General features: G+C 63.9%; 52 protein-coding genes and 1 tRNA gene (2 of these 53 only partly in view). 20 read left to right on the forward strand and 33 right to left on the reverse strand.

Translation table 11 applies throughout. The features are described from left to right. The 9 genes from RIdsm_RS25370 to eutB all read right to left on the reverse strand — a co-directional run. A protein-coding gene (locus RIdsm_RS25370; protein WP_057812279.1) for an extracellular solute-binding protein crosses the window boundary here: on the reverse strand, positions 1–150 show its 5' end (the start). The gene continues 966 nt to the left of window position 1, outside the view; 150 of the gene's 1116 nt are visible here — the first part of the coding sequence; its start codon is at positions 148–150; its stop codon lies beyond the left edge, outside the window. Positions 151–263: 113 nt separating this feature from the next. Beyond that, positions 264–1367 (reverse strand): ABC transporter ATP-binding protein, encoded by a 1104-nt coding sequence (locus RIdsm_RS25375; protein ID WP_057812277.1) that lies wholly within the window; start codon positions 1365–1367, stop codon positions 264–266. A gap of 231 nt (positions 1368–1598) precedes the next feature. After that, positions 1599–2969 (reverse strand): aspartate aminotransferase family protein, encoded by a 1371-nt coding sequence (locus tag RIdsm_RS25380; protein WP_057812275.1) that lies wholly within the window; start codon positions 2967–2969, stop codon positions 1599–1601. Between the two features lie 78 nt (positions 2970–3047). After that, a complete protein-coding gene (locus RIdsm_RS25385) occupies positions 3048–4523 on the reverse strand; it encodes an NAD-dependent succinate-semialdehyde dehydrogenase (protein WP_057812273.1) in 1476 nt (491 codons plus the stop codon). A gap of 131 nt (positions 4524–4654) precedes the next feature. Next, the gene (locus RIdsm_RS25390; RefSeq protein WP_057813263.1) at positions 4655–5134 is read right to left on the reverse strand and encodes an Lrp/AsnC family transcriptional regulator; all 480 of its coding nucleotides are present in this window, start codon (positions 5132–5134) and stop codon (positions 4655–4657) included. Positions 5135–5140: 6 nt separating this feature from the next. Further along, positions 5141–5899: a nitrilase-related carbon-nitrogen hydrolase gene (locus RIdsm_RS25395; protein WP_057812271.1), complete on the reverse strand. Its 759-nt coding sequence runs from the start codon at positions 5897–5899 to the stop codon at positions 5141–5143. After that, positions 5896–6888 (reverse strand): cyclodeaminase, encoded by a 993-nt coding sequence (locus tag RIdsm_RS25400; protein ID WP_057812269.1) that lies wholly within the window; start codon positions 6886–6888, stop codon positions 5896–5898. The genes RIdsm_RS25395 and RIdsm_RS25400 overlap by 4 nt, the downstream gene beginning before the upstream one ends. Next, positions 6878–7456 carry a flavodoxin family protein gene (locus RIdsm_RS25405; RefSeq protein WP_057812268.1) on the reverse strand — a complete coding sequence of 193 codons (579 nt, stop codon included), beginning with the start codon at positions 7454–7456 and terminating at the stop codon, positions 6878–6880. Before RIdsm_RS25405 ends, RIdsm_RS25400 begins: the two co-directional genes overlap by 11 nt. Further along, positions 7453–8460, reverse strand: coding sequence for a hydroxyectoine utilization dehydratase EutB (gene eutB / locus RIdsm_RS25410; RefSeq protein WP_057812266.1), 1008 nt, complete (start codon positions 8458–8460; stop codon positions 7453–7455). Before eutB ends, RIdsm_RS25405 begins: the two co-directional genes overlap by 4 nt. 166 nt (positions 8461–8626) lie before the next feature. On the opposite strand from eutB, the gene RIdsm_RS25415 reads away from it, so the two are divergent. Then, a complete protein-coding gene (locus RIdsm_RS25415) occupies positions 8627–9811 on the forward strand; it encodes a M24 family metallopeptidase (protein WP_057812264.1) in 1185 nt (394 codons plus the stop codon). Between the two features lie 105 nt (positions 9812–9916). On the opposite strand, the gene RIdsm_RS25420 is transcribed toward RIdsm_RS25415, so the two are convergent. Then, positions 9917–11314: an aspartate aminotransferase family protein gene (locus tag RIdsm_RS25420; RefSeq protein ID WP_057812262.1), complete on the reverse strand. Its 1398-nt coding sequence runs from the start codon at positions 11312–11314 to the stop codon at positions 9917–9919. Positions 11315–11404: 90 nt separating this feature from the next. Continuing rightward, positions 11405–12112 (reverse strand): GntR family transcriptional regulator, encoded by a 708-nt coding sequence (locus tag RIdsm_RS25425; RefSeq protein WP_236553162.1) that lies wholly within the window; start codon positions 12110–12112, stop codon positions 11405–11407. A gap of 136 nt (positions 12113–12248) precedes the next feature. Between RIdsm_RS25425 and RIdsm_RS25430 the strand changes: the two genes are divergently transcribed. From RIdsm_RS25430 to RIdsm_RS25450, 5 genes are all read left to right on the forward strand, one after another. After that, positions 12249–13334 (forward strand): polyamine ABC transporter substrate-binding protein, encoded by a 1086-nt coding sequence (locus tag RIdsm_RS25430; protein WP_057813259.1) that lies wholly within the window; start codon positions 12249–12251, stop codon positions 13332–13334. A 72-nt stretch (positions 13335–13406) separates the two neighbouring features. Then, positions 13407–14531 carry an ABC transporter ATP-binding protein gene (locus RIdsm_RS25435; protein ID WP_057812260.1) on the forward strand — a complete coding sequence of 375 codons (1125 nt, stop codon included), beginning with the start codon at positions 13407–13409 and terminating at the stop codon, positions 14529–14531. 3 nt (positions 14532–14534) lie between these two features. Continuing rightward, a complete protein-coding gene (locus RIdsm_RS25440; protein ID WP_057812258.1) occupies positions 14535–15425 on the forward strand; it encodes an ABC transporter permease subunit in 891 nt (296 codons plus the stop codon). A gap of 82 nt (positions 15426–15507) precedes the next feature. Next, a complete protein-coding gene (locus RIdsm_RS25445; protein ID WP_057812256.1) occupies positions 15508–16323 on the forward strand; it encodes an ABC transporter permease in 816 nt (271 codons plus the stop codon). Then, positions 16320–17657 carry an NAD(P)/FAD-dependent oxidoreductase gene (locus RIdsm_RS25450; protein ID WP_338049627.1) on the forward strand — a complete coding sequence of 446 codons (1338 nt, stop codon included), beginning with the start codon at positions 16320–16322 and terminating at the stop codon, positions 17655–17657. Before RIdsm_RS25445 ends, RIdsm_RS25450 begins: the two co-directional genes overlap by 4 nt. A 9-nt stretch (positions 17658–17666) precedes the next feature. On the opposite strand, the gene RIdsm_RS25455 is transcribed toward RIdsm_RS25450, so the two are convergent. The 7 genes from RIdsm_RS25455 to RIdsm_RS25485 all read right to left on the reverse strand — a co-directional run bounded on the left by RIdsm_RS25455 (position 17667) and on the right by RIdsm_RS25485 (position 27195). After that, positions 17667–18617, reverse strand: a complete 951-nt coding sequence (locus RIdsm_RS25455) for a DMT family transporter (RefSeq protein WP_057812254.1) — start codon at positions 18615–18617, stop codon at positions 17667–17669. A gap of 248 nt (positions 18618–18865) precedes the next feature. Continuing rightward, complete coding sequence (locus tag RIdsm_RS25460) at positions 18866–19852, reverse strand: GlxA family transcriptional regulator (protein WP_057812252.1); 987 nt, start codon at positions 19850–19852, stop codon at positions 18866–18868. A 16-nt stretch (positions 19853–19868) separates the two neighbouring features. Next, positions 19869–22340, reverse strand: a complete 2472-nt coding sequence (locus tag RIdsm_RS25465) for a GcvT family protein (RefSeq protein WP_082647227.1) — start codon at positions 22338–22340, stop codon at positions 19869–19871. A 62-nt stretch (positions 22341–22402) separates the two neighbouring features. Beyond that, entirely contained in the window at positions 22403–23425 is a 1023-nt protein-coding gene (tdh, locus tag RIdsm_RS25470; RefSeq protein ID WP_201455551.1) for an L-threonine 3-dehydrogenase, read from the reverse strand. Positions 23426–23441: 16 nt separating this feature from the next. Then, positions 23442–24365, reverse strand: a complete 924-nt coding sequence (locus RIdsm_RS25475) for a PLP-dependent cysteine synthase family protein (RefSeq protein WP_236553161.1) — start codon at positions 24363–24365, stop codon at positions 23442–23444. Then, a complete protein-coding gene (locus tag RIdsm_RS25480; protein WP_057812249.1) occupies positions 24362–25558 on the reverse strand; it encodes a glycine C-acetyltransferase in 1197 nt (398 codons plus the stop codon). The genes RIdsm_RS25475 and RIdsm_RS25480 overlap by 4 nt, the downstream gene beginning before the upstream one ends. 116 nt (positions 25559–25674) lie before the next feature. Next, positions 25675–27195: a trimethylamine methyltransferase family protein gene (locus RIdsm_RS25485; RefSeq protein WP_057812247.1), complete on the reverse strand. Its 1521-nt coding sequence runs from the start codon at positions 27193–27195 to the stop codon at positions 25675–25677. Between the two features lie 90 nt (positions 27196–27285). Here RIdsm_RS25485 and RIdsm_RS25490 point away from each other — a divergent pair, with 90 nt between their 5' ends. After that, the gene (locus tag RIdsm_RS25490) at positions 27286–28194 is read left to right on the forward strand and encodes a LysR substrate-binding domain-containing protein (protein ID WP_057812245.1); all 909 of its coding nucleotides are present in this window, start codon (positions 27286–27288) and stop codon (positions 28192–28194) included. 70 nt (positions 28195–28264) lie between these two features. Further along, positions 28265–29044 (forward strand): alpha/beta fold hydrolase, encoded by a 780-nt coding sequence (locus RIdsm_RS25495; protein ID WP_057812243.1) that lies wholly within the window; start codon positions 28265–28267, stop codon positions 29042–29044. On the opposite strand, the gene RIdsm_RS25500 is transcribed toward RIdsm_RS25495, so the two are convergent. From RIdsm_RS25500 to RIdsm_RS25540, 9 genes are all read right to left on the reverse strand, one after another. Further along, a complete protein-coding gene (locus RIdsm_RS25500) occupies positions 29041–31041 on the reverse strand; it encodes a hydantoinase/oxoprolinase N-terminal domain-containing protein (RefSeq protein WP_057812241.1) in 2001 nt (666 codons plus the stop codon). The two genes, RIdsm_RS25495 and RIdsm_RS25500, sit on opposite strands and share 4 nt — an antisense overlap. A gap of 44 nt (positions 31042–31085) precedes the next feature. Beyond that, positions 31086–32144 carry a tRNA epoxyqueuosine(34) reductase QueG gene (gene queG / locus RIdsm_RS25505; RefSeq protein ID WP_057812239.1) on the reverse strand — a complete coding sequence of 353 codons (1059 nt, stop codon included), beginning with the start codon at positions 32142–32144 and terminating at the stop codon, positions 31086–31088. Between the two features lie 81 nt (positions 32145–32225). After that, positions 32226–32891, reverse strand: coding sequence for an FtsZ-binding protein FzlA (gene fzlA, locus RIdsm_RS25510; protein WP_057812237.1), 666 nt, complete (start codon positions 32889–32891; stop codon positions 32226–32228). A gap of 58 nt (positions 32892–32949) precedes the next feature. Then, positions 32950–33681: a monofunctional biosynthetic peptidoglycan transglycosylase gene (mtgA, locus tag RIdsm_RS25515; RefSeq protein ID WP_057812235.1), complete on the reverse strand. Its 732-nt coding sequence runs from the start codon at positions 33679–33681 to the stop codon at positions 32950–32952. A 56-nt stretch (positions 33682–33737) separates the two neighbouring features. Beyond that, complete coding sequence (locus RIdsm_RS25520) at positions 33738–34109, reverse strand: DUF4189 domain-containing protein (RefSeq protein WP_057812233.1); 372 nt, start codon at positions 34107–34109, stop codon at positions 33738–33740. A gap of 139 nt (positions 34110–34248) precedes the next feature. Continuing rightward, positions 34249–34746 carry a DUF1269 domain-containing protein gene (locus RIdsm_RS25525; RefSeq protein WP_057812231.1) on the reverse strand — a complete coding sequence of 166 codons (498 nt, stop codon included), beginning with the start codon at positions 34744–34746 and terminating at the stop codon, positions 34249–34251. A 140-nt stretch (positions 34747–34886) separates the two neighbouring features. After that, the gene (gltB, locus tag RIdsm_RS25530; protein WP_057812229.1) at positions 34887–39419 is read right to left on the reverse strand and encodes a glutamate synthase large subunit; all 4533 of its coding nucleotides are present in this window, start codon (positions 39417–39419) and stop codon (positions 34887–34889) included. Beyond that, a complete protein-coding gene (locus RIdsm_RS25535; protein WP_074939928.1) occupies positions 39416–39859 on the reverse strand; it encodes a GFA family protein in 444 nt (147 codons plus the stop codon). Before RIdsm_RS25535 ends, gltB begins: the two co-directional genes overlap by 4 nt. 112 nt (positions 39860–39971) lie before the next feature. After that, entirely contained in the window at positions 39972–41408 is a 1437-nt protein-coding gene (locus RIdsm_RS25540) for an NAD(P)-dependent oxidoreductase (protein ID WP_177228384.1), read from the reverse strand. 226 nt (positions 41409–41634) lie between these two features. Here RIdsm_RS25540 and RIdsm_RS25545 point away from each other — a divergent pair, with 226 nt between their 5' ends. Beyond that, positions 41635–42438, forward strand: a complete 804-nt coding sequence (locus RIdsm_RS25545) for an undecaprenyl-diphosphate phosphatase (RefSeq protein WP_057813250.1) — start codon at positions 41635–41637, stop codon at positions 42436–42438. Here the strand turns inward: RIdsm_RS25545 and RIdsm_RS25550 are convergent. Continuing rightward, complete coding sequence (locus tag RIdsm_RS25550) at positions 42435–43424, reverse strand: complex I NDUFA9 subunit family protein (RefSeq protein ID WP_057812222.1); 990 nt, start codon at positions 43422–43424, stop codon at positions 42435–42437. The genes RIdsm_RS25545 and RIdsm_RS25550 overlap by 4 nt on opposite strands. Positions 43425–43572: 148 nt before the next feature. Here RIdsm_RS25550 and RIdsm_RS25555 point away from each other — a divergent pair. Then, positions 43573–43659 (forward strand) — tRNA-Leu (locus tag RIdsm_RS25555). Positions 43660–43774: 115 nt separating this feature from the next. Beyond that, complete coding sequence (locus tag RIdsm_RS25560; protein WP_057812220.1) at positions 43775–44773, forward strand: glycosyltransferase; 999 nt, start codon at positions 43775–43777, stop codon at positions 44771–44773. A gap of 6 nt (positions 44774–44779) precedes the next feature. Here RIdsm_RS25560 and RIdsm_RS25565 read toward each other — a convergent pair whose 3' ends face one another. Next, entirely contained in the window at positions 44780–45601 is an 822-nt protein-coding gene (locus RIdsm_RS25565) for an ABC transporter permease (protein ID WP_057812219.1), read from the reverse strand. A 487-nt stretch (positions 45602–46088) separates the two neighbouring features. Here RIdsm_RS25565 and RIdsm_RS25570 point away from each other — a divergent pair, with 487 nt between their 5' ends. The 9 genes from RIdsm_RS25570 (at position 46089) to RIdsm_RS25610 (ending at position 53031) form a co-directional block, all read left to right on the forward strand. Beyond that, positions 46089–47219: a KpsE/RkpR family capsule polysaccharide export protein gene (locus RIdsm_RS25570; RefSeq protein ID WP_057812217.1), complete on the forward strand. Its 1131-nt coding sequence runs from the start codon at positions 46089–46091 to the stop codon at positions 47217–47219. An 8-nt stretch (positions 47220–47227) separates the two neighbouring features. After that, the gene (locus RIdsm_RS25575) at positions 47228–47881 is read left to right on the forward strand and encodes an ABC transporter ATP-binding protein (RefSeq protein WP_057812215.1); all 654 of its coding nucleotides are present in this window, start codon (positions 47228–47230) and stop codon (positions 47879–47881) included. 84 nt (positions 47882–47965) lie between these two features. Next, entirely contained in the window at positions 47966–49123 is a 1158-nt protein-coding gene (gene glf / locus RIdsm_RS25580; RefSeq protein WP_177228383.1) for a UDP-galactopyranose mutase, read from the forward strand. 95 nt (positions 49124–49218) lie between these two features. Continuing rightward, positions 49219–49830, forward strand: a complete 612-nt coding sequence (locus RIdsm_RS25585) for a ribonuclease D (protein WP_057812211.1) — start codon at positions 49219–49221, stop codon at positions 49828–49830. Between the two features lie 44 nt (positions 49831–49874). After that, positions 49875–50447: an LPS export ABC transporter periplasmic protein LptC gene (gene lptC, locus RIdsm_RS25590; protein WP_236553172.1), complete on the forward strand. Its 573-nt coding sequence runs from the start codon at positions 49875–49877 to the stop codon at positions 50445–50447. A 97-nt stretch (positions 50448–50544) separates the two neighbouring features. Beyond that, positions 50545–50946, forward strand: coding sequence for a lipopolysaccharide transport periplasmic protein LptA (gene lptA / locus RIdsm_RS25595; RefSeq protein ID WP_082647251.1), 402 nt, complete (start codon positions 50545–50547; stop codon positions 50944–50946). After that, on the forward strand, positions 50943–51707 hold the full coding sequence (lptB, locus tag RIdsm_RS25600) for an LPS export ABC transporter ATP-binding protein (RefSeq protein ID WP_057812206.1): 765 nt from the start codon (positions 50943–50945) through the stop codon (positions 51705–51707). The genes lptA and lptB overlap by 4 nt, the downstream gene beginning before the upstream one ends. A 247-nt stretch (positions 51708–51954) precedes the next feature. Further along, positions 51955–52518, forward strand: a complete 564-nt coding sequence (gene hpf, locus RIdsm_RS25605; RefSeq protein ID WP_057812204.1) for a ribosome hibernation-promoting factor, HPF/YfiA family — start codon at positions 51955–51957, stop codon at positions 52516–52518. Between the two features lie 48 nt (positions 52519–52566). Beyond that, positions 52567–53031 carry a PTS sugar transporter subunit IIA gene (locus tag RIdsm_RS25610; RefSeq protein WP_057812202.1) on the forward strand — a complete coding sequence of 155 codons (465 nt, stop codon included), beginning with the start codon at positions 52567–52569 and terminating at the stop codon, positions 53029–53031. Positions 53032–53050: 19 nt separating this feature from the next. On the opposite strand, the gene RIdsm_RS25615 is transcribed toward RIdsm_RS25610, so the two are convergent. The 4 genes from RIdsm_RS25615 to RIdsm_RS25630 all read right to left on the reverse strand — a co-directional run. Next, on the reverse strand, positions 53051–54478 hold the full coding sequence (locus RIdsm_RS25615; RefSeq protein WP_057812200.1) for a sulfotransferase family 2 domain-containing protein: 1428 nt from the start codon (positions 54476–54478) through the stop codon (positions 53051–53053). A 6-nt stretch (positions 54479–54484) separates the two neighbouring features. Beyond that, on the reverse strand, positions 54485–56185 hold the full coding sequence (locus RIdsm_RS25620; protein WP_057812198.1) for a DUF5927 domain-containing protein: 1701 nt from the start codon (positions 56183–56185) through the stop codon (positions 54485–54487). 19 nt (positions 56186–56204) lie between these two features. Continuing rightward, positions 56205–57191: a glycosyltransferase family 2 protein gene (locus RIdsm_RS25625; RefSeq protein ID WP_057812197.1), complete on the reverse strand. Its 987-nt coding sequence runs from the start codon at positions 57189–57191 to the stop codon at positions 56205–56207. A 196-nt stretch (positions 57192–57387) separates the two neighbouring features. Then, positions 57388–57671: the 3' end of a glycosyltransferase family 2 protein gene (locus RIdsm_RS25630; RefSeq protein ID WP_057812195.1), read on the reverse strand. The gene runs 739 nt beyond the window's last position; only the last 284 of its 1023 coding nucleotides appear in the window; its start codon lies off the right edge, out of view — the gene reads right to left on this strand; the stop codon is at positions 57388–57390.

A 57671-nucleotide genomic window follows, 5' to 3' on the forward strand; every position in this document is an offset into this window, starting at 1 on the left:
AGGCTCGGCATAGGCGCGTTCCTGGCTGGTCTGGTATGCACCACCCCAGGAAACCAGCGTCATCGAGCCGGCCATATCCTGGGCCGACACCGCACCTGCGGCAGACACGGCAACAGCCGTGGAAGCCAGGAGAGTCGTCGTCAGTTTCATTTCATTCTCCCATTTCTCATCCCGTTTCTTGCTCTACGGGCTTCGCTCTACGGGTGAAGATCACGAAGCCTCACGTCATTCGCGCCCGTCCGGGCCGCGAAACTCTCTAAAGTCTAGACCGCATCCAGGGCGCGGCAATCTTCGGGCAGCCAGCCGATCTCGACCTGCTCGCCCGGTTTCAGGCGCTGCTGATCGGCGGAATTCCGGGTCTTGATGATGAAATCATCCTTGCCCGCCACCTTGAGCCGGGTGCGGAACACGTCGCCCATGTAGATGAACTCCGCCACCTCCGCCTTCAGCGTGTGGGCCTTGTCGCCCAGCTTCTTCACGTCGACCTCGACCCGCTCGGGCCGGATCGAAATCGTCGTCCGCTCGCCGGGCTTGCTCACGTTCACCGGCTTGGCATCGATCAGCTCGCCATCGTCCAGCTCGACCACGGCCAGATCGCCCTTGATCTCCTTGATCGTGCCTTCCAGCGTGTTGTTCTCGCCAATGAACTGCGCCACGAAACTGTTCTCGGGGCTTTCATACAGCACGTCCGGCGCAGCGATCTGCTGAATCCGCCCATCGTCGAACACCGCCACGCGGTCCGACATGGTCAGCGCCTCGGTCTGGTCGTGCGTCACGTAAACCGTGGTGATCCCAAGCTCATGCGCCAGGTTGGTGATCTCGAACTGCATGTGTTCCCGCAGCTGCTTGTCGAGCGCGCCCAGCGGCTCGTCCATCAGAACCAGCTCCGGCTCGAAGACAAGCGCCCGCGCCAGCGCGACCCGCTGCTGCTGGCCACCCGAAAGCTGGGCCGGGCGGCGGTTGCCGAAATCGCCCATCTGCACCATGTCGAGCGCGCGGCGCACCTTTTCCTCGCGCTCCGACTTGCCCTGCTTCCGCACTTCCAGCGGAAAGCTCAGGTTCTCGGCCACGGTCATGTGCGGGAAAAGCGCGTAATTCTGGAACACCATGCCGATCCCGCGCTTGTGCGGCGGGATGTTGTTGATCGACACGCCGTCCAGCAGGATCTTCCCGTGCGTCGCCGTCTCGAACCCGGCCAGCATCATCAGGCAGGTCGTCTTGCCCGACCCCGACGGGCCCAGCATGGTCAGGAATTCGCCTTTCGGCATCGACAGGTTCAAGTCTTTGACGACAAGCGTTTCCCCGTCATAACTCTTTTGAACGCGTTCAAACGCAACGAACGCATCGCTGTTCTGCGATTCAGTCAAAAGTGGCTCCCCATCAGTGTTACGCCGCGTGTTCACCCGCGGTCGATCAAACTAAAACCACAAACTCGCTACTGTGCAAGGAGGCTAGCGAACTTTTTTATCGCTTCAACCGGCGGCAGGAAAAACGATCAGTATTTGATCAAAATAAAGTCGTTTTTCCTGCCTTTTCCCCGGTTAAAGCATCATTTTCACATCATCTTATTGCGGTTGCATCGCGTCGCACCCGCGGAATCAGCCCAGAACTTTCTGCGCTGCGGCAACGGTTTTCGTCACCACCTCGTCGGCTTCCTCCTTCGTCAGGCAGAACGGCGGCGCAAAGCCAAGGATATCGCCCTGCGGCATCGCCCGCCCGATCACACCGCTCTCGGACAGCGCACTGGCCACCTGCGGCCCGATCTTGTCGGCGGCGTCAAAGAACGTGCGGCTGTCCTTGTCCTTCACGAACTCGACCGCGCACAGCATGCCCTCGCCGCGCACCTCGCCCACGTTCGGGTGATCGCCCAGCGCCTCGGTCATGGTCTTCTTCAGATACCCGCCAACCTCGCGATTGTTCGAAATCAGGTTCAGATCGTCCAGCAGCTTGAGGTTCGCCACCCCGGCCGCCGCCCCGATCGGGTGCGCCGAGTAGGTCCAGCCGTGGCCGATCGCGCCGAACTCGTCGGTGCCCTGCTCCAGAACCTTCCACATCTTGTCGCTGACAATGGAACCCGACAGCGGCGCATAGGCGCTGGTCAAGCCCTTGGCGATGGTGATCAGGTCCGGCTTAAGCCCGTAATGCTCCGAGCCCATCATGCTGCCAAGCCGGCCAAAGCCCGTCACAACCTCGTCGGCCACGAACAGGATGTCGTGCTTGTCCAGAACCTTCTGGATCGCCTCCCAATACCCGGCCGGCGGCGGCACGATGCCCCCGGTGCCCAGCACCGGCTCGCCGATAAAAGCGGCAATCGTGTCGGCGCCCTCGCGCTCGATCATCTCTTCCAGCTTGTCCACGCAATGCTGCACGAACTGCTCTTCGCTCTGGTCGAGGTTGTCCCGGCGATAGTAATAGGGCGCTTCCGTGTGCTTGATCTGCGCCATCGGCAAGTCGAACTTCTTGTGGAACAGCTCCAGCCCGGTCAGCGACCCGGTGATCAGCCCCGACCCGTGATACCCGCGCCAGCGACTGATGATCTTCTTCTTCTCCGGCCGGCCGAGGATGTTGTTGTAGTACCAGATCAGCTTGACGTTGGTCTCGTTCGCGTCCGAGCCGCCCAGCCCGAAATAGACCTTGCTCATGTGGTCCGGCGCCCGGTCGAGGATCATCTTGGAAAGCGTGATGCTCGCCTCGGTCCCGTGCCCCACATAGGCATGGTAATAGGCCAGCTCGCGCGCCTGCTCGGCAATCGCGTCGGAAATCTCCGTCCGGCCATAGCCCACGTTCACACAGTAGAGCCCGGCAAACGCATCCAGAAGCTTGTTGCCGTCACGATCCTCGATATGGCTGCCGCTGCCGCCCTTCACGATCCGGTTCGGCGCCTCGCCCCGCGCGAACTGCGCCAGGTGCGTCGAAGGGTGAAAGAAATTCTCGCGGTCCCATTGGTCCAGTTGATCGTTCCTCAGCATGTTCTTTCCTTTCCTTGGGGGCGTTTCACCCCTGCTTTCATTGTTCCAAAAATACTCAAGATCCCACGGCCGCCAATGTCACGCCCAGTCGCGGCAGACGTACTTGATCTCCATGAACTCTTCCATCCCCCGGCGCGCGCCCTCGCGGCCAAGGCCAGATTGCTTGACTCCCCCGAACGGAATGGGCGCACCGGTCACCTTGGTGCGGTTCACCGCCACCATCCCGAATTGCAGCGCCCGGGTCATCCGGTAGATCCGCCGCGGATCATGGCTGTGCACATAAGCCACCAGCCCGTATTCCGTGGCATTCGCCTTGGCGACGACCTCTTCCTCGGTGTCGAACGGCGCAATCGGCGCCACCGGGCCAAACGTCTCGTCCCGCATGATCAGAGCCTCATCCGGCACATCGGCCAGCACCGTCGGCTCATAAAAGAGCGGCCCCAACTCATGCCGCTTGCCGCCACACAGAAGCTTGGCGCCTTTCGACAGCGCGTCGGCCACGTGCTCTTCCTGCTTTGCCACCGCGCCTTCGTTCATCAGCGGGCCGATATCGGGGTCCTCCATGCCCTTGCCAATCGACAGGGCCTGCGTCGCCTCCGCGAACCGCTTGCAGAACTCCTCGTACACCGGCCGCTCCACGAAAATCCGGTTCGCACCAAGGCAATCCTGCCCCGAGGTCGCGAATTTCGCCTTGATCGCCTCGGTCACAGCCCGATCCAGATCGGCATTCTTGAACACGATCACCGGCGCATGCCCGCCAAGTTCCATCACCAGCTTCTTCACTGTCTGCGCCGAGTCCCGGTATAGGAGCTGCCCCACGGCGGTCGACCCGGTGAAGGACAGCGCCCTCACCCGCGAATCCGACGTCCACGGCGGCACCACGGTCGAGGCCCGGCCCGTCACCACGTTGAACACCCCCGCCGGCACGCCCGCGCGCTCGGCCAGTTCCGCCAGCGCCAGCGCCGAGAACGGCGTCTCGTGGCTCGGATGCGCCACCACGGAACACCCGGCCGCAATCGCCGCCGCCGCCTTCCGCGTCAGCATCGCCGACGGGAAGTTCCACGGCGTGATCAGCGCCACAACGCCCACCGGCTCCAGCCACAGCTCGACCTCCGCGTCGGGCAAGTGGCTCGTGACCCCCTCGATATTCGGCCGCTTGGCCTCCTCGGCGTAATACTCCACGAAACTTGCGGCATAATCGATCTCGCCCCGCGCTTCCGACAGCGGCTTGCCCTGTTCCAGCACCATGATCCGCGCAAGGTCTTCCTTGTGCTTGATCATCAGGTCGAACCACCGGCGCAGGATGGCCGACCGCTCCTGCGGCAACGTCATCGACCAACTGTCGAACGCGGTCTGCGCCACGCCCACCGCCTCGGCGCTTTCCTCCGCCGACAGCATCGCCACGTCACCCAGGAAATCACCCGTCGCCGGGTCATGCACCGCCAGCGTCTCGCCCGACTCTGCCGCGCGCCATTTGCCACCGATATAGGAAAAACTGCGAACAAGGGCCTTGTCGCCGATATCCGCCGTCGCCGTGATTGCCGTATCCAGCATAGCCATACTCCATCTCCTTGTTGAGGCGGAGTATGAGACGACCTTCCAAGCAAGTGAGACTGAACTGTGCCGGGCTCGCAGAAGATTCTTCTGCGGCCCCAAACCCCGTAGGCCGGGCTTCAGCCCGGCACTTACCCATCCCCCAACAATATATCCAGGGGCGGCGCCATGCCCCCCTTCACCCGCTTCGTCACCACGTAGGTAAAATACTTCGCCAGCCCGACCCGCGCATCCAGCATCGCATCGATCAGGCGCTGGTAACTGTCGATATCCCGCGTCACGATCTCCAGCAGGTAATCGAACCCGCCGCCCAGCGCCCAGCAGCCCACGATCTCCTCGTAGCCCTGCACCGCATCCTCGAACACCCGGAACGCCGCAGCCGTATGATCGGCCAGCTCCGCCGCCACGAACACCCGCACATATGGTCCGAGCTTCTTCAGGCTGATCTCGGCCCGATACCCCTCGATCACCCCCGCCTTCTCAAGCTTGCGCAGCCGCTCCCAGCACGGGCTCGCCGACAAACCCACCTCCTCGGCCAGCTCCGCCTTGGTGATCCTTCCCCGCACCGACAGAACCTTCAGGATGTCGAGATCGCGGTCGTCCAGACGCACCATGCCCTAAAGTTTCCGGCTATCGACAAGGTAAGGCAGCCGCGCCTGCGCCGCCGCGACCCGGTCAAGATCGATGTCGAGCGTCACGAAACCTTCCTCACCCACCGGCACGCCTGTCACCGCACCATCCGGCGCCACGATCCGCCCGCCACCATAGAAGCCCAGCCCATGCAATTCGCCCGCATGATCTGCATACCCGATGTAAATCCCGTTCTCGAACGCACGCGTCGGCACCACCTTCTCGGCCACGAACCCCCAATCGGCACCCAGCGCCGTCGGCACCAGCACCAACTGCGCCCCGCCCAGCGCCGCCTGTCGCAGGCTCTCGGGGAATTCCACCTCGTAACAGATGATCATCGCGACCTTCACACCGCCCACCTCGGCAAAACTCACAGCCTCGCCCAGCCCGAACGCCTCAACCTCGAAACTCTGCGGCGAGGCCAGCCTCTTCCGGTGATTGGCCAGCAATTGACCCTCCGGCCCGATCAGCGCGGCGGAGTTGTAGACACCATCCTCCCCCCGTTCGGCATAGCCCCACGCCAATGCCGTGCCGTACAAGATCGCCAACCCCGCCATCCTCTTGGCAAACGGCCCGTCCGGCGCCTCGGCCAGCTTCCCGTAATCCGCCTTGGCGTCATACCCCGTCGCGAACAGCTCCGGGCACAGGACCAGATTGCAATGCTGCCCCGCCATGTACTTCTCCAGCCCGGCCAGCTTCTCGTCCTGCGTCGCCCCCGCGCGGCACTGATACACCCCAAGCTTCATGACTTTATCACCGTCCCGGCATCACCACCCGCCAGCTTCGCAGCCACATGGCTGGCAATCGCCGTATCCTGCGCACCCGTCCCGGTCAGGTCGGCAATGGTAACATCCTCGGCAGCCTTACGCCCCGCACTCTTCTTCGTGATCACATCGCCCAGTTCCACCGGCGCGCCTCCTGTCCATAGCCCCGCCGCGATCGCACTGCGAAGCTCGCCCAGTTTCTCGGTCTGGCTCCCCCGGTCGGCGACATACAGATCCGCCGCCACAAGCGCCTTCGCCTCGACCTCGTTCTTGCCCTCCTGGTCCGACCCCATCGCCGTCACATGCAACCCGGGGTGCAGCCACTCGGCCTTCAGCACCGGCTCCTTCGCCGGCGTCGTCGTCACAACCAACTGGCTTTCCGCCACGAGTTGCGCCGGATCAGAGACGATTTCCGCCTCCACGCCCAGCGAATTCTTCAGGTCCTTCGCACACTCCGCCGCCTTCTGCTCATCCCGCCCCCAGACGATCACCCGCTCGAACGGCCGCACCAGGTGCGCCGCCTGCATCTGCAACCTGGCCTGCACCCCGGTGCCGATCACCCCGGCGGTCGTCACCACCTCCGGCGCCAGGTGCCTTGCCGCCACGGCGCCCGCGGCAGCGGTCCGAATATCCGTCAGGTAGCCATTGTCCAGGAAAAGAGCCTTCACCAGCCCCGTCTGAGCCGAAAACAGGATCATCAGCCCGTTCAGCGACGGCAGCCCCAGCTTCGGATTGTCGAAAAACCCCGGGCTCACCTTGATCGCGAACCCCTCGAAACCGGGGATATAGGCGGTCTTCACATCCACCTCGCCGTTCGCCGCCGGCAAATCCATCGACAGGATCGGCGGCATCACCACCTCGCCCCCGGCCAGCGCGGCAAACGCCGACTCGATCACGTCGACAGTCTCGAGGTCCAGCGCCACCACCTCGCGCAGCTCCGCCTCGGTCATGATCCGGATATCATTCGCCATCACTCTCTCCCTTCACCAGCTCACCGGCCAGCTTTTCAGCACGCTCCAGCGCCTCGGTGTCACTCATCACGTCGCCCGCCGCCCGCACGTTGCACGACCTTATCAACTCCCGCCGCGCGAACCCCATCCGGTTGAGCGCCGGCCCGTACTGCTCCAGCAGATCGCCGTACAATTCCGACCCCTCGCCCTGCACCTGCACAAGCACCAACGCGAGGCCGGGCTTGAACTCCGTAGGCTCCGGATTGGTCAGGTAATCGGGTCTGAACAGGCCGAAAAACCGGTCAAGCGCCAGCTTCATCTGCCCCGTCATGTTGCAGAAGTAGATCGGCGTCGCGAGCACCAGTACATCGGCGCCCTTCACATCCTCCAGCACCGGCGTCAGGTCATCCTCCGGTCCGTCGAGCCCGGCGGCGCCATCCCCCACATACCCCGAATACTCCAACCCGCGCAGCGCATGGGTCAGGATCTCCGCCCTCTGCGCCTCCGCCGCTTCGCAGAATCGCGACGCCAGCTGGTCACTGTTCCCGCCCGGCCTCGGGCTCCCCAACAGGCAGACAACCTTACTCATGCCGCCCTCCGATAAGGTTTGCCCTCAACCGTCACATCGCCCAACTGCACGTCCTGCCCCGTCACGATTCGCGTGAACATATCCATATCAAGGTTCCGCCCCGTCACGATCGTCGCCGTCGGCCCGCTCAGCTTGACCTTCCCGGTCAAAACCGCCGCCAAACCGACCACGCAAGCCCCCTCCGCCACGATCCGATCCTCGTAATAGAGCACCTGCATCGCGTGATAGATCTCGTCCTCGCTCACCAGCACCACATCGTCCAGAAGGTCACGGCACATCGGAAAGGACAGCTTGTTCGCCATCCCGATCCCGCCGCCCAGGCTGTCGGCCAGCGAGGCCACTTCCTCGACCTCCACCGGATGCCCGGCCCTGATGCTCTCATACATCGCCGCCCCCCGGTCCATGGTGATCCCCACCACCCGAATATGCGGCTTGATTGCCTTCGCCGCCAACGCCACCCCGGCGGCCAGCCCGCCACCGGACAACGGCACCAGAATCGTCTCTAAATCAGGCCGTTTCGCCATAATCTCCAGCCCGATCGTCCCCTGACCGCAAATCACAGCCGGGTCGTCGAAGGGCGAAATTTCCACCAACCCCTCCTCCTCGACCAGCCGCAGCGACTCCGCCAGCGCGTCATCCTGGCTCCGCCCCGCGATCCGCACCTCGGCGCCCAGCGCCCGTATGCCATCCACCTTCGCCTGCGGCACCAGCTCCGACATGCAGATCACCGCCCGCATCCCTTTCTCGCGCGCCGCAAACGCCACCCCGCGCCCGTGATTGCCCGTCGAACAGCACGTCACCCCCGGCGCATCGCTCACGCTGGCAACGGCATTGAACGCTCCCCTCAGCTTGAAGGCGCCGATCGGCTGCATGTTCTCCAGTTTCAGCAGGAACTCCTGCCCCCCGGCCTCCGTCATGAACGGCGACGGCACAAGGGGCGTCCCATCCGCCACCCCCCGCAAGACTTGCGCGGCGGCATAGATATCGGCCAGTGTCGGCGTCATGGTTCACTCCCTCGTCTTCCGGGCACTCTTGCCCCCGGTCCTGCCTACGTCAACTCCGCCACCGCCCGGAGGTTCAAAAACGACACCGGGGGGCGGGTTTCTTGGGGCAGGCCGGGCATTTGCCCCCCACGGTGCCACGGAAACGACCCCTAATTCAGGATAACGCATGCTCCAGAAAGACCTTCCCTTCTCCCAGACCGAATTCGACCGGCGGCTCGAACTGACCCGCATGGCGATGGAGGACGCGGGCATCGACCTGCTTTTCGTCACCGACCCCTCGAACCAGAACTGGCTGACGGCCTATGATGGCTGGTCCTTCTACGTGCATCAGGGCGTGATGGTCCCGATGGAGGGCGATCCCATCTGGTGGGGCCGGCGCATGGATTCCTTCGGCGCCCGCCGCACCTGCTGGATGGCAGAGGAACAGATCCTCGGCTATGGCGACCATTTCGTCCAATCCACCGAACGCCACCCGATGCAGGATCTGGCCGGCCGCATCTACGCGCTGGGCCTCGGCTCCGTCCGCATCGGTGTCGAGATGGAGAACTACTATTACTCCGCCAAGGCGCACGAGGTGCTGACCGAGATGCTGCCCGACGCCACCTTCGTCGATGCCACCGCGCTGGTGAACTGGCAGCGCCTGATCAAGTCGGAGGAGGAGATCGCCTTCATCCGCAAGGCCGCGAAGATCTCCGAAAAGGTCGTGCAAACCGCCATCGACAAGGCCGAACCCGGCCTCAAGAAGAACGAGCTCGTGGCCGAAATCATGAAGGCCGGCATCGCCGGCGTCGATGACATCTGGGGCGACTACCCGGCTATCGTGCCGCTCACCCCCTCCGGCCTCGACGCCACCGCCGCCCACCTCACGTGGAACGGCGATGAGATGCGAAAAAACGAGGCCACCTTCTTCGAACTCTCCGGCTGCTACCGGCGTTACCACGCTCCGCTCTGCCGCACGGTCTACCTGGGCAAGCCGCCCAAGGAAGTGCTCAACGCTGAAAAGGCCCAGCTGGAGGGCATCGAAGCCGGCCTCGCCGCCGCCCGCGCCGGCAACCGCGCCTGCGACATCGCCAATGCCTTCATCGGCGTGCTGCAAAAACACGGCATCCACCGAGAAGGGCGCTGCGGCTATCCCATCGGCCTCTCCTACCCGCCCGACTGGGGCGAACGCACCGCATCGATCCGCTCCGAGGATGAAACCGTGCTCGAACCCGGCATGGTCTTCCACTTCATGCCGGCCCTCTGGCTGGAAACCTGGGGGCTCGAGACCACCGAGACCATCCTCATCAAGGAAACCGGCGAGGCCGAGACCCTCTGCGACATGCCCCGCAAGCTCTTCGTCAAGGACTGAGCCACGTAGGCCGGGCTTCAGCCCGGCCCCCGCAAACCAAAAAAGGCAGCCCTCCCAGGCTGCCTTTTCCATGTCGGTTCAGACCCTGTTCCGGCCAAACAAGCCTCAGCTCGCCGCCTTCATGAGGCCCTCGTCCTCAAGCTGCTTATGCGCCAGGTCAAGCGCCTTCCACGCCCGGTCGGCCAGCATGTCGACCTCGTCCTTGGTGATCACCAGCGGCGGCGAAATCACCATCCGGTCGCCCACGTGGCGCATCACCAGACCGTTGGCAAAGCAATGTTCGCGGCAGATCAGCCCGGCCGTCCCCTTGTCGGCCGCGAACGCCGCGCGGCTCTCCTTGTGCGGCGTCAGCGCGATCGAGCCCATCAGCCCCTGGATCTTCGCCTCGCCCACCAGCGGGTGGTCGGCCAGCGCTTCCCACTTGCCTTTCAGGTAGGGCGCCGTCTCCTTGCCGGCCCGCTCGACGATGCCTTCCTCGTCGAGAATCCGCAGGTTCTCCAGCGCCACGGCACAGGACACCGGATGCCCCGAATAGGTGTAGCCATGCGAGAACTCGCAGCCGTTCAGCACATCCGCCACCTCGTCACACACGACCGACCCGCCAATCGGCGCATAGCCAGAGCTCAGGCCCTTGGCGATGGTCATGATATGCGGCTTGATGCCAAAGCTCTCCGAGGCGAACCAGTCACCGGTGCGCCCGAACCCGCAAATCACCTCGTCGGCGATCAGCAGGATGCCGTACTTGTCACAGATCCGCTGGATCTCGGGCCAATAGCTCTTCGGCGGAATGATCACGCCCCCGGCACCCTGGATCGGTTCGCCGATGAACGCGGCCACCTTCTCGGGGCCCAGCTCCTCGATCTTCTCTTCCAGCTCCCGCGCGCGCATCAGCCCGAACTCTTCGGGGTCCATGTCGCCGCCCTCGGCATACCAATGGGGCTGGCCGATATGGTGAATGTTCTCGATCGGCATGTCGCCCTGCTCGTGCATCGGCACCATGCCGCCAAGGCTGGCGCTGCCCATGCTCGACCCGTGATAGGCGTTCATGCGCGAGATGATGATCTTCCGCTCCGGCTGGCCCTTCTCGGCCCAATAGGTGCGCACGAGACGGATATTGGTATCGTTCGCCTCCGACCCCGAGCTCGCAAAGAACGTGTGATTCAGGTCATAGGGCGTCAGCGACGCGATCTTTTCCGAAAGCGCGATCGCCGGCACGTGGGTTGTCTGGAAGAACGTGTTGTAATAGGGCAGTTCCTTCATCTGGCGCGCCGCCGCCTCGGCCAGCTCGTCGCGCCCGTAGCCCAGGTTCACGCACCACAGCCCCGCCATCGCGTCCAGCATCTCGTTGCCGTCGCTGTCGGTCAGGGTCACGCCGTTGGCCCGGGTGATGACGCGCACACCCTTCTTGTTCAGGTCGTGCCCGTGGGTGAACGGATGCAGATGGTGCGCCGCGTCGAGCGCCTGCAGTTCAGCCGTGGGCATGTGATTGGTGATCATCGTCATGGCAAAACCTCTTCTGGCAGGAATCACGTGAAAGCGGCCTCTGCCGCGGTCAGCCCCAGAATATGATCAAATTATACGATGTCAATCGAATCAGGTCGCAGGCCCCGGTTTGCCGAAGGAAAGCCGCACCTGCTCCATTCCCTGAACCACGTCGTCGCAAATCGCCTTCGCCGCGCGCTCGCCATCGCCGGCCCGCATCGCGTCGAGCACCTCCTTGTGCTTGTCCGGCAGGTTCTGCGTGCCCATCCGCCCACACACCACCCGAAGCGACGGCCCGAAGCGCAGCCACAGCCCGTCTGCCAGGTTCGCAAGGATCGGCTGATTGGCCAGATCATAGATCGCCTTGTGAAACGAATAGTTCCGCTCCAGGTAAATCCGCAGATCGCCGGTCTCGATCGCCCGGTCCAACTCGGCATCCAACTCGGTCAGCCGGGCAAGGTCTTCCCCAGTCGCCCGCTCGGTCGCGCACTTGGTCAGGTAAGGGTCAAGCCATTGACGCGCAACGATCAATTCGCTCACATGATCCGCCGTCAACTGCGGCACAGACACCCGCCTGTTGCCCTGGAACTCCAGCGCACCCTCCGCGATCAACCGCCGGATCGCCTCGCGCACCGGCGTCATCCCGGCGCCCATCCGATCGGTCAGCCCCTGGATGGTCACCGCCTGCCCCGGCGCAAGGTCGCCGAACAGCACCAGCGCCCGCAACTGCCGGTAAATCAGCTCATGCGCCGGTAGCCGCCCGGGGTCTTCCTCCGGCCTGCCCATTTTTTGTGCCGCGATGTTCATCCGTTGGTTCATCTCTCTCCGTCACCTCCCGAGTGTCCTTGCGAGTTTAACGACAAGGTGGAAACATTACTATATTGCCATGCGCGGAAATTTTTGATCAAATCCGCAACCAAGGCATGAGAAGATGCCGATCCAACGGGAGAACGACATGAAAACGCTGTTACTGACGACCGCAGCCGCGCTTGCGATGGGCACGGTCGCCGCCTCGGCTCAAGAGGTGCGCGTCTACAACTGGTCCGACTATATCGACGAGGACCTGCTCACCAAATTCGAAGAGGAAACCGGCCTCGACCTCGTCTACGACGTGTTCGACTCGAACGAAGTGCTGGAAACCAAGATGCTCGCCGGCGGCTCGGGCTACGACGTGGTCGTCCCCTCCGGCACCTTCCTGCAACGTCAGATCATGGCTGGCGCCTTCCAGAAACTCGACAAGGAACAACTCCCCAACCTCGAGAACATGTGGGACACGATCCAGGAACGCACCGACGCCTATGATCCGGGCGGTGAATACTCGATCAACTACATGTGGGGCACCACCGGCCTCGGCGTGAATGTCGACAAGGTCAAGGAAGCGCTGGGCGAAGACGCCCCCATGGGCTCGCTCGATCTTATCTTCGACCCCGCCAACATGGAAAAACTGGCCTCCTGCGGCGTCCACTTCCTCGACGCCCCGACCGAGCTCATCCCCGCGGCGCTCGCCTATATCGGCGAAGACCCCGACAGCCACGACCCCGACGTGATCGCCAAGGTCGAACCGGTGCTGGAAGCGGTCCGCCCGCATATCCTCAAGTTCCACAGTTCCGAATACATCAACGCGCTCGCCAACGGTGACATCTGCGTCGCCTTCGGCTGGTCCGGCGACATCCTCCAGGCCCGCGACCGCGCCGACGAGGCCGACAACGGCGTCACCATCGCCTACAACGCACCCAAGGAAGGCGCGCTGATGTGGTTCGACCAGATGGCCATCCCGGTCGACGCCCCCAACCCCGAGGGCGCCCACACCTTCCTCAACTTCATCATGGATCCCGAGAACATCGCCGCGGCGTCGAACTACGTCTATTACGCCAACGGCAACAAGGCCTCGCAGGAACACCTCGTCGAGGACGTGATCGAAGATCCGGCGATCTACCCGGATGAGGAAACGCTGGAGAATCTCTACACCACCACGCCCTACCCGGCGAAGGTGCAGCGGGTCGTCACCCGCCTCTGGACCAAGATCAAGTCGGGCACCTGAGGCCCCGCCTATCGCGGCCCGCGCGAAAATCCTCGCGCGGGCCCCTTTCCACATGCAATTCGGGGAACAGGCATGGGGCAGACCGTTTTCGAGCCGTGGAACGACCCGGACGCCAAGCCGCTGATCCAGTTCAGGAACGTCAGCAAGCGCTTCGGCGAATTCACCGCCATCGACAACCAGTCCTTCGATATCTACGAGCGTGAATTCTTCGCCCTTCTCGGCCCCTCGGGCTGTGGCAAGACCACGATGATGCGCATGCTCGCCGGCTTCGAGACGCCAACCGAGGGCACCATCCTGCTCGGCGGGCAGGATATCGCGCCGATCCCCCCCAACAAGCGCGCCGTGAACATGATGTTCCAGTCCTACGCGCTCTTCCCCCACCTTTCGGTCTGGGAAAACATCGCCTTCGGCCTCAAACGCGACCGCCGGCCCAAGGACGAGATCGACATCCGCGTCGCCGAAATGCTCAAGCTCACGCGCCTCGAACAATTCGCCCGCCGCAAACCTCACCAAATCTCCGGCGGCCAGCGCCAGCGCGTCGCCCTCGCCCGCTCGCTGGCCAAGGCCCCCAAACTCCTCCTCCTCGACGAACCCCTCGGCGCCCTCGACGCCAAGCTGCGCCAGGACACCCAGTTCGAGCTGATGGACATTCAGGAGAAAACCGGCACCACCTTCGTCATCGTCACCCACGACCAGGAAGAAGCGATGACCGTCGCATCCCGTGTCGCGGTGATGGATCACGGACGCATCGTTCAGGCCGACATCCCCGCCAAGATCTATGAACAACCCAACTCCGTCTACGTGGCCGACTTCATCGGCGAGGTCACCATCATCGACGGCACCGCCACCAAGGCCGACGAGGGCTACGAGATCGACTTCGCCGAGGGTCAGCCGAAACTCTACTGCAAGACCGACAAGCAACTCGCGAACGGCCAGAGCGCTCACATCGCGATCCGGCCCGAAAAAGTCTCTATTTCAGCCGAAAAGCCCACGGATCGCCGCAACATCCTGCACGGCAAGATCGACGACATCGCCTATCTGGGCAACATCTCGACCTATCACGTGAAGCTTCCCAACGGCAAAATCGTCAAGGCGCAAACCGCCAACACCCGCCGCCTCGCCCACCGCCCCTTCACATGGGAAGACGAGGTCTACCTCAGCTGGTCCGACACCGCCGGCGTCTTGCTGGAGCGCTGAGAGATGCGCCGCGCCGTCCTCATCCTCGTCCCCTATCTCTGGCTTCTGGCGCTGTTCCTCGTGCCCTTCCTGATCGTGCTGAAGATCAGCCTGTCGGACATCGCCCTCGCCATCCCGCCCTACACGCCCACGCTCGACCTCTCGACCGGATGGCAGGGCGTTAAAGACTTCTTCGCCGCCCTCGACCTCGAAAACTTCGAATTCCTCACCACCGACGACCTTTACTGGAAGGCCTACCTTTCCTCGGTCAAGATCGCGGCCATCGCCACCTTCCTCACCCTCTGCGTCGGCTATCCCATCGCCTACGGCATGGCCAACGCGCCTGATCACTGGCGCCCCACGCTGATGATGCTGGTGATCCTGCCCTTCTGGACCAGCTTCCTGATCCGCGTCTATTCCTGGATGGGCATCCTTTCGACCGAGGGCTATCTCAACCAGTTCCTCCTCGGCATCGGCCTCATCTCCGAGCCGCTGACCATCCTCAACACCAACACCGCCGTCTATATCGGCATCGTCTACACCTACCTGCCCTTCATGATCCTGCCGATCTACGCGGCCCTCGAACGGCTCGACGGCTCGCTTCTCGAAGCGGCCGAAGACCTTGGCTGTTCCCGCATGTCGGCCTTCTGGCTGGTCACCGTGCCGCTCTCGAAAAACGGCATCATCGCCGGCTGCTTCCTCGTCTTCATCCCCACTATCGGCGAATTCGTCATCCCCTCGCTGCTCGGCGGCTCACGCACGCTGATGATCGGCAAGGTCCTGTGGGAGGAGTTCTTCAACAACCGCGACTGGCCCGTCGCCTCCGCCGTCGCCGTCATCCTGCTGCTGATCCTGATCATCCCGATCATCCTCTTCCAGCGGAACGAGCAGAAACAGCGGGAGGCCGACCAATGACCCACGCCACCCAGTCGAAATCTTCAAAAGATTTCGAACAGATTTCTTTTCAAGAAATCGCCCCCCACCCGGAGGCCACCGCATGAGACGCCTCACCTGGTTCAACGCCACCTCCCTGACCCTCGGCTTTGCCTTCCTCTACCTGCCGATGGTCATCCTCGTGGTCTACAGCTTCAACGCCTCCAAGCTCGTCACCGTCTGGGCGGGCTTCTCGACCCGCTGGTACGGCGAGCTCCTGCAGAACGAGGCCTTCCTCGACGCCGCCTGGGTCACGCTACAGGTCGCCGTGGTCAGCTCCACCATCGCCACCGTCCTCGGCACCATGGCGGCCCTCGTCCTCGTCCGCGCCGGCCGCTTCGCCGGCCGCACGCTCTTCTCCGGCATGATCTACGCCCCGCTCGTCATGCCCGAGGTCATTACCGGCCTCTCCCTCCTCCTCCTCTTCATCGGCATCGGGCTCGACCGCGGGGTGTTCACCATCATCCTCGCCCATACCACCTTCTCGATGTGCTACGTCTCGGTCGTCGTCTCTTCCCGCCTCGTCAGCTTCGACCGCTCGCTCGAGGAAGCCGCGCTCGACCTCGGCTGCACCGCGGCCGAGGCGTTCCGCCTCGTCACCCTGCCGATCATCGCCCCCGCCGTCATCTCCGGCTGGCTTCTGGCCTTCACCCTGTCGCTCGACGACCTCGTGATCGCCTCCTTCACCGCCGGCCCCTCCTCCACTACCCTGCCGATCAAGATCTGGTCGTCGATCCGGCTTGGGGTCAGCCCGGAAATCAACGCGCTGTCCACCATCCTGATCGCGATCGTCGCGGTCGGCGTCATCACCGCCTCGCTGATTTCCAAACGCGCCTCGCTGCGCCAGCAGGCCGACGAACAGGCAGCCGCAAGAACATGACCAATCTGAAACACATCTGGGAACCCGCCGCATACGGGCCCGAACCGATCCGCGATTGCTGGTGGGCCGACACCGTCACTCCCGGCGACTGGCCCGCGCTGGAGGGCGACACCACCACCGACGTCGCCATCGTCGGCGCCGGCTTCACCGGCCTCTCCGCCGCCCTCCACTTGGCCGAGGCCGGCATAAACGTCACCGTTCTCGACGCCCAGCACCCCTTCTGGGGCGCCTCGGGCCGCAATGGCGGCTTCAACTGCCTCGGCGGCGCCAAGGCCAGCCATGACGAGATCGCGAAGAAATTCGGCAAGTCCGAAATGTACGAGTACGCCAAGGCCGAACGCGCGGCAGTCGAAACCGTGGGCCACCTCGTCGACCGGCTCGACCTCGATGTCGATCGCCATTCCGACGGCGAAACCATGCTCGCCCACCGGCCGAAAGACTTCGAACACATGCGCAAACGCGCCGGCCACATCAAGGAGCTCTACGGCGTCGAACCCACCGTCATTCCGCCCGAGGAACTGACCCAGGCAGGCCTCAACGGTGGCTTCCACGGCGCGGTGACAAACCCGCTCGGCTTCGCCCTCAACCCCCGCAAATACGCACGCGGCCTCGCCCACGCCGCCCGCGACGCCGGCGCCGCCATCCACGGCCATTCGGCCGTCACCTCCATCGAGCCGGACCAAGGCGGCTACCGCCTCCACACCGCCTCCGGCTCCGTCCGCGCGAAGAAATTCATCATCGCCACCAACGGCTATAGTTCCGACAACCTGCCGCCATGGATGGCCGCGCGCTACCTGCCCACGCAATCCAGCGTCATCGTCACCCGCCCCATGACCCAGGAGGAGCTCACGGCACAGGGCTGGACCAGCTACCAGATGTGCTTCGACTCCCGCCACCTCCTGCATTATTTCCGCCTGATGCCCGACAACCGCATGCTCTTCGGCATGCGCGGCGGGCTCAGCCATACGGAAAACACCGAAGCCGCGATCAAGAAGAAAATCCGCGCCGACTTCGACGCCATGTTCCCCGCCTGGCGCCATGTCGAAACGCCCCATTACTGGTCCGGCTTCGTCTGCATCTCGCGCGATCTCCTGCCGTATGCCGGCCCGATCCCGGGCATGGAGGGCGGCTTTGCAGCCTTCGCCTACCACGGCAACGGCGTCTCCATGGGCAGCTACTCCGGCACCATCCTTGCCGACCTCGTGCAGGGCAAAACGCCCGCCACCCCCTACCCGGCACCGATGCGCCACACGCCCCGCCGTTTCCCGCTCGGTCGCTTCCGCCGCCTGCTGATGCGGCCGGCCTACCTGCAATACGCCCTGCACGACCTCTGAGGCGGCGGCTCAGCCCTGCGGCGTCTTCGCCTCCCGCGCCTTCCCGCGCTGCAGGCCCAGATGCCGCTCCCGCAGTATGATGGTGATCCCGGCAAGGATCACCAGCGCCGCGCCCAGAAGCATCGGCCCGGTCGGCACCTCGTCAAAGATCACGTAGCCGATCACGATGGCGAACAGCATCGAGGCATAATCGAACGGCGCAATCACGCTCGCATCGGCAAACCGATAGGCCGAGGTGATGAAGATCTGCGCCAGCCCCCCGAACAACCCCGCCAGTATCAGAAGCACCGCCTCCCGCCCCTCGGGCATGACCCAGGCAAAGGGCGTGCCCGGCAGGGCAAACCCGATCAGCATGGTCATGAGCGACAGGATGGTCGAGGTCATCGAGAAATAAAACACGATCGCACTGGTCTGCTCGGTCTGCACCAGTTTGCGGATGTATATCTGCGCCAGCGCCGCACAGGTCGCCCCCAACAGCACAAGCACCGCGCCAACGGCCTCCGCCGTCTGCACCGTCGGGCCCGACAGCGTCGTCAGCCGCGGCGCCAGCACGATCAGCACGCCGACAAGCCCCAGCGCCACGGCGCCGATCCGGAACACCCCGACCTTCTCGTCCAGAAACATCGCGGCGAACACCACCACGAGCAGCGGCGCCGTGTAGCTCAGCGCCGTCACCTCCGGCAGCGGCAAAAGCCCCAGCCCGGCGAACATCAGCGCCATCGCCGTGGTTCCCACCACCCCACGCCAGAAATGCCCCATCGGCGACTTCACCCTGAGCCCCGTCGACAGGTCCCGCCGGATCACCAGCCAGGCCAGGATCACCGGGATGGCAAAGAACGATCGGAAAAACACCGCCTCACCGGGCGGCACATGCTCAGACGTCGCCTTGATCAGCGACGACATGATGATGAACAGCAATACGGCACAAAGCTTCAGGGCAATGCCCTTGAACGGCGACATCGGCACGCCTCCCTGCCCCCTGATTGGCCCGGCCCCGCCCAAAGGTCAACAAGGGCCGCGCGCAAATCCGCCATGCGCCGCTCGCCTCGCCGTCGGATGCCTCCGGCGGGGATATTTGGACCAAGAAGAAGCAAGGCCGCCCCAAACCTTCTTCTGGCCCAAAACATCCCGGGGGTTTGGGGGCAGCGCCCCCAAGGCCTGCGTGGCCCGAACGCAAAACCAACCTGTTGCGCCGAAAGGCGCGCCGCTTATCCGCCCTTCGCCGCCCACAAAAGTTTCCGCCCGCCCGCTTCCTTGCTGGGCGTCACGCCGAACGCCGCCTTGTAGCTCCGCGAGAAATGCGAGGGGCTCACGAACCCGCACAACACGCTCACCTCCGCCACGGAAAGCTCGGTCTGCCGCAACACCTGCCGGGCCCGCTCCAGCCGAAGCGAAAGGTAGTACTTCGCCGGCGACGTCCCCAGGTGCTTGGCAAACAGCCGTTCCAGCTGCCGCGTCGACAGCCCCACCGCCTCTGCCACCTCGTCGGGGCTCAGCGGCTCCTCGGCATTGTTGCGCATCGTCTCGACTGCCAACGCCAGCTTGCGGTCGCGCACGCCCGTCCGATCCTGCACCGGGATCCGCTGCGAATGGCTGTGATCGCGCGGCGCGGTGTAAACCATCTGTTCCGCCACCCAGTCGGAAATCTCCGACCCGTAATCCTCGTGGATCAGATGCAGCATCAGGTCCATCGACGACGCGCCCCCCGCACAGGAAAACACCCGCCCGTCGACCGAATAGATCTTGTCCTCGATACTCACCCTTGGCAGCGCCTCGACCAGCGCGGTCTTGTACTCCCAATGGGTCGAAATCCGCTTCCCGGCGATCAGCCCCGCCAGCGCCAGCGTATAGGCCCCGCTCGACAGCGAGCCGAAACTCAAGCCCTTTCGCGTCTCCCGCCGCAGCCACGCCAGAACCTGCTTCGTGCTCCCCGCCGCCACATCCTCGCCGGCACAGACCACCAGCGTGTCGTCCCGCTTCAGCTCGCACAGCCCGTCGTCGACCTGCACCGTCACGCCATTCCACGCAGCCGCCGGCCCGCCATCGGCACTCAGCAGCCGCCACGTGTAATACTGCCGCCCGCTCGCATGCCTGTTCGCCAGCGTCAGCGCCTCCAGCGCACAGGTAAAGCCCAGCATCGAAAAGCCCGGGATGAGCAGGAAAACATAGCGCTTCGGCTTGTCCGGTGCCGTCATCCCAGGCCCTTCCGTGTCACGACCTCATGTTGGCCCCGTTCGCATCGTAAACCGGGCCGCCATGCACCACCGCCTTATACATCTCGCCAAGGATTTCCACCTCCAGCGCGGTCTCCGGCGCCGCATGCTCGGCCCCGACATAGGCCATCGCCATCGACTTGCCGACCCGATGCGCATAGCCGCCCGAGGTGATATACCCCACGGCTTGGCCATCTTTCAGCACCGCCTCGTCCAGCGTCACGTCAATCGGCGTGTCGATCACCAGCGTCACCAGCGTCCGGTCGACGCCTTCCGCCTTCACCTTCTCCGTCGCCGCCTTCCCGACAAACTCCTTCTTCCAGTCGATGAACGCGTCCATACCCGCCTCGACCGCGTTGAAATCCGGCCGGAACTCCAGCCCCCACGCGCCCCAGCCCTTCTCGAGCCTGAGGCTCATCAGCGCCCTTGCCCCGTACCAGCAATAGCCCAGGTCGGCGCCAGCCTCTTCAATCGCCTCGCTCAGCCGGATCAGATACTGAGGCCGGCAATAAATCTCGTAGCCCAGCTCGCCGGAAAAGCTGATCCGGTTCAGGATCACCGGCACGCCGCCCACGAACGTCTTCCGCGTATCCCGGAACTTCAGCGCCCCGGCACTCACATCCTCCCGCGTGATCCGCCCCAATAGCTCCCGCGACTTCGGCCCCGACAGCGCGATCCCGTGCCACTCCGCAGTCTGGTTCTCGTGCACCACGCTTTCCGGCAACGTCCTCGCCCAGAAGCGCCCATGCGCATCCTGCATCGCGCCCGACCCGAACAGCATGAACTCCTCCTCGCCCAGGCACGCCACCGTCAGGTCACCGTAAAGCCGCCCCTTCTCGGTCAGCATCGGCGTCAGCGTGATCCGCCCGGGCTTCGGAATACGCCCCGCCATCACCCGGTTCAGCCAATCCCTCGCCCCAGGCCCGGCAACCCGATGCTTGGCGAAATTGGCGATCTCGATGCCCGCCACACCCTCCTGCACCGCCTTCACCTCCCGCGCGACATAGTCGAACGACCGGTTCCGCTCGAAGGTCGGCTCCTCATGCGCATCCTCCGGCCCGTCCGCGAACCACAGCGCGTTCTCAAGGCCAAAGCTCTGCCCCATCACCGCCCCCTTGGCGATCAGCCGGTCATAAAGCGCCGTCGTCTGCTGCCGCCGCCCCTTCGGCAGCGTCTCGTTGGGGAAGGTCATCACGAACCGCCGCTCATAATTCTCGGTCGACTTCACCGTGCCCCAATCCGGGCTCGCCCAGTCGCCAAACCGCGCCACGTCCATCGCCCACACGTCAATCGACGGCTCCCCGTCGATCATCCACTCCGCCAGCGTCAGGCCAACCCCGCCACCCTGGCAGAACCCGGCCATCACCCCCACGGCACACCAGTAATTCCGCATCCCCGGCACCGGCCCGATCATCGGGTTGCCATCCGGGCCAAAAGTGAACGGCCCGTTGATCGCATCCTTGATCCCCGCATTGCCCAGCGCCGGGATCCGCTCGAACCCAAGCTCCAGCCGGTCGGCAATATGCTCCAGGTTCGGCTGCAACAGCTCATGCCCGAAATCCCACGGCGTCCCTTCCACCTTCCACGGCACGCCCACCGGCTCGTAGGTGCCCAGAAGCATCCCGTCGCCCTCCTGCCGGAAATACAGGTTCGCCTCGTAATCGAACCCGCAGGGCAGGCGAGAGCCGAACGTCGCCACTTCCTCGATCCGGTCGGTCAGCAGGTAATGGTGCTCCATCGGTTGCACCGGAAGGTGAAGCCCCGCCATGTGCCCCACCTCGCGCGCCCAAAGGCCCCCACAGTTGACCACATGCTCGGCAATCACCGTCCCCCGCTCCGTGGTCACCTCCCACTGCCCATCGGGCCGCATCGTCGTCGCCGTCACCGGCGTATGGGTGAAATACTGCCCGCCGTAATGCCGTGCCGCCTTGGCAAAGGCATAAGTGGTGCCAGACGGATCAAGATCGCCATCCTGATCATCCCAAAGCGCCGCGTGATAGTATTTCGGGTTGATCAGCGGATGCCGCCTTGCCACCTCCTCGGGGCTGATGAACTCCTGGTTCAACCCCATGTACCGCGCCTTCGACCGCTCGCGCTTGAGGTAATCATACCACGTCTTGTTCGACGCCAGGTAAAACCCGCCCGTCAGGTGAAGCCCCACCGACTGCCCCGACAACTCCTCGATCTCTTGGTACAGCTTGATCGTGTAGCTCTGCAGCCGGCTGATATTCGGGTCGGAACTGATCGTATGAATCTGCCCCGCAGCGTGCCAGCTTGACCCGCTGGTCAGCTCGTTCCGCTCCAGCAGAATCGTGTCCTTCCACCCGAATTTGCTCAGGTGAAACAGGATCGAACAGCCAACAACGCCGCCCCCGATCACCACCACCTTGGCGTGGCTCGGCAAGGGCTTGCCCCGCCCGCTCTCGTCCTTCTGTATATTCAGCGTCGACTGCGCCAGATCGTCATTCATGTCCCAAATCCCTTTGCCTTATCCCCGCGAGGCAGGCCGCAAGGCCTGACGAGCAGCGCGTCCTACCAGTCCATCACGACCTTCCCGGAATTGCCCGAGATCATCGCGGCAAACCCCTCCTCGAAATCATCGATGGAAATCCGGTGCGTGATCAGCCCGCTCACATCCAGCCCCGACTGCACCAGCGCGATCATCTTGTACCAGGTCTCGTACATCTCGCGCCCGTAGATGCCCTTGATATGCAGCATCCGGAAAATCACCGTGTTCCAGTCCACCGGAAACTCCGTCGGCGCGATCCCCAGCAAAGCGACCTTCCCGCCATTGTTCATCCGCGAAATCATCTGCTGCATGGCGGCGCTGGCGCCCGACATTTCGAGGCCTACATCGAACCCCTCGGTCATGCCGATCTCGTCCATCACGTCGCTCAGCTTGTACCGGCTGGTATCGACCACATGCTGCACCCCCATGTGCCGCGCCAGGTCGAGCCGATAGGGGTTGATATCCGTGATCACCACCTTCCGCGCGCCCACCTTCTGCGCCACCAGCGCCCCCATGATCCCGATCGGGCCCGCGCCGGTCACAAGCACATCCTCCCCCACCAGGTCGAAACTCAACGCCGTATGCACAGCATTCCCGAACGGGTCGAAGATCGCGGCGATCTCGTCCGGAATATCCTCCGGTATCGGCACGACGTTGCTCTCGGGAATACAAAGATACTCGGCGAACGCCCCCGGCCGGTTCACGCCAACGCCCTTGGTGTTCCGGCACAAATGCCCCCGCCCCGCCCGGCAGTTCCGGCAAGCGCCACAAACGATATGCCCCTCGCCCGACACCCGCTGCCCGATCCGGTATTTCACCGCCGCAGGTCCGGTATCGACGATCTCGCCCACGAACTCGTGCCCCACCACCATCGGCACCGGCACCGTCTTGGCGCTGAACTCGTCCCACTTCCAGATATGCACATCCGTCCCGCAAATGGCCGACTTCTTCACCTTGATGAGCACATCCGCCGGCCCCGGCTCGGGCACCGGCACGTATTCCATCCAAAGCCCCGGCTCCGGTTTCGCCTTCACCAGCGCCTTCATTTCATTCTTCATCGCGCTACTCCCACAAATCCGTGCTGAGGTACTTGAGCCCGCTGTCGCACACCACGAAGGCCACGCAGCCACCCTTCTCCTTGTCCTTCAACAACCGCACCGCGGCGGCAAGGTTCGCCCCGGCGGAATACCCGCCGAAAATCCCCTCCATCCGCGCCATGAGCCTCGCATGCGACGCGGCCTCAGCGCCAGAAACAGTCTCTGTTCCAGCCAAATGCACGCCATCCAGATGCACCAGATCCGGCATCGAATACCCACCGCCCTGAATCGGATGCGCCGCCTGGTCAGGCTCCACCGCGTAACACCGCACGCCCTTTTTCCCAAAGAACCTCGCCGCGCCACCCAGCGTGCCACCCGACCCGATGAAATCGCAAAACGCCGTTACCGCGCCCTCCGACTGCTCCCAGATCTCCGGCGCCGTCCCGGTCTCATGCGCCATCGAGTTGCCTTCCCGCGCAAACTGATCCGCCCGAAACGCCCCGCGCGCTTCCGTGATCCGCTGCGCCGCTTCTTCCACAAGCGCCAGATCCGCCCCGGAAACCTCGCCCTTCCGCGACCCTTCCGCCTGCGGCACCAGCACAACCTCGGCTCCCAGCGCCCGCATCATCCTCGCCCGCTCCTCGGAATTCCCCTCGCTCATCACCGCCACGAACGGATGCCCCAGCACCCCGCACACGATCGAGAGCCCGGTGCCCATGTTGCCCGAGGTCAGCTCCACCACCGTCTGCCCATTGGCCAGCTCCCCGCTCTCCCTGGCCGCCTCGACAATCGCCTTCGCCGCCCGGTCCTTCTTGGAAAACCCCGGCAACAGGTAATCCACCTTCGCCAGCAACCGCCCATCAAGCCCCAATGCGTCTCTGATACGGCTCAACTCGACCAACGGCGTGCCGCCCATCGCGCCTATGACCGACGGCAACACCCCACTCACGAGATCACCCCCAACTCGCGCCCAACCTCCTCGAACGCATCGATCGCCCGGTCCAGCATCTCCCTCGTCAGCGCCGCACTCATCTGCGTCCGGATCCGGTCCTGCCCCTTCGGCACCACCGGGAAGGAAAAGGCGGTCACGTACACCCCCTTCTCGTTCAACTTCGCCGCCATCTCCTGCGCCAGCTTTGGATCGCGCAGCATCACCGGAATGATCGCATGCTCCCCCGGCAGCAACTCGAACCCCAGCTTGCCCATCCGCTCCCGGAAATACGCCGCGTTCTCCCAAAGCTGCGCCCGCAACGCCGCGCCATCCTCCAGCAAATCGAAAACCTTCAAAGACGCCCCCGCAATCACCGGCGCGAGCGTGTTCGAAAACAGGTACGGCCGCGACCGCTGCCGCAGCCAGTCCACCACCTCGCGACTCGCCGCGGTAAACCCGCCCGAGGCCCCGCCCAGCGCCTTGCCCAGCGTGCCGGTGATGATGTCCACCCGGCCCATCACCCCGCAATGCTCGTGGCTCCCCCGGCCAGTCTCGCCAACAAACCCCGTCGCATGGCAATCGTCGATCATCACCATCGCGTCGTACCGCTCGGCCAGGTCGCAGATCTCCGCCAACTTCGCGTAATACCCGTCCATCGAGAACACGCCATCCGTCGCGATCAGCCGGTGCCGTGCCCCCTGCGCCTCCTGCAAACACCGCTCCAAGTCGGCCATGTCCGAATTCGCATACCGATACCGCTGCGCCTTGCACAGCCGCACCCCGTCGATGATGCTCGCATGGTTCAGCGCATCCGAAATGATCGCATCCTCAGGCCCCAGAATCGTCTCGAACAAACCCGCATTCGCATCAAACGCCGCCGCATAGAGAATGGCGTCCTCCATCCCCAGGTACCCCGCAATCCGCGCCTCCAGCTGCTTGTGCTCCTCCTGCGTCCCGCAGATGAACCGCACGCTCGCCATCCCGAACCCGTACCGGTCCAGCGCCGCATGCGCGGCCTCAATCACCCGCGCATCATCCGCCAGCCCGAGGTAATTGTTGGCACAAAGGTTCACCACCTCCTTGCCACCGGCCAGCGTCACCTCCCCGGCCTGCATCGAGGTGATCACCCGCTCGGTCTTGTAAAGCCCCTCGGCCCTCAACGCCTCGAGCCGCTCACCCAGATCCCCGTCAAACCTCTCAGCCGCACGCATCTCTCAATCTCCTTCTCCAATCCCGGGCTTCTTCTTGGTCAAAATATCCCGGGGGAATCGCCGCCCCGCGGCGATGGGGGCAGCGCCCCCTCAATTCCACCAAAGGGCCAAAGCCCCTAATACCACGCCTCCGGTATCTCGCGCTTCCGCCGCGCCACGAACTCCCGCAGCGCCTCGTCCGTCGCGACATCCAGCTCCGGCTGCTCATACTGCTCCAGCATCGCGTTCCACCGCTCGAACGCCCGAACCCGCATGTCCTTCGACCCGCCATCTTCCCAGCTTTCCACGTTCTCGCTGTCGCTCAGCTTCGGCTCGTAGAACGCCTCGGTGTAGTTGCGCATCGTATGGCCACAGCCAAGGAAATGCCCACCGGGCACCACCTCCCCATAGGCATCCCGCGCGAGGCTCTCGTCGTCAACCACAAGCCCGTGGTCCAGCACCTTCTGGTAGCTTCCCAGCCGATCGGCATCCATCACCAGCTTCTCGAACCCGGTGCAAAGCCCCCCTTCCAGCCACCCCGCGGCATGCAGCGTGTAATTCGACCCCGCCAGCATCGTCGAATGCATCGAATCGGCGCTTTCATAGGCCGCCTGCGCATCCTCGATCTTGCTCGCCGTCAGCGACCCGCCACAGCGCAGCGGCAATCCCGCCCGCCGCGCCATCTGCCCGATCGCATAGTTCGAGATCACCGGCTCCGGCATCCCGAATGTCGGCGCCCCGCTCTTCAAACTCATCGACGACAGGAAATTCCCCAGCACGAACGGCGCCCCCGGCCGCACCAGCTGCGCAAAGGCGCAACAGATCATCGCCTCCGCCATCGCCTGCGTCACGCTCGCCGCCGTGCTCACCGGCCCCATGGCGCCGGACAGGATGAAGGGCACCACGATAATCCCCTGCCCTCGCCCGCAATAGACCCTTATCGCCTGTGTCACCACCTTGTCGACCAGAAGCGGCGAGTTGGTGTTCACGTTCCCCATGATGACGCAATGCTTATCCATCACCTCGCGCCCATGCAGGATCTCCGCCATCGCAACGCTGTCCTCGGCCCGGCTCATCTCGGTAATCGCACCCAGATGCGGCTTGTCGCTCCGGCTCATGTGCAGATAGAGCATATCCAGATGCCGGTGACTGACCGGAATGTCACAAGGCTCGACGATCACCAGCCCGGTATGGTGCAGGTTCGGATGCATGTATGCCAGCTTCACCAGCTTCTCGAGCGCATCAAGGTCGCCATACCGCCGCCCGTGCTCCAGGTCGCGCACGAAAGGAGCCCCGTAGATCGGCGCAAACACCTGGTTCCGCCCCCCGATCGTCACGCTCCGCTCCGGGTTCCGGGCAATCTGCGTGAACTCCTTCGGCGCCTTGGCACAAAGGCTCCGCACCCAATCCGCTGGCGCCTTCACCCGGCAGTCGCTCACGTCGGCCCCCGCCTCCCGCCAGATCCGCAGGGCATCCGGGTCATCCCGAAACTCGATCCCCACCTCCTGCAGGATCCAGTCGACCTGCCCCTCCAGCTTCACAACCGTTTCCTCGTCGAGCACGTCGAAAAACGGCAGGCTCCGCCGAATGAAAGGTGACGGCGGCGCAGCAATCGCCGCCGCCCCGGTATCACGCCGCGATCTCGCCCGTCTTGCCATGGCATCTCTCCCCTATTAGAGAATCAATCTAAACCATGCGCCAACACCTGTGATCGTGGTAAAATCCGGGGCTTTGGATAAACTGAGATTATGCAAAACCTCTGGAAGCTCGTCTCCTCTCCCCGCCACCTCCTCGTGTTCGAGGCCGCCGCCCGCACCGGCTCCTTCACCCGTGCCGCGCGCGAGCTTAACGTGCAACAGCCCGCCGTCTCCGCCGCCATCAAGCAGCTCGAAACCTCCCTCGGCGTGCAACTCTTCATCCGTGCCCACCGCGCCGTCACCCTCACCCATGCGGGCGAACGGCTCTACAACGACGTTTTCGCCGCCTTCGAGCGCATCCATCAAACCGCCCGCATGCTCAGCACGCAGGGCGCGCAAGCCCACGTCACCCTCTCGGCCTCCACCGCCTTCGCCCATTACTGGATGGTCCCGCGCCTCGCCGACTTCCACCGCGCCCATCCGGGCATCGACCTCCGCCTGCAAACCTCCGAACGCGAGCCGGATATCGACGCCGAAGGCATCTCCCTCGGCATCCGCCGCGGCACCGGCATCTGGCCCGGCTGCGACAGCCACCTGATCGCCCCCGAAATCATCTCCCCCATCGCCGCGCCCCGCGTCATGGCCAGCGCCGTCAACCTCAAGACGGTCGCCAACCTCCCCCACGAAAACCTCATCCATCTCGAGGAACCGGTGCGCGAACGCCCCGGCTGGGCCGACTACTTCTCTTACTGGAAAGTCCCTTATTCAGAGCCGAAAACCGGCCTCCGCCTCAATGATTACGCCCTCGTCCTGCAGGCCGCCATCGCCGGCGAGGGCTTCGCCTTCGGCTGGCATCACGTCACCGATCACCTTCTTCGCCAGGGCCTCCTCACCCGCCGCGACGCATGGGCCTGGGAAACCGGCGCCGGCTTCTACCTGGTCTGGTCTGCCACCACCCCTCTCACCCCGCAGGCCGAGAAAACCCGCGACTGGCTCGTATCCCTCGTAGGGTGCGCTTGAGCGCATCGCGCTGGCCTTCTCCCCCGCTTTCGCCCTATCCTGCCCCGCATCCGCAGGAAGGACCTTCCCGATGCTCCATTCCGTAACCCGTGGAACCGGCCGCCCGATCCTCGTGCTCCACGGTGCAAAGCTCGATCACCGCCACATGCTCGATGCCATCGAACCAGCCTTTTCGGGCGTTTCCGGCTGGAAGAGAGTCTATATCGACCTACCCGGCCACGGCCAAAGCCCGTCACCGCCTAGCCTGAACGACATGAAAGGCGTGTTGCAATCGGTGATCGACTTCGTCGAAGCCACTTATCCCGGCCAACCCGTCGCCCTGATCGGCGAATCCCGCGGCAGCCATGTCGCCGAGGGCATCACCATGCTGCGCCCCGATCTCGTCGCCGGTCTCTGCCTGATCGTCCCCGGCGGCAACCGGCCTGAGTCCATCCGCCCCGATCACGAAACCCTCGTCCCCGCGCCGGGCCTCCGCGACACGCTCCCCGACGCCGCGAAACCCCGCTTCGACCGCCTCGTTGTCCAGTCACCGGCTATTGCCGAAAAGATCGTCGCCACCAAGCTGCCTGCCGCCGCCCGGCACGACCCCGATCTCGAGGCCCGCATCCAGAAGGCCTTCGACTTCTCCGACGACCCGCAGATCACCGGCGGGCAATGCGAGGCCCCCTCGCTGATCCTCTCCGGCCGGCAGGACTCCATCGCCGGCTACGACGACGCCCTCGCCATGCTCCCGCGCTTCCCCCGCGCCACCTTCGCCTTGCTCGACACCGCGGGCCACAGCCTCGCCTGGGAACGCCCCGACGTTGCCGCCGCCCTCATCCGTGATTGGCTCGACCGCCTCGCCGTCTAACCGGCAATCCGCGGCCGCCCGCTGGCCTCGACCGTAATCTCCGCCTCCAGGAACACCTCCCGCGCCTCCGCCTGTGCCACCTTCATCTCCCGTGCCGCACTCACATGAATATCCTGTGCCCCGGCCCGCTCCGCCTGCGCCCGCGCCTCGGCCTCCAGCGCCTCCTGCAAGGCCGCCATCGCCGCCTCCGCATCGCTGAAATCCTCCGGCCCGCTCTCCAGGTGCACCCGGAACCGCCCCTCCGCCGGGCTCGTCACCGTTCCGCTCCGCCGGATCGTCACCCGCCCCACCACGGCACCGATGGCATTCGCCACGCCCGCATGCTCCGGCAACACCATCCGGCACGACAACCGCTCACCCACTGCCCCGTAATAGGCCGGCGCCGACGCCCCCAGGCCGACAACAGGCAGGTTCAGCCCCGCCTCCAGCCGCATCAGACCCCGGTGATGGTCCAGCCCCTTCTGCAACAGCACGTGCCGCGCCAGCACCTCCGGCGACAGCCCGAAATCCACCTCTTCCTCGGCAAAAGCAGTCTCTAACAAGGCCAAACTTGTCTGATGCGTCAGCTGGTCGATGATCATCTGCGCCATCGCAAGCGGCTCTGGGTTGAGCCGGTTGCCACTCCCCGTCCGCTTCCGCCCGATCAACGCCACGGCCTTCTCCGCCGCCTCGCCATCCCACTGCGCCTGCCGCCCCAACACATGTGCCGCATCCGACGGCGTCACGCCAGACACCTGCACCAGCCCCCGCTTCACCAGCCGCATCAGCCCGGCCATCTCCAGCCGCGTCTTCAGCACCGCCCCCAGCGGCTGCACCCCCGAACCGATCCGCTCCAACAGCGCCGCATCCTTCGCCTGCAATCCGCCGGCCTCGATCCCCGGCACCGCCCGCACGAAGCGCGCGTCATGCTCGCCGGGCGTCTCGCTCCGCAACTGCTCGTCCAGCACCCGATGCACCAGCTCCGGCGCCTCCAACGCCATCAGGCTCACCGGCACCACCCGCCGCGGCCCCAGGCTCACGCCCCCAACAAGGCCCTCCTCCAGAACATGCATTTCACTGTCCCCGCCCAGCCCCGTCGTCCGCATCGCCACGGCTTCCACCATCGTCCGCCACGGCCCAACCCTGGCCCCCGCCGGGTCAATCGCCGGCTTGCCACCCCGCAAAACCGCCACATCCGTCGTCGTCCCGCCGATGTCCGAGACCAGCGCCTCTGTCTCCCCGGTCATCCAGCACGCGCCCACGATACTCGCTGCCGGCCCGCTCAGGATCGTCTCGATCGGCCGCTCCTTCGCCTGCCCCGCCGAGATCAACGCGCCATCCCCCCGCACCACCATCAGCGGCGCATGTATCCCAAGCTCGACAAGCTTGCCCTCCGCCTTCTCGATCAGCCGCGCGATCATCCCGATCAGCCGCGCGTTCAGCACCGCCGTCAGCGCCCGCTTCGGCCCGTTCAGCCGCGCCGACAGATGATGCGAGCATGACACCGGCTTCCCCGTTGCCGCCCGGATCATCTCCGCCGCCCGCAACTCATGCGCCGGGTTGCGCGTCGCGAACTGGCTTGCCACGGCGAAACCGGAAACGCCCATATCAGTCTCTAACCAGCGTGTTAGAGCCGCTTCATCCAGCTTCGCCGCCTCGCCACCCGCATGGCTGTGCCCGCCGCCGATCACCAGCGCCGGGTCACCGCCCAGCGCCTCGCGCAGCCCGTGCCCGTCAAGGTCACGCTCCCGAAACCCGATATAGACAAGTCCCACGCGCCCGCCCTGCCCCTCGACCAGCGCATTGGTCGCCAGCGTCGTCGACAGCGAGGCCAGGCCGATCTCGTTCACATCCGCCCCGCTCTCCTTCAGAACGGCCGCCACCGCCTTGCCGATCCCCTCGGCCAGGTCATGCCGCGTGGTCAGCGCCTTGGCACTGGCCACCACCTCGCGCTCATCCCTGATCAGAACGGCATCCGTATAGGTCCCGCCGGTATCGACCCCCAGCAAAAGCGCCATGCGCGTTTCTCCTTGTGCTTCGCTGTCAGCGGTTTACCGGCTTTTCAGCCCCGGTCCATCCCGTTTGCGGCATCCGCCAGTCGCCCCACCGCCCAGCGCGCCGCATCCGCGACCGTCGCATCCGGATCCTCGCACAAATCCTGCGCCACCGGCCTCAGCCCCGGCACTCCCGAGTTGCCGATCGCATACAGCACGTTCCGCACGAACCGGTCCCGCCCGATCCGCTTGATCGGGCTGCCCGAGAACCTCTCGCGAAACGCGGCGTCATCTAGCACGGCCAGCTCCGCCAGCCGCGGCGCGGTCAGATCCTCCCGCGCGTGATACCGAACCTCCCGCGCCTCCACCGCGAACTTGTTCCAGGGGCACACCGCCAGGCAGTCGTCGCACCCGTAGATCCGGTTGCCCATCTTCGCCCGCAGCTCTTCGTCCACCGGCCCCTTGTGCTCGATCGTCAGGTAGGAAATGCACCGCCGCGCATCCAGCTGATAGGGCGCCGGAAACGCCTCCGTCGGGCAGACATCCAGGCACGCCCGGCAAGACCCGCAATGGTCGCTTTCGGCAGGATCAGTCTCTAATTCCAGCGTCGTGAACACCGACCCGATGAAAAACCAGTTCCCCAACTCCCGGCTCAGCAGGTTGGTATGCTTGCCCTGCCATCCCAGCCCCGCCGCCTGCCCCAGCGGCTTCTCCGGCACCGGCGCGGTATCGACGAAAACCTTCACATCACCGCCGCCCTCGGCAATCAGCCACCTTGCCAACCGCTTCAACCGCTTCTTGACCGTGTCGTGGTAATCCTTGTTCCGCGCATAGACCGACACCGTGCCGACCTCCGGCTGCCCAAGTGTCGCCATCGGGTTCACATCCGGCGTATAACTCTCCCCCAGCACGATCACCGACCTTGCCTCGGGCCAGAGAACCTGCGGCGCCCCGCGCCAGTGGCTGCGCTCCGCCAGCCACCCCATCTGCCCGTGCCGCCCCTTGTCGAGAAACTCCGCCAGCCGCCCCGGCACCTGTGGCACATCCCACGGCCGGCACACCCGGCACGCATCGAACCCCTCGGCCAGAGCCTGCGAAACCAGTCTCTGTTTCAGCCCGTTCTTCATCTTGCCAGAAATACTCCGGGGTGAATTGGCCCGGACAAGGTCCGGGTCAAGAGGGGCAGCGCCCCTGCACCGTCACCATCTTCAGAAATCCAGGTCCGCATAATGCGCCGGCTGCGGGAACCCCGGAATCTGGTCCGCCAGGATTCCCCGGAAGGCCGGCCGCGACTTGATCTTCGCGTACCAGTCCTTGACGATCTCCGACCGGTTCCAGTCCACGTCCCGAATGTAATCCAGCGAGCTCAGATGCGCCGCCGCCGTGAAATCCGCCAGCGTCATCACGTCGCCCGCCAGCCACCGCCGCTGGTCCAGAAGCCATGTCATGTAATCCAGGTGGAACTTGATCGCCTTCGCCCCGGCCTTGACGTTCGAACTGTCCGGAAACCCCTGCTTCATCACCTTCTTGTTCACCCGCTCGTAAAGCAGGTTCGAGGTGACCTCGCTGTGGAACTTGTCGTCGAACCAGCTCACCAGCCGCCGCACCTCGAACCGCGCATCGGCCGATTTCGGCATCAGCGGCGGCTCGGGATACACTTCCTCGATATATTCGCAAATCGGCGTGCTTTCGGCGAGAAGCTTGTCGTCCAGCTTCAGCACCGGCACCTTGCCGGCCGGGTTGCGCCGCAGGAAATCGGGGCTCTGCTCCCAGTATTTCTCCTCCACAAGCTCGCACTCGATCCGCTTCTCGGCGAGAACGAGCCGCACCTTGCGACAGAACGGGGAGAGGGGAACGTGATAAAGCTTGGCCATGACCGTCTTGGTTATATCGTCGGGCTGCGTATCTCCATGCCCGGATTATCCGCGTATTTCAATCCTCGAAACAGGCCGATCTGCCGTCGCGGCGGATCGTGGCCGCCCCGTCGAGGATAGACGCCGCCCTCTGCCGCACCGAGGCCGAGGGGTTTGCCGCCGACCGGCCCTTCGGGTCCGGCAGCACCGCCGCCAGCCTTGCCGCCTGCGTGGGCGAAAGCGCCTCCGGCCCCACGCCGAAGTAATGCCGCGCCGCGGCCTCCACTCCGAACACACCCTCGTCGAACTCGGCCACGTTCAGGTAGACCTCGATGATCCGCCGCTTGGGCCAGAAGACCTCCACCACCGGTGTGATCATCGCCTCGAGCGCCTTCCGAAGCCAGTTGCGCCCGTGCCAGAGATAGACGTTCTTCACCGTCTGCTGGCTGATCGTCGACGCCCCCCGCCCCGCGCCTTCCTCGATGGCACTGCGGATGGCCGACATGTCGAATCCCCAGTGATTGCAGAAATCGGCATCCTCGGCCGCCACGGCCGCCCGCGCCATCACCGGCGCGACATTGTCCAGCGGCACCCACACGCGGTCGATCCGCCCCAGCCGGGCCTCTTCCTGCCGCATGTAGATGGTCTTGGGCGGGTTCAGCACCCGATGCGCAATGATCACGCAGGTCGCGACCAGCACCACCAAAAGCACAAGCCGCACACTCCACCGCCACAGCCAAGCAAGCGGGCGAAACCGTCGTTTCGCCCGGTCGGTCGTTTTCTTCGCCTTCGCCGGTTTGCGCTTTGCCATCCCGTTTCCGCTACAGCGGCCGCTGATGTCTTTCAATCCCGGCGGTCACGCAGCCCTCAGAAAGAACAGGCCCAGACCCGCACCGAGCACCCGTAGTCGTACTGGTTGCAATACCCCATCGCGATGTTTTCCGCACCCGCGCGGCTCGGGCTGTGGCCCCAACCCCAGCCGTTATTGGCCCCCACGGCCATGGCGCCACAGGTGTTGTAGAAGGTCTTGATCTGGGTGCAGTTGCCGCCGCACTCCTGGTAGACCCGGTTATAGGCCTCCTGCTGCGAGGCATAGCTGTGCGCCCAGCCATAGGCGCCGCCCGGGCCAAAGCCCACCGCGCCCCAGCAGTATTGATAGCCACATTGGCCGGCCGCGGCCGGACCTGCGGCAAGGGCAAGCGCCGAGATGACGCCGGAAATGGTTAAACGAAATTTCATGGTGATTCTCCCAGTTACCCGACGTCAGTATCCGCCAGTTTCGGATTTTCACCAAACATCAGCATCTTGAGGGGGTGGATAAGCCACGGCCAAGGGCCTTCCCGCCACACTGACAGGCAAGGCATGCGCGGTTACCGGGTCAGGGGCCGGGCCGTTCAACCTCCGATCGCAACCCGCCCTCCTCGTCGGGCGTGTAGGGCGACTGCAGCAGATGCCCGCGCACCGGGAAAGCCTGCAAGACCCCGTCAAGCGCCGCCCGGTCCACGTGCCGTACCAGCAGGCACACCGCCGACGACCCGGGTTTCAAAGTCGCACCAAGCTCTTTCAGGAAATCCGAATTCACCCCGGGATCACGCTCTCGTCCCACCATCGCACCGGTCGCGGCCCCGGCCAGCGCCCCGGCGACCGGCATGGCAAAGGCGGCCCCGATCAGCAGCCCCCACACTGTGCCACCGGCCGTCTGCGCCAGCGGCACGTTCACCGCGTTATGCAGATGCACCTCGCCCTCGGCATCCCGCGTCATGATCGTGGTGTCCTGCGTCTCGAGCTGCATGTCGTCTTTCAACGGCTGCAACCGCTCCGCCAGGTCAAAGGCAGATTGCTCGTCATCGAAGGCAATGATCAGAAGTTCGGACATCGGGGCACTCCTTCAGGAAACCTGCCCTGAAAAAGGTAAGGGCGCCCCGCCCGATTGAAACCCCACAGGCGGGCCGCCGCGCATGTCCAAACGCGAACGCGCCCCGGAACCCCCGGGGCGCGCGCTGCAAATATGTGACCCTATTCCGCCGGAATCGCTTCGTCTTCGATCCCCAGCGGATGCTCCAGCTTGTCGAGCATCTCGCGCGGGCAAACCTGAAGGAAGTTGCCCTTCTCGATGTCCCAATATTGCAGGATCTCCTGGGCGCGCCGGCTTCCGGTCTCCTCGGCATGCCGCTCGACCATCATTTCCAGCTCTTTCAGCCAATGCTCTTCCGTCACCGCGCACATCACCACCGACGTGGCGTTGATCAGGTTCCGCGCCGTGCCGTTCGGGTCATAGAGATAGGCCATGCCCCCGGTCATCCCGGCGGCAAAGTTCGCCCCCACCTCGCCAAGGATCACGGCAACGCCGCCGGTCATGTACTCGCACCCGTTCGAGCCGCAGCCCTCCACGACCACATGCGCGCCAGAGTTCCGCACCGCGAACCGCTCACCGGCCCGGCCGCTGGCAAACAGGTAGCCCGCCGTCGCGCCGTACAGAACGGTGTTGCCGATGATCGTGTTCTCGGCGGCTTCAAGCGGGCTCATCTGCGGCGGGCGCACCACGATCGTGCCCCCCGACAGGCCCTTGCCGACATAGTCGTTCGCATCGCCCGACACCTCGATCTTCAGGCCCGGCGCGGCAAACGCCCCAAGGCTCTGCCCCGCACTCCCCGACAGTTTCACAGTCAGGTGGTTGGGCTGAAGCGCGTTGCGCATCCCGAAGTTCCGCACGATATGGCTCGAAACCCGCGTGCCCACGGTCCGGTCGGTGTTCTGAACGGCGTAATGCAATTGCATCTTCTCGCCATCGTTCAGGAACCGCGCCGCATCCCGCACGATCTCGGCATCGAGCGTATCCAGCACCTCGTTCCGCGGCTTGTTGCGGTCATAGACAATGTCCTTTGCCCCATCCACGGTGATCAGCATCGGATTCAGGTCGAGGTCGTCCAGATGCGCCGAGCCCCGGCTGACCTGAGTCAACAGGTCGGCCCGCCCGATCACCTCGTCCAGCGACCGCGCCCCTATGCTGGCCAGGATCTCGCGAACCTCCTGCGCATAGAAGGTGATCAGGTTCACCACCTTCTCGGCATTGCCGGTGAACTTGGCGCGCAGGCTCTCATCCTGCGTACAAACCCCCACCGGGCAGGTGTTCGACTGGCACTGACGCACCATGATACAGCCCATCGCGATCAGCGCGGCGGTGCCGATTCCGTATTCCTCGGCCCCCATCATCGCCGCCATCACGATATCCCGGCCAGTCCGAAGGCCGCCATCGGTCCGCAGCGTGATCCGGTCGCGCAGGTGGTTCATCGACAGAACCTGGTGCGCCTCGGTCAGCCCCATCTCCCACGGAAGACCGGCATACTTGATGCTGGTCGCCGGGCTCGCCCCCGTGCCGCCGTTGTGACCCGAAATCAGGATCACGTCGGCCTTGGCCTTGGCCACACCTGCCGCAATCGTGCCCACGCCCGACTGCGCCACAAGCTTCACACAGACCTTCACGGTCGGGTTGATCTGCTTGAGGTCATAGATCAGCTGCGCCAAGTCCTCGATCGAGTAGATATCGTGGTGCGGCGGCGGCGAAATCAGCGTCACGCCCGGCGTCGAATGCCGCAGCCGCGCAATCAGCTTGGTCACCTTCATCCCGGGCAGCTGCCCGCCCTCGCCGGGCTTCGCGCCCTGCGCCACCTTGATCTCCAGCTCTTCGCACTGGTTCAGGTACTCGGCGGTCACGCCGAACCGGCCGCTCGCGACCTGCTTGATCTTCGCCGACGGGTTGTCGCCATTGGGCTCCGGCGTGAAATGCGCCGGGTCTTCGCCACCCTCGCCACTGTCCGAGCGCGCGCCGATCCGGTTCATCGCCACGTTCAGCGTCTTGTGCGCCTCGGGCGACAGCGCGCCAAGGCTCATCCCCGGCGTCACGAACCGTTTCCGGATCGCGGTCACGCTTTCCACCTCTTCCAGCGGAATAGCCTTGCCCAGCGGCTTGATCGCCATCAGGTCGCGCAGGTGAATGGGCGGGTTTGCCTGCATCGCCTGGGAATACCGCTTCCAAAGCTCGAAGCTCGCCTTGTTGCAGGCCATCTGCATCATGTGCATCGTCTGCGCGCCCCACGCATGGGTCTCGCCCGATTTCCGCGCCTTGTAGAACCCGCCGATCGGCAGGATATCCTTGCCACCCTTGAAGCCCTGCTTGTGCACATCCTGCAGCTTCGCCTGGATCCCGCTGACCCCGATACCGGAAATCCGGCTGGTCAGGCCCGGGAAATACTCGGCACACATCGCCCGGCTAAGCCCCACGGCCTCGAAGTTCAGACCGCCGCGATACGACGAAATCACCGAAATCCCCATCTTCGACATGATCTTCAGAAGGCCCTGGTCGATCGCCTCGCGATACCGCGCCACGTTCTCGGTCAACCCGCCATCCAGCAGCCCCCGCTCGATCCGGTCGGCCAGGCTGTCCTCTGCGAGATAGGCGTTCACAACCGTGGCGCCCGCCCCGATCAGCACGGCGAAATAATGCGGGTCGATACACTCGGCCGACCGCACGTTGAGGCTACAGAAGGTCCGCAGCCCCTTCCGCGTCAAATGCGAATGCACCGCGCTGGTGGCAAGGATCATCGGCATCCCGATCCGCTCCTCGCTCACGCCGGTATCCGTCAGCACGATATGCCCGGCCCCCGAACGCACGGCATCCTCCGCCTCGGCCCGGATCCGCGCCAGCCCTTCACGCAGCGCATTCTCGCCCGGCGCGAAGGTACAGTCGATCTCGGTCACCTCGCCCTCGAACTCGCGCATCAGCGCGGCCCACTGGGCATTCCCGATGAACGGGCTTTCCAGCACCACGATCTCGGTCTGCGCGCCGCTTTCGTCCAGAACGTTCTTCAGGTTCCCGAACCGCGTCTTCAGGCTCATCACCCGGAACTCGCGCAAACTGTCGATCGGCGGGTTCGTCACCTGGCTGAAATTCTGCCGGAAGAAGTGGCTCAGCGGCCGATACCCCTTCGACAGAACCGCACTCGGCGTGTCATCCCCCATCGAGGCCAGCGCTTCCTTCCCGTCCTCCGCCATCGGCGACAGGATGCTCTCCAGCTCCTCGATCGTGTACCCGGCCGCAATCTGCCGCCGGCGCAACTCCGACCCGGTGTAAAGCGGCTTCTCCGTCACCCCGGCCAGAACCTCGTCCATGTCGTTGATCTTGCCGACCCACTCGCCGAACGGCAGCGCCCGCGCCAGCTTGTCCTTGATCTCGGTATCGTGGAACAGCAGACCCTTCTTCATGTCGACGGCCAGCATCTGCCCCGGGCCCAGCGCGCCCTTCTCGCGCACCGTCGCCTCGTCGATCGGCACCATCCCGGCTTCCGACCCGCAAACCACCAGCCCGTCGCCGGTCACGACATACCGCATCGGCCGCAGCCCGTTCCGGTCAAGTCCGGCACAGACCCAGCGGCCATCGGTCATAGCCAGCGCCGCCGGCCCGTCCCACGGCTCCATCACCGAGTTGCAATAGGAATACATGTCCCGCCACGCCTCGGGCAGCTCCTCGGCCTGCTTCGACCAGCTTTCCGGAACCAGCATCGTCTTCGCCATCGGCGCGCTCCGCCCGGCCCGCACCAGAACCTCGAAAACCGAATCCAACGCCGCCGAATCCGAGGATCCGCCCGCGATGATCGGCTTGATATCCTCCGCATGATCCCCGAACGACGCGCTCGCCATCCGGATCTCGTGGCTCTTCATCCAGTTGGTGTTGCCCTTCAGCGTGTTGATCTCGCCGTTATGCGCCAGCATCCGGAACGGCTGCGCCAGCCACCATTGCGGGAAGGTGTTGGTCGAATAGCGCTGGTGATAGATCGCGAACGCGCTGATGAACCGCTCGTCCTGCAGGTCGGGATAGAAATCCGCCACCTGCTCGGCCAGCATCATGCCCTTGTAGATGATGCTCCGGCACGACAGGCTCGCAATATAGAGCCCGTGAATCCCCGCCTCCGCCACGGCCTTCTCGACCCGGCGGCGGATGACATACAACTCGCGCTCGAAATCTTCCTCGTCGATCCCCTTGGCATTCGAAATCAGGATCTGCTCGATCTCGGGCCGCGTCGCGTTGGCCTTCTCGCCAAGCACGCTCACATCCACCGGCACGTGCCGCCAGCCATAGATGTAATGCCCCATGCGGATGACTTCCGTCTCCACGATCGTCCGGCAGGTCTCCTGCGCGCCGAAATCCGTTCGCGGCAGGAAGACCTGCCCCACGGCCATCAGCTGGTCTTCCCGCGGCTCGTGCCCGGTGCGCCGCACCTGGTCATAGAAGAAGGGCACGGGAATCTGGATGTGAATGCCGGCGCCGTCGCCGGTCTTGCCATCGGCATCCACCGCGCCCCGGTGCCAGATCGCCTTCAGCGCGTTGATCCCGGCATCCACCACCTTGCGGCTCGGGCTGCCATCGACCGCCACGACAAGCCCCACCCCGCAGGAGGAATGCTCCTCCTCCTCGGAATACATCCCGTTCTCGGCCAGCCACTTGCGCTTGGCTTCCTCGTTGCGGGCCCAGTTGGTGTCGAATTTGGTCATTGCAGGTCTCCCTCTACGATGCCGAACTTCGCAAGCGCATCCTTGCGCGTCAGACGGGTCCGGTCACCGGCATAGCCAAAGCTGTCCGGCTTGTGATCAATGTAAATCTCGTTGTCGAAGCTCAGCCCGGATGCATCGTCCAGCAACCCGATCGGAAGCTCCAGGCTGGCCGACATAGGCCTTTCGGCAGTGACATGATAATAGAGCGCCGAGCCGCAGTGTCCGCACCACGCCCGTTCCGCCCAGTCCGAACTCTGAAGCATCTCGATATGCTCCGATCCGGTCCACTCGATCTCGCTGCGCGGCACGGTCATCCCCAGCAAGGCCGAGCCCGTCCACCGGCGGCACATCTCGCAATGGCAGGCGCCAAAACGCGCCGGCGCCTGCGCGAGCGTAAAGGCCACCCGTCCACACATGCACCGTCCCGTTCTGCTCGCCATCCTGCCTTCCTTCATCCGGTGGGTCAGGGCATCTGCCCTATCTGGTTCCCGGTGCCGTCACCCGCACCGACGCAATACCGACAAAATACCGACGTTATACCGACGTCGCCTTTCACTCCGCCGCGATGGCCTTCTCGCCACCGTCGAGATACTCCAGGATGGCCTCCGCCGCGTCGCGCCCGTCGCGGATCGCCCAGACCACAAGGCTGGCACCGCGCACGATATCGCCCACGGCATAAACCCCGTCCATCGCCGTGCGGCCGGTGGTGAATTCCGCCTTGATGGTGCCCCAGCGGGTCACCGACAGCTCTTCCACGCCCCAAAGCTTCGGCAGCTCTTCCGGCTCGAAGCCCAGCGCCTTGATCACGATATCGGCAGGCTCGTCATAGTCGGCCCCCTCGATCTCCTCCGGCGTCTGGCGACCGCTCGCATCGGGCGCGCCAAGGCGCATCTGCTGCACCTTCACCGCCGTTACCGGGTCGCCGACAAAGGCCTTGGGCGCGCTCAGCCATTCGAACACAACGCCCTCTTCCTCGGCATTGGCCACCTCGCGCTGGCTGCCCGGCATGTTCTGCCGGTCGCGCCGGTACAGGCACTTGACCGATGTCGCCCCCTGCCGCACCGCCGTGCGCACGCAGTCCATCGCCGTATCGCCGCCGCCGATCACGACCACGCGCTTGCCCTCGGCATTCAGCTCGCCGCTTTCGAATTCCGGCACATCGTCGCCGAAACTCTTCCGGTTGCTCGCCGTCAGGTAATCAATCGCCCGCACGATCCCCTGCGCGCCCGAACCCGGCCCTTGCAGGTCACGGCTCTTGTAGACACCCGTCGCGATCAGCACGGCATCGTGCTTCCCGCGAATCGCGGCGAACGACAGGTCGGTGCCGACGTCGCAATTCATCACGAATTCCACGCCGGCCTTCTCAAGCTGTTCATTGCGGCGCATGACCACGTCCTTCTCCAGCTTGAAGCCTGGAATCCCATAGGTCATCAGCCCGCCCGAGCGGTCATAGCGGTCATACACCGTCACCTGCACACCGGCCCGGCGCAGCATGTCCGCCGCCGCCAGCCCGCCGGGGCCCGCGCCAATGATCCCGACCGACTCGGGGCGCTCTTCAGCGGGCGTGATATCCTCGACCCAGCCTTCTTCCCACGCGGTATCGGTCAGGTATTTCTCCACCTGCCCGATGGTCACCGTGCCGTGGCCCGACTGTTCGATCACGCAGTTGCCTTCGCAAAGACGGTCCTGCGGGCAGATACGGCCACAGATCTCCGGGAACGTGTTCGTGAGCTGGCTCAGCTCATAGGCTTCCTTCGTCCGGCCCTCGGCGGTCAGCCGTAGCCAGTCGGGGATGTTATTGTGCAGCGGGCAATGGCTCTGGCAATAGGGCACACCGCACTGGCTGCAGCGCCCGGCCTGCTCCTTCGCCTTTTCATTGGCGTACTCGGCATAGATCTCGTGGAAGTCCTTGTTGCGTTCGGTGGCCAAACGCTTTTCTGGCATGGACCGTTCTACAGTCACGAACTTCAACATGGGTTGCTTCGCCACGGCGTACTCTCCGAATTTCCGAAATACCGACCCTGTCTACTTTATGGTAATCGGGAAATAAAGTCAGAACGACTGACCTAATACAAAAATATTTTGGTCAATGGTCGCTTTTTCTTTATCTTCTGGTAAGAAATTATGTCCGATACGGACCTAAATGCTGTCTTTCGCCTGAAACTCAGTGGTTTATAGGTGGGTTGAACCCATTCTGGCCCGCCGGATCCGCCTGATGCCCCTGTTCCACCTTATCATCATCGCCCTGATTCAGGGACTTACGGAATTCCTGCCGATCTCCTCCTCCGGCCACCTGATTCTCCTCCCCCGCCTCACCGGGCTCGAGGATCAGGGTCAGGCGGTCGATGTCGCTGTCCATGTCGGCACCCTCGTCGCCGTGCTCCTCTATTTCTGGACCGACATGCGCAAGGCCTTTGGCGGCCTCCCCCGCCTGCTGATCGGGAAGGCCGACACCGAAGGCGCCAAGCTCGCCCTGCTCCTGCTGATCTCCTCCGTCCCGGTCATCGCCTTCGGCCTCATCCTCAAGCTCACCGGGCTCGACGCCTACCTGCGCTCGGTCGCCATCATCGGCTGGACCATGCTGATCTTCGGCATCCTGCTCTACTGGGCCGACCAGTTCGGCGAAACCACGCGCACCCAGGAAAACTGGAGCCTCACCGACGCCATGGTCGTCGGCGTCTGGCAGGCCATCGCCCTCATCCCGGGCACCTCGCGCTCGGGCATCACCATCACCGGCGCCCGCTTCCTCGGCTACAACCGCCACGATGCGGCGAAGCTTTCGATGCTGATGTCGGTGCCCACGATCATCGCCAGCGGCATGCTGCTCTCGGGCGAGGCAATCATGAACGCCGACCTCGCCCTGCTGCGCGATTGCGGTATCGCCGCGGCGCTGGCTTTCGTCGCGGCCCTGCTGGCGCTCACCATCATGATGCGCCTGCTGCGCAGCGTCAGCTTCACGCCCTACGTGGTCTACCGGGTTGTCCTTGGCGTCATCCTGCTGGTGATCGCCTACAGCTAGGCGCCGCGAAGGTTCGACGCCGACCGCTTGATGTCGTCATACTGCCCGTCGGGCCGGAACCGCCACAGGTAGTCCGGCAACACCGCCTCAAGCGAGGTCGGCTCGATCCCCAGGTCGGCAAAGGTCTTCGCGCCTTCCGAAACCACGTTGTCGGATTTCAGGCTCTGCACCTGGTCGCGGGTGATCTGCGGCGGAATGAGCCGGAAGGTGATCGCCTGCACGAACTCCATCACCGCCCCCATGATCGTCGCAATCCAGAACGGGATGTTGAGGATCAGCCGGCGCCGGTGGATCACCCCCAGCATCTGCTGCATCAACTCGCGGAAGGTGTTCACGTCCGGCCCGCCAAGCTCGTAGATGCCCGGCGCAGCCGTGCCCTTCGCGCCCATTTCCGCCGCGGCGGCCACATCGTCGACCCAGACCGGCTGAAACCGCGACGAGGCCCCGACAACCGGCAGGATCGGGCCAAACCGGCTCATCCCGGCGAACCGGTTGAAAAAGGCATCCTCGGCCCCGAAAATCACCGACGGTCGCAGGATCGTGGCGTCGGGGAACGACTCGAGGATCGCCGCCTCGCCCTGCCCCTTGCTCTGACCATACAGCGTATCCGATTCGGTATCGGCCCCGATGGCGGAAATATGCACCAGCCGCTGGACGCCTTCTTCCCTGGCAATCCGGGCCACCCGCGCGGCGGCCTTGTGCTGGATCGCGTCGAAATTGTTCTTGCCGCCCTTCTCGAAAGTACCGACACAATTCACCGCGGCATCCGTCCCCCGCATCACCGAGCGCACGCTGTCATCGTCGCGGATGTTGCAGAAAACCGGCTCGACCTGGCCGACAACGCCATAGGTCCTGACATAGACCGCGTCGTTCGGGCGCCGCACGGCCACCCGCACGCGCCATCCGGCCTTGGCCATGCGCCGCGCGATATACCGCCCCAGGAAACCGGACCCACCGAAGATCGTGACGAGTTTTGACTTGGGCATTTGCTGGCCTCCGCAGTCTTGCCGTTCACCCCTCTTCCTAGCCTCCCGCGCGGGGTTCGACAAGGCGTGATGCCCGAATGTCCGCGCACGTGAAAATCGCCGTTGACACCGCCCCGACCCGCCGCTAAATGGCGTCCTCACGACACCGGCCCAGGTGGCGGAATTGGTAGACGCGCTAGCTTCAGGTGCTAGTGTCTGTATGGACGTGGAGGTTCGAGTCCTCTCCTGGGCACCATTTCCCCGAGACCCGAGAATACCCAAGGCAGGCGCACCACCGGCCCCAGGCTGTTTGACATCGCGGGCGAAATGTGGGCTTTGCCGCAGGCAACAAAACAAGAGTTTCAAGCCCCGTGTCGGACCAGACAAACAATACGTCCCGCCGGCTGGTCGCCGTCGTGGTCACTCATAACCGGCTCGACAAGCTCAAGCCGACCGTCGACCGACTGCTCGACTCCGACCCCGCCCACCTCCACGCCGTCGTCATCGTCGACAACGCCTCGACCGATGGCACGGCCGCATGGCTGGCCACGCTGACGAATCCGCGCATCGATCTTGTCACCAGCAAGGTCAATCTGGGCGGCGCCGGCGGGTTCGAAACCGGCATGCGGCATGCGGTCGCGCAGCACGACCCCGACTGGCTAGTCGTGATGGACGACGACGCGCGGCCCTTCCCCGGTGCGCTCGAGGCCTTCCACGATCTTCCGCCCGAAAAGTGGGACGCCATCGCCGCCGCCGTCTATTTCCCGGATGGCCGGATCTGCGAGATGAACCGCCCCTCGCGAAACCCGTTCTGGCACTGGCGGCTGTTCCTGCGTACGTTCCGCAAGGGGCGCAACGGCTTTCACATCCCCCATGATGAATACGAGAAAGACGGCTGCCCCATCGACGTGACCTCCTTCGTCGGTTTCTTCATCTCGCGCGAGGCGCTCCGGACGGCGGGCTACCCCGACGGGCGCCTGTTCCTTTACGGCGATGACGGGCTTTACACCCTCGGCCTCAGCCGCGCGGGCGGGCGCATCGCCTTCCTGCCCCAGGTCGCCTTCGAGCACGACTTCACCACCTTCGGCGGTTCCGGCGCTGCCAAGGGTCAGCGCTTCCGGCCGCTATGGAAGATCTATTACCACCACCGCAACCTGCTGTTGCTCTACCGGATGGCCGCCGGCTGGCTGTTCTGGCCCGCACTGCTGATCGTGCTGCCGAAGTGGTACTCGAAAGTGCGCCACCACGATGGCGCCCGCCGCCAGTTCCTGCGCCTCATGACACGCGCCGTGGTGGACGGGCTGTTCAACAGGCTCGACGTCACCCATGCCCAGGTCCTGCGCATGGCGGGGCCTGAACCGACAGAGTAACCCGACCTACTTGTTGAGAATTTCGCGGTTGTACCGGTGCGTCAGAAGCAGGCCGAAGAACAGCAGTATGATCCCCACGAAGAAGACATACACCGTGTCGATGTAATGCGGCGTATAGGTCACGTAGAAGCCCGTGCGCGTCAGCCCGACGATATGAACCAGCGGGTTGTACCACAGGATATTCTGCGCCATCCGCGGAAGATCCTCGAACAGGTAGATCACGCATGAGGCCAGGAAGAGCGGCCGCGTGATGATGCCCCACATCACCCCCCAAACGGGAAAGAGACCGATAAGCGCACAGTTGAGCGTGCCGACACCCAGGCCGATCAGCATCGTCAGGCCGAACGCCTCCACGATCGGCCCCAATTCAAGCACGGTGCGGTTTTCGACAACCGCGAGGATCCCCGTGAACAGCAGGATGCTGATGATGATCCCGGTCAGGCTGTTCAGCACGAACCGCGCGATCAGCGCATCGAACCAGTTCACCGCCGGAAACATCAGCAGGGGCTTGGAAAAGGAAATGGCCTGCGACGTCGCCGCCGCAATGTTCTGATACAGGTTAAACACCACGTATCCGGTCGCATAGAACAGGATGAAGCTCGTTCCCAGCGACGGCGACCGCAGCAGCAACGAAAAACCGATGGCAAGGAAGATGATCGCCGCCAACGGTTCGATGACGCCCCAGATGTAACCGCCGGGCGTGCGCCCGTACCGCGTGGACATCTCGCGCAGGATCAGGGCCAGGATATTGCGGGTGGGAGAGTAGCTCAGCTTGTGTCGGCTGACCTTCTCTGTGTTCGGCGTATCCGCCGAGCCTGTAATTGCCATGATCGACTACGGTGACTCTGGTGATTTCCGTCAATAGTATGCTAGACACTGAGCACGATTACAAACGGCTTGAGCCCTGGATCAGACAATAATGACAAATCGCAGTTCAGCGGCCGAGGACGAGGCCGCAAAAGAGGACCGGGCGGGGAACTCCGACGATCAGAATGCAAGCGGCGAGTCATCGTCCGGCAGCGGCGGCGACAAGCCCGAAGGTGCCGTACCGTTTTCCTCTCGCCGGCGACCTGAGCCGGAATCCGCCGAGCCGGCAGCACCGGTGCGGCGCCCGGGCTCGGTGCAGAAACCCCGGCAGGCTACCGCCAATCCAAAGGCGGCTGGCTCTGCTGCGAAAGCCGCCAGAGCGCCTGCGAAGGGGGCCGCAGCGGCGCGGCAAAACGCCGCCGCCAAGCCCGCGGCTCAACCCGCAGCTCAAAAACCCCAGGCCCAGGCTCAAGCGCCCGCCGATGCGCCCAAGCCCGAGGTCAGGCCCGTGGCCGGCCCGGCCACGCTGAAAAAGCGCCATTGGGGCCTGATCACGTCGTTCCTGTTCCTGGCGGTCATACCATTCGTGGCAACCGTCGGGTATCTCTTTACCGTGGCCGAAGACCAGTACCACTCGGTGGCAGGCTTCACCGTTCGCAGCCAGGAGCAGGCCGGCGCGAACGAAATACTGGGTGGCCTGGCTGACTTCGCCGGCGCGTCGACCGCCTCCGACAGCGACATTCTCTACGAGTTCATCCAGAGTCAGGAAATGGTGCAGTCGGTCAACGACGCCATCGACCTGCGCGCGCATTACTCCCAGTACTGGCCCAACGACTGGGTGTTCTCGATTTGGGGCGATGCAACCCAGGAAGACCTGATCTGGTACTGGAACCGCATGGTCGGCGTGTCCTACGACTCCTCGACCGGCCTCATCGAGATACAGGTCAAGGCCTTCGATCCCCAGACCGCCCGCGAGATTTCTCGCGAGATCGTCTCGATCTCCCAGTCCCGGATCAACGAGCTGAACCTGCAGGCCCGCGAAGATGCGATGCGTTATGCCCAGGACGACCTCGAGGAATCGGTCGAGCTTCTCAAGAATGCCCGGGAAGCCATCACCGAATTTCGCACCCGCTCCCAGATCGTCGATCCCGAAACCGATATCCAGACCCGCATGGGCGTGATGACCAGCCTGCAGCAACAGCTGGCCTCGACGCTGGTCGAATACGACCTGCTGCGCGGGACCTCGAGCGACAACGACCCCCGGATCACGGAGGCACAGAAGCGCATCGAGGTGATCCGCGACCGGATCGCCATCGAGCGGCGCAACTTCGCCAGTTCCAGCACCGAAACCGGCGGCGTCAGCCAGGATTATCCCTCCCTGATCTCCGAGTTCGAGCGCATGACCGTCGATCGGGAATATGCCGAACAATCCTATTTCGCCGCGCTGACAGCCCTGGAATCGGCCCGCGACGAGGCCAACCGGCAAAGCCGCTACCTCGCCACCTATATCAAGCCCACGCTGGCGGAAGCGTCAGAATACCCTCAACGGCTTGTGCTGTCGGGTCTGGCCGGGCTCTTCCTGCTGCTCTTCTGGTCGATCCTCGCGCTGATCTACTATTCCATCCGGGACCGGTCCTGAGGTTCGCGATGATCCGGTTCGAGAACCTGACGAAAAGTTTCTGGATCAGGGGCAGGCAAAAGGTTGTCATCGACAACCTCAACCTGACCCTGCCCAGCGGGCGGTCTCTTGGCCTGCTCGGGCGCAACGGGGCCGGAAAATCGACCCTGCTCCAGATCATTGCCGGCACGATGAGCGCCGACAGCGGGCGTATCGTCTCCGACGGGTCGATCTCGTGGCCGGTGGGTCTGGCCGGGGCCATTCACCGCGAACTGACCGGCGCGGAGAACGTCAAGTTCCTCGCCCGCATCTACGGCGTCGACACGGAAGAGCTGATTGCGTTCGTACAGGATTTCGCGGAACTGGGTGACTTCTTCAACATGCCCGTCCGCAGCTATTCCTCGGGGATGCGCTCGCGCCTCGCGTTCGGGGCCTCGATGGGCATCCATTTCGACACATACCTCGTAGACGAGGTCACCGCCGTGGGCGACGCCCGCTTCAAGCGGAAAAGCCAGGAGGTGTTCAAGGATCGCATGTCGCGGTCAAGCGCGATCGTGGTCAACCACTCGATGCCGGGCCTGAGGCAATTCTGCGATTCCGGCCTCGTGCTCGAAAACGGCGGCGTCACCTATTTCGAGGACCTCGAAGAAGCGATCACCTACCACAACGACCTGATGAAATGAGCCGGCACACCACCGCCCGGGTTGCGACAGGCCGGCCTTTCACGTTTAACACCCGGAACACGTAACCGCGCGGGGCGCGAAGGCATGGCGACAGGAAAACTCCTCATGGTGGGGGCCGGGCTGTCCGGGGCGGTGATCGGCCGCACTCTGGCCGAGGCCGGGCACGATATCACCATCGTCGACACCCGCGACCATATCGGCGGCAACTGCCATACCGAGCGGGATACGGCGACCGGTGTGCTCGTCCACGTCTACGGCCCGCATATCTTCCACACCGACGACGCCGGAGTGTGGGACTACGTAACCAGCTTCGTGGCCTTCAAGCCCTACACCAACCGGGTCAAGACAACCGCGCGCGGACAGGTCTTTTCCCTGCCCGTCAACCTGCACACCATCAACCAGTTCTTCGGCAAGACGATGCGCCCCGAAGAGGCCCGCGCCTTCATAGCCGAGACGCAGGCAGACACCTCCATCGACACCCCCCAAACCTTCGAGGAGCAGGCCCTCAAGTTCGTCGGCCCCGATCTCTACGAGACCTTCTTCAAGGGCTACACAATGAAGCAATGGGGCTGTCACCCGTCCGAGCTGCCGGCTTCGATCCTCAAGCGGCTGCCGTTGCGCTTCAACTACGACGACAACTACTTCAGCCACCGTTTCCAGGGCATGCCCGAGCACGGCTACACCGACCTGATCGCCCGCATCCTCGATCACCCCTCGATTGCCGTGCATCTCGACACACGCTTCGATCGAAGCAAGGCGGGAGAGTATGACCATGTCTTCTATTCCGGCCCGCTCGACGGCTTCTTCGATTACGAACTCGGCCAGCTCGGGTATCGCACCCTCGATTTCGAGCGCTTCACCCATGACGGCGACTACCAGGGCTGCGCGGTTATGAACTACGGCGATGCCGACGTGCCCTACACCCGCATAACCGAGCACAAGCATTTCGCACCGTGGGAAAGCCACGATGCCTCGGTCTGCTACCGTGAGTTTTCCCGCGCCTGCGGTCCGGACGACATTCCCTACTACCCGATCCGGCAGGTGAAGGAGAAAGCGCTTCTGGCCGACTATGTCAAACTGGCCGAAACCACCGAAAACACCACCTTCGTGGGCCGGCTCGGCACCTATCGCTACCTCGACATGGACGTCACGATCCGCGAGGCGCTGGATACCGCACAAGGCTATCTCGACGCCTTGGAAAACCGCCGCCCCATCCCCACCTTCTGCAAATCGCCGCTCTGACCCCGCACCGGGCGCCGGCAATGGCGCGGCTTTGACGATTGACATGAATTGCCGCGCCGGTGAAAAGTCCGCGCGCAGCAAGGGGAAACGGCATTATGGCAAACCATTTTCATCGCAACGACCTGCCCGACGGGCTCGACCTTGGCCCGGTGGTGGCCATCGATTGCGAGACGATGGGCCTCAACCCGCACCGCGACCGGCTCTGCGTGGTGCAGCTGTCGGGCGGCGACGGCGAGGCGCATATCGTCCAGATCGCCCAGGGCCAGGACAGCGCCCCCAACCTCGAGGCGCTGCTCGAAAACCCCGACGTGCTCAAGCTTTTCCATTTCGGCCGGTTCGATATCGCCGCGATGTACAACGCCTTCGGCGCGCTGGCGGCCCCGGTCTACTGCACCAAGATCGCCAGCAAGCTGATCCGCACCTACACCGACCGGCACGGGCTCAAGTATCTTCTCCAGGAACTGCTCGGCATCGACATCTCGAAACAGCAGCAATCCTCCGACTGGGGCGCACCCGAGCTGACCGACGCCCAGCTCGACTATGCCGCCTCCGATGTGCTCTATCTTCACCAATTGCGCGAAAAGCTCGATGAACGGCTCGCCCGAGAAGGGCGCACCGATCTTGCCCGGGCCTGCTTCGGCTTCCTGCCCACCCGCGCCAAGCTCGACCTCGCAGGCTGGCCCGAGATCGACATTTTCGCGCACTGACGATGGCGCGGCGGGACAATCTGCACTCTCGGGTCGTGGCATGGATGAAGATCATCCTGCCACTGGCCGCGCTTGGCATCCTGTCCACGCTGTTCCTGATTTCCAATACCTTCGACCCGAACGAGGCGCTGCCCATGGTCGATATCGACCTTCAGCAACGCGCGCAGGATCAGGGCGCCACCAACGCCACCTTCGCCGGCGTCACCCAGGCCGGGCACCAGGTGACCGTGCAGACCGTTCGCTCGCGCCCCTCGCCCGAGGATTCGCGCCTTTTCCTCGCCGAGGACGTCACCGCCGCCTTCCTCCTCAACTCGGGCAACTCGGTGAACATCACCTCGGACCGGGGCGAGATGAACCAGCACCGCAACAGCGCATCGCTGTCGGGCAACGTTCATATCGACACGTCGACAGGCTACGTTCTGACCACCGAACTGCTCACCGCGAACTTCGACGAGCTTTACGCCGAAAGCCCCGGACCGGTCGAAGGCACGGCCCCCGCCGGCGATCTCACGGCGGGCCGCATGGTGCTCAGGAATAACGCCGAAACCGATCAGGCACATTTGCTTTTCACCAATGGGGTCAAGCTGATATACCAACCGCAAATTTCCGAGGAATGACCCCGTGTTGAATTGGTTCAAAGCATTTGCGATCGCTGCCCTTCTGGCCCTCCCCGGCCTTGCGGCCGCCCAGGGTGCGCAGGTCGCCTTCGGGAACATGCAGCAGAACAGCAACCTCCCCGTCGAGGTGACGGCCGACAATCTCGACGTCGATCAGGAGGACGGCACCGCGGTCTTCACCGGCAACGTCAAGATTGGCCAGGGCGACATGCGCCTTTCGGCCCCGCGCGTTCTGGTCGTCTACAAGGAAGACCAGAGCGGCATCAAAACCCTTCAGGCCACCGGCGGGGTCACGCTGGTCAGCGGGCAGGATGCCGCCGAGGCGGCCCGCGCCGACTACAATATCGAGACCGGAATGATCGAAATGCAGGGCGACGTCCTGTTGTTGCAGGGCACGAATGCGCTATCTTCGGAAACCATGGTCGTCGACACAAGAGCCGGAACCGCCCGCATGTCAGGGCGGGTCAAGACCGTCCTCCAGCAGGGGGGCGAGCAATGAGCGTGACCGACCGGCGCCTGCACCTAGCGCATCACAACAGCGGGCTCAGCGTCAAGGCGATCCGCAAGAGCTACAAGAAGCGCGTGGTCATCCGCGACGTGTCCCTCGACATGGAACAGGGCGAGGTCGTCGCGCTCCTGGGGCCGAACGGCTCGGGCAAGACCACCACGTTCTACGCCATCGCCGGCCTCGTCTACCCCGAGGGCGGGCAGGTGCTGATCGACGGGCGCGACGTGACGACACTGCCCATGTACCGCCGCGCCAAGCTTGGCATCGGCTATCTTCCCCAGGAAATGTCGATCTTCCGCGGCATGTCCGTCGAAGACAACATCATGTCCATTCTGGACATATCAGAGCGGGACCGGCACAAGCGCCGCGAAAAACTCGAAGCGCTCCTTTCCGAATTTTCCATCGAACACCTCCGCCGCGTTCACGCGCTGGCCCTGTCGGGCGGTGAGCGCCGCCGGGTGGAAATTGCCCGCTGCCTCGCCGCCAACCCGAAATACCTGCTGCTCGACGAACCCTTCGCCGGGGTCGACCCGATCTCCGTCGGCGATATCCGCCGACTCGTGGCCGATCTGAAGACCCGCGGCATCGGCGTGCTGATCACCGATCACAATGTCCGCGAAACGCTCGAGATCGTTGACCGCGCTTACATTCTGCACGACGGACAGGTTCTGATGTCGGGCAGCCCCAGCGATGTGGTCGCCAACGAGAATGTCCGCCGCGTCTATCTCGGCGACAACTTCAGAATATCCTGAAGCGTCCCCGGCACTTGCTCGCGTTTCGTGTCATCACCGCGTCATACTCATTGACAAGCGCCCCGGAAAACGCCTCAATTGTCGTATGAACTTCTGGTGTCCCGTCCACTCACAGCCGAGATCCCGCTTCACCGGGAAGGCGTTCGGACAAACCGGAAGCATGCTGCCACGTGTTGGTCGGATCAGGGTATCCCGGTGCTGAGAACTGCAGCCGGCTGATCCGTCGCGTCAATAATGAGGAGGCACGATGCGCTATCAAATCAGTGGAAAACATATCGACGTAGGGGATGCCCTGAAAACCCATGTGGAACAGGAATTACAAAGCGTCATTGAGAAATATGCCGAACGGCCCACCGATGCGCAGATCATTTTTTCGAAGATTTCGAGCGAATTCGCCTGCGAGGCGACCGTTCACCTGTCGACCGGGCTGACCGCCCAGGCGAAGGCACAGGCGCACGAAATCTATGCCGCGTTCGACCAGTGCAGCGAGAAGATGGAAAAGCAGCTGCGACGCTACAAACGTCGCCTGAAAGATCATCATCGCGCGCGGTCTGTGCCTGTTGAACTCGCAGGCGCATCGTCATATATCCTCGCCTCTGAAAAAGAGGGCGAGGATTCGGAACCCGAAAGCCTGCAACCGATCATCGTCGCCGAGATGGAAACCAAGATCCCGTCTCTTTCTGTCGGCGAGGCGGTCATGCAGATGGAGCTTGCAGGTGTTCCCGTCCTTGTCTTCAGAAACGAGGGGAAGAACGGGCTCAATGTCGTATATCGCCGGGACGATGGAAATATTGGCTGGATCGACCCCTAAAACGAGTAGCTGGGTATAGGGTACCGGGCCGGTTCCACGGAGCAAAAGATGGACGTTTCAATGATCCTCAAACCTGAGGCCGTGCGTGTATTGTCTGGTGTATCGAGCAAGAAAAGGCTCTTTCACGAACTCGGCATGATCGTCGAATCCGCCTATGACGTCAGCCACACCAGCGCGATCGATGCCCTGCAGGAGCGCGAAAGCCTCGGGCCGACGGGCGTCGGCCACGGTGTCGCCCTGCCCCATGCCCGTCTCGACTGCGTCGAGGAGGTGATCGGCGCGATGGTCGTACTCGAAAAACCCATCAACTTCGACGCGGTCGACCGCCAGCCGGTCGACCTCGTCTTTTCGCTCTTCGCGCCAAGCGATGCGGGGGTCGAACACCTCAAGGCACTGGCCCTGGTCTCGCGCACCCTGCGCGACCCGGCCCTTTGTGCCAAGCTGCGGGCCAATACCGACCCGGCCACGCTTTACACTATCCTGACGGAAGCGCAGTCGGTTCAGGCCGCCTGAAACCGGCGCATTTGGGGGCTCAGCCCCACGCCTCGAAGCCGAAAAGCAGGTAGTCGCGCTGATAGACCTGCGCGGCCAGCGCCTCGATCTCGGCGTCGTAGATATCTTTCAGCGCATGCGGGCCGTTCGCGGCCGCCGCCTTGGGCGGTTCGGCCTTCCGATAGCCCATCTCCCGCGCCAGCCGGTCCAGCGCCGGTCCCATCTCCTCTTCCCGGATGATGAGATCGGGCAGGGTGAATTGCGCCATTCCCTGCAACGCCGCTGCCTGCGTCGCCCAATGCGCATCGACGCGAATGCTGGTCTGCCCGTTCAGGTTGGCGCGCAGGAATTCCAGGAACGCGACAAACGCCGCACGGTGCGCCGCAACGTCATAGTTTTCACCCGGCTGATCGCCCGGGATGGGCAGCTTGTAGAAATTGCGCAGGGTCTTCCGGATCTCGGCAAACGTCCCCGGCCCGCGCGGCAGGATCCGGGTGCAGAACGCGGCATGGGCCCGCGCCACCGGATGACGCAACACCGTAAAGCTCCGATGCCCCGTGTTGCGCCGCATCCATTGCCGCAGCCCCTTCTGGTTCATCTGCGTCGGCAGCGTGTCGACCGGCACGCCATCCAGCCCCGCCAACCACTCCAGCACCTCCGCCTCCGGCCCGGCCCGCATCGGCATGTACAACAGCGAAGCATGCGCGCCCGTCACGAATCCCGGCACCGCCGGCCCCCGCCGCGGTTCGAAATTCGGCGTGCGGCTCAGGTTGAACATGTCCAGCCCCGAGATCGACCGCTCCATCGCGTCGTAATTCGACACTTTCTCCGACAGCGCGCTCGGGTTCTGCTTCTTCAGTGACTCGTCAAGCTTCTCCAGCCGCTCCTCCGACCCGAGGAACCGCGCCAGCCCGTTCATCACCTCGACATCCTGCAAATCTTCGTAATCGACGTAAAACGCCGTCTGCCCAGTCACCTGCAGCCGGTTCATCAGGAACACCTGGAACATCTGAAGCCGCGAGACATGCTCCTCGAATTCCTTCGCGTCGAATTCGATCTGGCTGTCCTTGCGCCGCTTGACGTTGGTCAGCTTCCATTGGCCCGTCGCCTGCGCGATCTTCCACGAGACATAGCTTTCGGCCGGGTTGCGGGTGAGAACGATCTTGGCACAGCGCGGATCGTCAAGGCAGATATCCAGCACCCGCGGGTCATGATCGTGGAAGAACCGGAACCCGCCCATCCCCTCGGTCCGGTCCCGGATGGCGTCGACCAGAACGGAAGGATCAGCCTCCCGCTCCGCCTGGGTCACGCCAAGGATCTCGGTCTTGTTGGGGTAGCCGATGAAATGCGGGTTGAACGCCTCGCCATGACAGGTGAAGCCCTCGAACGCGTTCAGGTTGCTCTCAAGGAAATTCGACCCCGTCCGCATTTCGGCGAACACCACGAAATAATCGAACGGCTCCGCCATCGCGTCTTACTGCACCAGGTAGGGTTTGCGTTTGCCGGGCTGCGGCTCGTGGCGGCCATGCGCCACCGGGAAATCGCCCATCAGGTAGGGGTGCATCCCCTGGTTCTTGAGGTTCTGCAGGAACTGGCCGAACCCGGTCAGGTCGGCCATCTTCGGCACCTCCGCCAGGCCGCGCTGATACTGCTTGCCGATCTCGTCGATCACGGTCTGTAACGGCTCCATCGGGGCCTCTATGAACTCCGCCAGCGTCCAGATCCGGATCCGCGCCTTCGCCCATTCCGAGCGCAACACCTTCAGATGCTCGCTCTCGATCTGCTGCAAAAGCGCGGCCTCTTTCCGGATGTCCGAGAAATTCTTGTTCGACTTGAACAACGGAATGGCCCACGCCCCGGTGATCACCGAGATCTGCGCATTCGGGTCCTTCGCGATGTCCCAGTCGATCTTCTCGATCATGTCCCGCGGCCCGAACTGAAAGCACTGCCGCTCGCCCCGCGTGTTCCAGATCAGGTTGGTCAGGAAGGCCCGCTTGTTGTAATCCCGCAGCTTCGCGCTGTCGCTCAGCGCGCCGTTCATCACGATCTGCCCGTCGGAATACTCCACACGCTCCTTGGCGAACAGGTGGCCATGCACCCGCGCCCCGGTGACCTTGGCCAGCCACGGTTCGAAATTCTCGAAAAGGTCGCTGAACCCCTCGAAGACCGAGTATTGCGCACAGGTCATCCCGCCCTCGCGGCCCGGCGCGGGAAACCGGCTCTGCATGTAAAGCCCCGGCCGCCCCCGCGTCCGCCGCTCGACCGCCTTCGAGAAGATCCGGTCGATCTTCCCCGGGTTCGGCTCGGTCCGCTTCATCGCGCTGTCCTGATCGGTCAGGAACGCCTCGTAAAGCCGGTTCGCAAAGGGCCAGATCTTGCGCGCGACAAAGCAATCCGACCGCCGCAAAAGCTGAAGGTGATCGTCGTAGAAGATATGCGGCTTGCCCTGGTAATCGAACTTCGACAGAGTCAGCGACCGGCTTTCGATCTTTCGGGAATAAAGCCGCGCCAGCGTCTGAAAATAGCTCTCGTCGGGGATCCAGACACGCCGGAAATAGCGGTCATACGCCTTGCGCTCGGGGTCCTCCAGGATGGCCGACAGCGTCTGCCGCGTCAGGCACCACCACTGGCTTCCCATATGCGGCACGACGCCATTGGGAATGTGCCGCTTGTACCCCACGGCGCGCTGGAACTGCACGTACTTGTCGAAAAGATAGCGTTGCCGCCGCCAGGAGAACGGAAACCGCAGGGTAAAGCGCTCCTGGTCAAGCCCGCCGATCGTCCACGGCACGTCCGCCGTGGTGGCGGACTCGATGAAATCCGTGGTCTGGCGGTCGGCAAGATAGTCGATCAGCTCCTGCACCGGCCGCAGGGGAAGGCAGGCGCCAGAGGCGAGGTAGACATGCCGCACATCGGCAAACTCCTCGAGCATCGTCTCGCCCGCCGTCTGGGTCGCCGCGACAAGGCCCCAGGTGCCCCATTCGCACCGGTGCCGCTTGACGAAGCGGATATCGGGCAGATCCGCCATCGACGTGACGAAAGCGTTGTAGGTCTTGGCAGGGACATTCTTGTCGACGTGAAACACGATGGGGCAGCCGGCGGCGGCCCAGTGCCGGGCCACCTGCTCGGCCCGGTCGAACGCCGTATGAACCAGCATGATGATGCCGACACTCATGGCCGCACCGCCCTTTCCCTCAAGCCCAGTTACCCTTTGACATCAGTCCGAGTATCTCTAGTTGACGCCAGTTTATATATTTTTCCGACCAATTGCACCAAAGCTCTGGATTCTGGTGAATATTTTCTGCGTATGCTTTGTATTCCACGCTTCCCGAGTAATGCTGCCGCCGCTTCAACTCTTCCTCGGCCTTCTCCGGCAGGGTGTCGAGGAACTTGGTATGAAGCAGCACGCCGCTCGCCTTCTCGCCGCCCCACTGGTCATAAGTCAGGTTCAATCCCCGCGGCAAAAGCGTATGGGTCGAGCTGACATAGGCATAATGCCGGTCCCATTTCACAAGCGGTATCTTGTTCAGCGCCGGCGCCTTCTTGGGCCGGTCAGGAAAGAAGACCCGCGCCCGCGGCCCGCCCTGAATCCACAGGTTCCAGTAAGACGGGTTCCGCTCGATCATGTAGTTGCCCGGGTCGAACCATGCCGCGATCTCGACCGGGTCCTGCCCGGGGCGATAGTTCACCGCGTCGATCCGGCCCTTGGGGTACATGTCCAGCAACATCGCCCCGAACGACCGCACGCCGGAACTGTCCAGCCAGTCGGTCAGCGCCCGCACCGGCCGCGTGTCACAGAACGGGTAGACGAACAGCTCATCGGGGTCGACAACCAGCGTCCAGTGCCCGTCGCCGTATTTCCGCTGCAACCAGTTGAGCCAGTCCACCCCGAAGCGCGACCGCTTGTAGCTGGCCTTGGTCGTCCACAACGACACGTCGGGCTGCCCGGTCAGAAACTCCCGCCCGCCATCGTCGCTGTCATTGTCGACCATCAGGAAATGCGACACGCCCAGCTTGCGATAATACTGCAGGAAATACGGCAGGCGCACGTTCTCGTTCCGGAAGGTCGAGAACAGCAGGATATCCCCCGGCTTGATCCGGTCGGTCCGGTCGCGCACCGGCTTCACGGCAAAATGCTTGCGCCAGGCCCTGATCTGCGCCCGCTTCCGGCGCAGCCGCATGATATATGACTGCCAAAGGCTCACTGCTTACTGCCCTGCTTTCGCGCCAAACAGACGCCGGACATTATGCCCCGTTGGTTAAGGGAACCCTGCCTGCCGCCAAGTGCCTGAAATACGGCGGGCCCCGACCCGTTTGGCGCACAATACCCGAGCGCCAAAAAATGGCAACAAATCAACGGCCCGGGTTCGCACATGATCAAATCCAGTTACCCCGCGACATCAACCCCATCGCCTCCAGCTGGCGCCAGCTTGTCAGTCGCGTCGACGCCTCGCACCACAGATCGGGGTTTTCGACGAGAGCGTCGTAATAGGCATCATAGAGCTCGCTATTGGCGAAATGCTCGCCCCGCTCTTTCTCCTCCGCCGACTTCTCGACAATCGTGTGCAGGAACTTGGTATGCAGCAAAAGGCCCGATGTCTCTTCCCCGCCATCCTCGTCATAGACGAGGTTCAGATCGCGCGGCAAAAGCGCATGCGTCG

This window comes from Roseovarius indicus (assembly GCF_008728195.1).
GTDB lineage: Bacteria > Pseudomonadota > Alphaproteobacteria > Rhodobacterales > Rhodobacteraceae > Roseovarius > Roseovarius indicus.

Coding starts and splice junctions, on each gene's coding strand:
- RIdsm_RS25380 (WP_057812275.1), bottom strand. CDS start 2,969: ATGCTGAGGAACGATCAACTGGACCAATGGGACCGCGAGAATTTCTTT.
- RIdsm_RS25385 (WP_057812273.1), bottom strand. CDS start 4,523: ATGCTGGATACGGCAATCACGGCGACGGCGGATATCGGCGACAAGGCC.
- RIdsm_RS25395 (WP_057812271.1), bottom strand. CDS start 5,899: ATGAAGCTTGGGGTGTATCAGTGCCGCGCGGGGGCGACGCAGGACGAG.
- RIdsm_RS25400 (WP_057812269.1), bottom strand. CDS start 6,888: ATGGCGAATGATATCCGGATCATGACCGAGGCGGAGCTGCGCGAGGTG.
- RIdsm_RS25405 (WP_057812268.1), bottom strand. CDS start 7,456: ATGAGTAAGGTTGTCTGCCTGTTGGGGAGCCCGAGGCCGGGCGGGAAC.
- eutB (WP_057812266.1), bottom strand. CDS start 8,460: ATGACGCCGACACTGGCCGATATCTATGCCGCCGCGCAAGTCTTGCGG.
- RIdsm_RS25415 (WP_057812264.1), top strand. CDS start 8,627: ATGCTCCAGAAAGACCTTCCCTTCTCCCAGACCGAATTCGACCGGCGG.
- RIdsm_RS25420 (WP_057812262.1), bottom strand. CDS start 11,314: ATGACGATGATCACCAATCACATGCCCACGGCTGAACTGCAGGCGCTC.
- RIdsm_RS25425 (WP_236553162.1), bottom strand. CDS start 12,112: ATGAACCAACGGATGAACATCGCGGCACAAAAAATGGGCAGGCCGGAG.
- RIdsm_RS25430 (WP_057813259.1), top strand. CDS start 12,249: ATGAAAACGCTGTTACTGACGACCGCAGCCGCGCTTGCGATGGGCACG.
- RIdsm_RS25435 (WP_057812260.1), top strand. CDS start 13,407: ATGGGGCAGACCGTTTTCGAGCCGTGGAACGACCCGGACGCCAAGCCG.
- RIdsm_RS25440 (WP_057812258.1), top strand. CDS start 14,535: ATGCGCCGCGCCGTCCTCATCCTCGTCCCCTATCTCTGGCTTCTGGCG.
- RIdsm_RS25445 (WP_057812256.1), top strand. CDS start 15,508: ATGAGACGCCTCACCTGGTTCAACGCCACCTCCCTGACCCTCGGCTTT.
- RIdsm_RS25450 (WP_338049627.1), top strand. CDS start 16,320: ATGACCAATCTGAAACACATCTGGGAACCCGCCGCATACGGGCCCGAA.
- RIdsm_RS25455 (WP_057812254.1), bottom strand. CDS start 18,617: ATGTCGCCGTTCAAGGGCATTGCCCTGAAGCTTTGTGCCGTATTGCTG.
- RIdsm_RS25460 (WP_057812252.1), bottom strand. CDS start 19,852: ATGACGGCACCGGACAAGCCGAAGCGCTATGTTTTCCTGCTCATCCCG.
- RIdsm_RS25465 (WP_082647227.1), bottom strand. CDS start 22,340: ATGAATGACGATCTGGCGCAGTCGACGCTGAATATACAGAAGGACGAG.
- tdh (WP_201455551.1), bottom strand. CDS start 23,425: ATGAAGGCGCTGGTGAAGGCGAAACCGGAGCCGGGGCTTTGGATGGAA.
- RIdsm_RS25480 (WP_057812249.1), bottom strand. CDS start 25,558: ATGCGTGCGGCTGAGAGGTTTGACGGGGATCTGGGTGAGCGGCTCGAG.
- RIdsm_RS25485 (WP_057812247.1), bottom strand. CDS start 27,195: ATGGCAAGACGGGCGAGATCGCGGCGTGATACCGGGGCGGCGGCGATT.
- RIdsm_RS25490 (WP_057812245.1), top strand. CDS start 27,286: ATGCAAAACCTCTGGAAGCTCGTCTCCTCTCCCCGCCACCTCCTCGTG.
- RIdsm_RS25495 (WP_057812243.1), top strand. CDS start 28,265: ATGCTCCATTCCGTAACCCGTGGAACCGGCCGCCCGATCCTCGTGCTC.
- RIdsm_RS25500 (WP_057812241.1), bottom strand. CDS start 31,041: ATGGCGCTTTTGCTGGGGGTCGATACCGGCGGGACCTATACGGATGCC.
- queG (WP_057812239.1), bottom strand. CDS start 32,144: ATGAAGAACGGGCTGAAACAGAGACTGGTTTCGCAGGCTCTGGCCGAG.
- fzlA (WP_057812237.1), bottom strand. CDS start 32,891: ATGGCCAAGCTTTATCACGTTCCCCTCTCCCCGTTCTGTCGCAAGGTG.
- mtgA (WP_057812235.1), bottom strand. CDS start 33,681: ATGGCAAAGCGCAAACCGGCGAAGGCGAAGAAAACGACCGACCGGGCG.
- RIdsm_RS25520 (WP_057812233.1), bottom strand. CDS start 34,109: ATGAAATTTCGTTTAACCATTTCCGGCGTCATCTCGGCGCTTGCCCTT.
- RIdsm_RS25525 (WP_057812231.1), bottom strand. CDS start 34,746: ATGTCCGAACTTCTGATCATTGCCTTCGATGACGAGCAATCTGCCTTT.
- gltB (WP_057812229.1), bottom strand. CDS start 39,419: ATGACCAAATTCGACACCAACTGGGCCCGCAACGAGGAAGCCAAGCGC.
- RIdsm_RS25535 (WP_074939928.1), bottom strand. CDS start 39,859: ATGGCGAGCAGAACGGGACGGTGCATGTGTGGACGGGTGGCCTTTACG.
- RIdsm_RS25545 (WP_057813250.1), top strand. CDS start 41,635: ATGCCCCTGTTCCACCTTATCATCATCGCCCTGATTCAGGGACTTACG.
- RIdsm_RS25550 (WP_057812222.1), bottom strand. CDS start 43,424: ATGCCCAAGTCAAAACTCGTCACGATCTTCGGTGGGTCCGGTTTCCTG.
- RIdsm_RS25565 (WP_057812219.1), bottom strand. CDS start 45,601: ATGGCAATTACAGGCTCGGCGGATACGCCGAACACAGAGAAGGTCAGC.
- RIdsm_RS25575 (WP_057812215.1), top strand. CDS start 47,228: ATGATCCGGTTCGAGAACCTGACGAAAAGTTTCTGGATCAGGGGCAGG.
- glf (WP_177228383.1), top strand. CDS start 47,966: ATGGCGACAGGAAAACTCCTCATGGTGGGGGCCGGGCTGTCCGGGGCG.
- RIdsm_RS25585 (WP_057812211.1), top strand. CDS start 49,219: ATGGCAAACCATTTTCATCGCAACGACCTGCCCGACGGGCTCGACCTT.
- lptC (WP_236553172.1), top strand. CDS start 49,875: ATGAAGATCATCCTGCCACTGGCCGCGCTTGGCATCCTGTCCACGCTG.
- lptA (WP_082647251.1), top strand. CDS start 50,545: ATGCAGCAGAACAGCAACCTCCCCGTCGAGGTGACGGCCGACAATCTC.
- lptB (WP_057812206.1), top strand. CDS start 50,943: ATGAGCGTGACCGACCGGCGCCTGCACCTAGCGCATCACAACAGCGGG.
- hpf (WP_057812204.1), top strand. CDS start 51,955: ATGCGCTATCAAATCAGTGGAAAACATATCGACGTAGGGGATGCCCTG.
- RIdsm_RS25610 (WP_057812202.1), top strand. CDS start 52,567: ATGGACGTTTCAATGATCCTCAAACCTGAGGCCGTGCGTGTATTGTCT.
- RIdsm_RS25615 (WP_057812200.1), bottom strand. CDS start 54,478: ATGGCGGAGCCGTTCGATTATTTCGTGGTGTTCGCCGAAATGCGGACG.
- RIdsm_RS25620 (WP_057812198.1), bottom strand. CDS start 56,185: ATGAGTGTCGGCATCATCATGCTGGTTCATACGGCGTTCGACCGGGCC.
- RIdsm_RS25625 (WP_057812197.1), bottom strand. CDS start 57,191: ATGCGGCTGCGCCGGAAGCGGGCGCAGATCAGGGCCTGGCGCAAGCAT.